Annotated in this window: 53 protein-coding genes (2 of these 53 cut by a window edge); all 53 read left to right on the forward strand. The window is 37.3% G+C overall.

Translation table 11 applies throughout. The features are described 5' to 3' along the window. Positions 1-445, forward strand: partial view of a CheB methylesterase domain-containing protein gene (locus tag WQ54_RS32500; protein WP_231597478.1) — the 3' portion only. Its footprint begins 83 nt before the window's first position; 445 of the gene's 528 nt are visible here — the last part of the coding sequence; its start codon lies off the left edge, out of view; its stop codon occupies positions 443-445. A gap of 94 nt (positions 446-539) precedes the next feature. Then, positions 540-776, forward strand: a complete 237-nt coding sequence (locus tag WQ54_RS34615; protein ID WP_231597479.1) for an Hpt domain-containing protein — start codon at positions 540-542, stop codon at positions 774-776. Between the two features lie 227 nt (positions 777-1,003). Continuing rightward, the gene (locus WQ54_RS34620; protein ID WP_052737713.1) at positions 1,004-1,390 is read left to right on the forward strand and encodes a hypothetical protein; all 387 of its coding nucleotides are present in this window, start codon (positions 1,004-1,006) and stop codon (positions 1,388-1,390) included. 150 nt (positions 1,391-1,540) lie between these two features. Next, complete coding sequence (locus WQ54_RS33490) at positions 1,541-1,696, forward strand: hypothetical protein (RefSeq protein ID WP_156177824.1); 156 nt, start codon at positions 1,541-1,543, stop codon at positions 1,694-1,696. Positions 1,697-1,718: 22 nt separating this feature from the next. Continuing rightward, complete coding sequence (locus WQ54_RS32510) at positions 1,719-2,045, forward strand: hypothetical protein (protein WP_084821903.1); 327 nt, start codon at positions 1,719-1,721, stop codon at positions 2,043-2,045. A gap of 179 nt (positions 2,046-2,224) precedes the next feature. Further along, complete coding sequence (rpsB, locus tag WQ54_RS08270) at positions 2,225-2,929, forward strand: 30S ribosomal protein S2 (protein WP_046514727.1); 705 nt, start codon at positions 2,225-2,227, stop codon at positions 2,927-2,929. A gap of 238 nt (positions 2,930-3,167) precedes the next feature. Further along, positions 3,168-4,049, forward strand: coding sequence for a translation elongation factor Ts (tsf, locus tag WQ54_RS08275; protein WP_046514730.1), 882 nt, complete (start codon positions 3,168-3,170; stop codon positions 4,047-4,049). A gap of 167 nt (positions 4,050-4,216) precedes the next feature. Then, a complete protein-coding gene (pyrH, locus tag WQ54_RS08280; protein WP_046515046.1) occupies positions 4,217-4,939 on the forward strand; it encodes a UMP kinase in 723 nt (240 codons plus the stop codon). Between the two features lie 2 nt (positions 4,940-4,941). Then, the gene (gene frr, locus WQ54_RS08285; RefSeq protein ID WP_046514732.1) at positions 4,942-5,499 is read left to right on the forward strand and encodes a ribosome recycling factor; all 558 of its coding nucleotides are present in this window, start codon (positions 4,942-4,944) and stop codon (positions 5,497-5,499) included. Between the two features lie 344 nt (positions 5,500-5,843). Next, complete coding sequence (locus tag WQ54_RS08290; protein WP_046514734.1) at positions 5,844-6,623, forward strand: isoprenyl transferase; 780 nt, start codon at positions 5,844-5,846, stop codon at positions 6,621-6,623. A 15-nt stretch (positions 6,624-6,638) separates the two neighbouring features. Further along, a complete protein-coding gene (locus WQ54_RS08295) occupies positions 6,639-7,433 on the forward strand; it encodes a phosphatidate cytidylyltransferase (RefSeq protein WP_046514736.1) in 795 nt (264 codons plus the stop codon). Between the two features lie 24 nt (positions 7,434-7,457). Continuing rightward, on the forward strand, positions 7,458-8,609 hold the full coding sequence (dxr, locus tag WQ54_RS08300) for a 1-deoxy-D-xylulose-5-phosphate reductoisomerase (protein WP_046514739.1): 1,152 nt from the start codon (positions 7,458-7,460) through the stop codon (positions 8,607-8,609). A gap of 16 nt (positions 8,610-8,625) precedes the next feature. Continuing rightward, the gene (gene rseP / locus WQ54_RS08305; RefSeq protein WP_046514743.1) at positions 8,626-9,885 is read left to right on the forward strand and encodes an RIP metalloprotease RseP; all 1,260 of its coding nucleotides are present in this window, start codon (positions 8,626-8,628) and stop codon (positions 9,883-9,885) included. A gap of 61 nt (positions 9,886-9,946) precedes the next feature. Next, on the forward strand, positions 9,947-11,650 hold the full coding sequence (locus tag WQ54_RS08310; RefSeq protein WP_046514744.1) for a proline--tRNA ligase: 1,704 nt from the start codon (positions 9,947-9,949) through the stop codon (positions 11,648-11,650). A 252-nt stretch (positions 11,651-11,902) separates the two neighbouring features. Continuing rightward, positions 11,903-16,213, forward strand: coding sequence for a PolC-type DNA polymerase III (locus WQ54_RS08315; RefSeq protein ID WP_046515048.1), 4,311 nt, complete (start codon positions 11,903-11,905; stop codon positions 16,211-16,213). A 378-nt stretch (positions 16,214-16,591) separates the two neighbouring features. Then, a complete protein-coding gene (rimP, locus tag WQ54_RS08320; protein ID WP_046514747.1) occupies positions 16,592-17,065 on the forward strand; it encodes a ribosome maturation factor RimP in 474 nt (157 codons plus the stop codon). Between the two features lie 151 nt (positions 17,066-17,216). Next, positions 17,217-18,338, forward strand: a complete 1,122-nt coding sequence (gene nusA / locus WQ54_RS08325) for a transcription termination factor NusA (protein WP_046514750.1) — start codon at positions 17,217-17,219, stop codon at positions 18,336-18,338. 13 nt (positions 18,339-18,351) lie between these two features. Then, the gene (gene rnpM / locus WQ54_RS08330; RefSeq protein ID WP_046514754.1) at positions 18,352-18,621 is read left to right on the forward strand and encodes an RNase P modulator RnpM; all 270 of its coding nucleotides are present in this window, start codon (positions 18,352-18,354) and stop codon (positions 18,619-18,621) included. A gap of 8 nt (positions 18,622-18,629) precedes the next feature. Next, a complete protein-coding gene (locus tag WQ54_RS08335; protein WP_046514756.1) occupies positions 18,630-18,935 on the forward strand; it encodes a YlxQ family RNA-binding protein in 306 nt (101 codons plus the stop codon). 19 nt (positions 18,936-18,954) lie between these two features. After that, complete coding sequence (infB, locus tag WQ54_RS08340; protein WP_046514759.1) at positions 18,955-21,141, forward strand: translation initiation factor IF-2; 2,187 nt, start codon at positions 18,955-18,957, stop codon at positions 21,139-21,141. Continuing rightward, the gene (locus WQ54_RS08345; protein WP_046514762.1) at positions 21,138-21,416 is read left to right on the forward strand and encodes a DUF503 domain-containing protein; all 279 of its coding nucleotides are present in this window, start codon (positions 21,138-21,140) and stop codon (positions 21,414-21,416) included. Before infB ends, WQ54_RS08345 begins: the two co-directional genes overlap by 4 nt. A gap of 15 nt (positions 21,417-21,431) precedes the next feature. Beyond that, positions 21,432-21,788 (forward strand): 30S ribosome-binding factor RbfA, encoded by a 357-nt coding sequence (gene rbfA / locus WQ54_RS08350; protein ID WP_046514765.1) that lies wholly within the window; start codon positions 21,432-21,434, stop codon positions 21,786-21,788. Between the two features lie 175 nt (positions 21,789-21,963). Continuing rightward, positions 21,964-22,884 (forward strand): tRNA pseudouridine(55) synthase TruB, encoded by a 921-nt coding sequence (gene truB, locus WQ54_RS08355; RefSeq protein ID WP_046514768.1) that lies wholly within the window; start codon positions 21,964-21,966, stop codon positions 22,882-22,884. A gap of 31 nt (positions 22,885-22,915) precedes the next feature. After that, the gene (gene ribF / locus WQ54_RS08360) at positions 22,916-23,863 is read left to right on the forward strand and encodes a bifunctional riboflavin kinase/FAD synthetase (protein ID WP_046514771.1); all 948 of its coding nucleotides are present in this window, start codon (positions 22,916-22,918) and stop codon (positions 23,861-23,863) included. A 124-nt stretch (positions 23,864-23,987) separates the two neighbouring features. After that, the gene (rpsO, locus tag WQ54_RS08365) at positions 23,988-24,257 is read left to right on the forward strand and encodes a 30S ribosomal protein S15 (protein ID WP_046514774.1); all 270 of its coding nucleotides are present in this window, start codon (positions 23,988-23,990) and stop codon (positions 24,255-24,257) included. A gap of 196 nt (positions 24,258-24,453) precedes the next feature. After that, positions 24,454-26,571, forward strand: a complete 2,118-nt coding sequence (gene pnp, locus WQ54_RS08370) for a polyribonucleotide nucleotidyltransferase (RefSeq protein WP_046514777.1) — start codon at positions 24,454-24,456, stop codon at positions 26,569-26,571. Between the two features lie 177 nt (positions 26,572-26,748). Then, positions 26,749-27,735: a polysaccharide deacetylase family protein gene (locus tag WQ54_RS08375; protein ID WP_046514780.1), complete on the forward strand. Its 987-nt coding sequence runs from the start codon at positions 26,749-26,751 to the stop codon at positions 27,733-27,735. 32 nt (positions 27,736-27,767) lie between these two features. Next, a complete protein-coding gene (locus tag WQ54_RS08380; RefSeq protein ID WP_046514782.1) occupies positions 27,768-29,006 on the forward strand; it encodes a pitrilysin family protein in 1,239 nt (412 codons plus the stop codon). A gap of 219 nt (positions 29,007-29,225) precedes the next feature. Further along, the gene (locus WQ54_RS08385) at positions 29,226-29,483 is read left to right on the forward strand and encodes a YlmC/YmxH family sporulation protein (RefSeq protein WP_046514785.1); all 258 of its coding nucleotides are present in this window, start codon (positions 29,226-29,228) and stop codon (positions 29,481-29,483) included. 269 nt (positions 29,484-29,752) lie between these two features. After that, the gene (gene dpaA, locus WQ54_RS08390; protein ID WP_046514788.1) at positions 29,753-30,649 is read left to right on the forward strand and encodes a dipicolinic acid synthetase subunit A; all 897 of its coding nucleotides are present in this window, start codon (positions 29,753-29,755) and stop codon (positions 30,647-30,649) included. Then, positions 30,650-31,252, forward strand: coding sequence for a dipicolinate synthase subunit B (locus WQ54_RS08395; RefSeq protein ID WP_046514791.1), 603 nt, complete (start codon positions 30,650-30,652; stop codon positions 31,250-31,252). 128 nt (positions 31,253-31,380) lie between these two features. Further along, positions 31,381-32,424, forward strand: coding sequence for an aspartate-semialdehyde dehydrogenase (asd, locus tag WQ54_RS08400; protein WP_046514794.1), 1,044 nt, complete (start codon positions 31,381-31,383; stop codon positions 32,422-32,424). A gap of 66 nt (positions 32,425-32,490) precedes the next feature. Continuing rightward, the gene (gene dapG / locus WQ54_RS08405; RefSeq protein WP_046514797.1) at positions 32,491-33,708 is read left to right on the forward strand and encodes an aspartate kinase; all 1,218 of its coding nucleotides are present in this window, start codon (positions 32,491-32,493) and stop codon (positions 33,706-33,708) included. Between the two features lie 31 nt (positions 33,709-33,739). Then, positions 33,740-34,618: a 4-hydroxy-tetrahydrodipicolinate synthase gene (gene dapA, locus WQ54_RS08410; RefSeq protein WP_046514799.1), complete on the forward strand. Its 879-nt coding sequence runs from the start codon at positions 33,740-33,742 to the stop codon at positions 34,616-34,618. 343 nt (positions 34,619-34,961) lie between these two features. Next, complete coding sequence (locus WQ54_RS08415; protein ID WP_046514801.1) at positions 34,962-36,623, forward strand: ribonuclease J; 1,662 nt, start codon at positions 34,962-34,964, stop codon at positions 36,621-36,623. Positions 36,624-36,976: 353 nt separating this feature from the next. Continuing rightward, positions 36,977-37,723: a ClpP family protease gene (locus WQ54_RS08420; RefSeq protein WP_046514803.1), complete on the forward strand. Its 747-nt coding sequence runs from the start codon at positions 36,977-36,979 to the stop codon at positions 37,721-37,723. After that, positions 37,720-37,977: a YlzJ-like family protein gene (locus tag WQ54_RS08425; RefSeq protein ID WP_046514806.1), complete on the forward strand. Its 258-nt coding sequence runs from the start codon at positions 37,720-37,722 to the stop codon at positions 37,975-37,977. The genes WQ54_RS08420 and WQ54_RS08425 overlap by 4 nt, the downstream gene beginning before the upstream one ends. Before the next feature lie 68 nt (positions 37,978-38,045). Continuing rightward, entirely contained in the window at positions 38,046-40,424 is a 2,379-nt protein-coding gene (locus tag WQ54_RS08430) for a DNA translocase FtsK (RefSeq protein WP_046514808.1), read from the forward strand. A gap of 671 nt (positions 40,425-41,095) precedes the next feature. Further along, positions 41,096-41,821: a GntR family transcriptional regulator gene (locus WQ54_RS08435; protein ID WP_046514811.1), complete on the forward strand. Its 726-nt coding sequence runs from the start codon at positions 41,096-41,098 to the stop codon at positions 41,819-41,821. 200 nt (positions 41,822-42,021) lie between these two features. Further along, a complete protein-coding gene (locus WQ54_RS08440; protein WP_046514813.1) occupies positions 42,022-43,098 on the forward strand; it encodes a BMP family protein in 1,077 nt (358 codons plus the stop codon). Positions 43,099-43,381: 283 nt separating this feature from the next. Then, positions 43,382-44,911 carry an ABC transporter ATP-binding protein gene (locus WQ54_RS08445; RefSeq protein WP_046514815.1) on the forward strand — a complete coding sequence of 510 codons (1,530 nt, stop codon included), beginning with the start codon at positions 43,382-43,384 and terminating at the stop codon, positions 44,909-44,911. Then, positions 44,908-45,954 (forward strand): ABC transporter permease, encoded by a 1,047-nt coding sequence (locus tag WQ54_RS08450; RefSeq protein WP_046514818.1) that lies wholly within the window; start codon positions 44,908-44,910, stop codon positions 45,952-45,954. The genes WQ54_RS08445 and WQ54_RS08450 overlap by 4 nt, the downstream gene beginning before the upstream one ends. Continuing rightward, positions 45,955-46,914, forward strand: a complete 960-nt coding sequence (locus tag WQ54_RS08455) for an ABC transporter permease (RefSeq protein ID WP_046514821.1) — start codon at positions 45,955-45,957, stop codon at positions 46,912-46,914. Between the two features lie 360 nt (positions 46,915-47,274). Continuing rightward, positions 47,275-48,513, forward strand: a complete 1,239-nt coding sequence (locus tag WQ54_RS08460; protein ID WP_046514823.1) for an MFS transporter — start codon at positions 47,275-47,277, stop codon at positions 48,511-48,513. A gap of 176 nt (positions 48,514-48,689) precedes the next feature. Next, positions 48,690-49,967 (forward strand): pitrilysin family protein, encoded by a 1,278-nt coding sequence (locus tag WQ54_RS08465; protein WP_046514825.1) that lies wholly within the window; start codon positions 48,690-48,692, stop codon positions 49,965-49,967. Continuing rightward, positions 49,964-51,250 carry a pitrilysin family protein gene (locus WQ54_RS08470; RefSeq protein ID WP_046514827.1) on the forward strand — a complete coding sequence of 429 codons (1,287 nt, stop codon included), beginning with the start codon at positions 49,964-49,966 and terminating at the stop codon, positions 51,248-51,250. The genes WQ54_RS08465 and WQ54_RS08470 overlap by 4 nt, the downstream gene beginning before the upstream one ends. Before the next feature lie 157 nt (positions 51,251-51,407). Continuing rightward, positions 51,408-52,124 (forward strand): SDR family oxidoreductase, encoded by a 717-nt coding sequence (locus tag WQ54_RS08475; RefSeq protein ID WP_046514830.1) that lies wholly within the window; start codon positions 51,408-51,410, stop codon positions 52,122-52,124. Positions 52,125-52,249: 125 nt separating this feature from the next. Then, positions 52,250-52,507, forward strand: a complete 258-nt coding sequence (locus WQ54_RS08480) for a DUF3243 domain-containing protein (RefSeq protein ID WP_046514834.1) — start codon at positions 52,250-52,252, stop codon at positions 52,505-52,507. A gap of 239 nt (positions 52,508-52,746) precedes the next feature. Then, positions 52,747-53,541: a DUF3388 domain-containing protein gene (locus WQ54_RS08485; protein WP_156177827.1), complete on the forward strand. Its 795-nt coding sequence runs from the start codon at positions 52,747-52,749 to the stop codon at positions 53,539-53,541. 7 nt (positions 53,542-53,548) lie between these two features. Further along, the gene (locus WQ54_RS08490; protein WP_052737715.1) at positions 53,549-54,436 is read left to right on the forward strand and encodes a RodZ domain-containing protein; all 888 of its coding nucleotides are present in this window, start codon (positions 53,549-53,551) and stop codon (positions 54,434-54,436) included. A gap of 174 nt (positions 54,437-54,610) precedes the next feature. Then, entirely contained in the window at positions 54,611-55,189 is a 579-nt protein-coding gene (gene pgsA, locus WQ54_RS08495; RefSeq protein ID WP_046514843.1) for a CDP-diacylglycerol--glycerol-3-phosphate 3-phosphatidyltransferase, read from the forward strand. 25 nt (positions 55,190-55,214) lie between these two features. Continuing rightward, the gene (locus tag WQ54_RS08500) at positions 55,215-56,465 is read left to right on the forward strand and encodes a competence/damage-inducible protein A (RefSeq protein ID WP_046514846.1); all 1,251 of its coding nucleotides are present in this window, start codon (positions 55,215-55,217) and stop codon (positions 56,463-56,465) included. Between the two features lie 235 nt (positions 56,466-56,700). Continuing rightward, positions 56,701-57,671, forward strand: the 5' portion of a protein-coding gene (gene recA, locus WQ54_RS08505; protein ID WP_046514849.1) for a recombinase RecA. Its footprint extends 70 nt past the window's final position; only the first 971 of its 1,041 coding nucleotides appear in the window; the start codon lies at positions 56,701-56,703; its stop codon lies off the right edge, out of view.

A 57,671-nucleotide genomic window follows, 5' to 3' on the forward strand; every position in this document is an offset into this window, starting at 1 on the left:
ATTACTGGCAAACAGGCTTAACGCGATTTCGAAAATCACGGTAAAGGAAGCCGAGCATGGTGAAGGGGGACAAAAAGGAATTGCTTATATTGCACCAGGCGGCTCCCATCTTAAGGTCAAGAAGTACAGAAACTCTTTAAAGATTATCGTGGATCAAACTGATCTGCGGAGTGGCCATCGGCCATCTGTTGATGTGCTGTTTGAGGCATTAAGTGAATTGCAAGATTATCGGAAGATTGCCGTAAACCTCACAGGTATGGGCTCTAATGGGACTGAAGGACTAAAAAAGCTAAAATTAACAGGTGCCGTAAATGCCATTACAGAATCAGACCAATCATCTATAGTTTTAAGGATGCCTAAATCAGCATTAAAAACAAATCTAGTTGATAGAGTGGACCATTTAGATAATATCGCAGCTTCTATCATGGAGTTTATCCGAAAATAAGAGGGGTTTTCCGAATGGATATGAATCAATATTTAGAAGTTTTTATTGTTACAATCTTGTAATGAAAAATTACTAGATTTAGAGAAAAATCCTAATGATCTATCTATTGTCAATGAGATTTTTCGTTTCCGCTCATACGTTAAAAGGAATGAGCGCGACGATGGGGTATGAAGATATAGTAAATTTAACCCATCAAATGGAAAATGTATTAGATGCTATTAGAAACGAAAAGCTTTCTGTTACACCTTCCCTATTTGATGCTGTTTTTGCCGCTTTAGATGCGATTGAGGATATGGTTTTGTCTATTGAATCAGACGGTGATGTTAAATAGAACGTGTCTGAAATTGTTGAGATCCTAAAAACTATCCAACAAGGTGAAATAGTCAAGACCTTTTAAATCATGGGCAGACTGGCACAAAAGCTAAGAAACAAGTAATCAATGAATATGATGACTTTGAATACACAGTTATCCAGCAGTCAAAAGAACAAGGATTTAGCGCCTATGAATTAACGGTTTCACTTCGTGAGGATTGTTTATTAAAGGCAGCAAGAGTTTTTATGGTATTTGAAATTTTAGAACAAATTGGTGAAGTTATTAAAGCCGTTCCAGCTGTGGAACTATTAGAAGAGGAAAAATTTGATTCCCAATTTACTGTGTCTATCATTTCAAAAGTAACAAGCGATGTAATTAAAGAAAAGGTCATGAAGGTATCTGAAGTTGATAAGGTTAATGTACATATAGTAGACCCTGACACTGTAAAACAAGAAGCTATGTCCTCTTTAGTTCCAGGAAAAAGCGAAGGAATTGAAGGGCCGGGGGAAGATAAGTATGAACAAGAACAGGAAACCAGTTTTCAAACAGCTAAAAAACAAGTTGCAGCAACAAGTAATAAAACGATTCGCGTTAATATTGAGCGTTTAGATATCTTAATCATTAATAATTAAAATAGAGGACGTTTTTTTGTCTGCAATTTTTTAGTGGTGAGACATTTTTCTGGAGTTTGAAATAAATAGGAACTGCAAAATGATATATACCTGCTCCGTACACATCCTATAACAGGACAACCATAGATTTTTTATCAAGGGAGGTTAAAAATGAGCATTTTTCTTTTCATCATTAGTTTTCTTCATCATATCATCGCTTTTTATTTTATTATTGTTTTGTTTATGAAGTACTCAACGATAAAAGATCTTACAAATACTCAGAAAAAATTACTTAGGAAACAGAGGAAGCAATTACAGGCTTTTTAATTGAAATAAAAGATGAGAATGAATGGTTATTTCCCAATTAAAACAGCAAGAGAACATGAACGTTTCCAATGAAAGGGTAGCTGTTTCAGGTTGTGAAGAACCAAGTAAACTTCCTTTGCATGGTAAGGTAAAGGAAAAAAATCAAGATGAGCTTCCTGACTATTTGAACAATGTGAATAAAATCGAAGATATTATCGAAATATCTCAATCTTCACAGGGAAAAAGTCTTCCTTTTGAATTGGAGGCTATAAATCTTTATGAAAAAGGTTATACTCTTGAACAGATTGCAAAAAAATTAAATAAGGGCAAGACAGAAATTCAGCTGCTTCTTAAATTTCGGCGAAAATAAACAAATGAAAAGAAGTTGAACTTTAGCCTTGATTGTCATATTTTGATGTGGTATATTAATTTTTGGTGTTAATACACACGCTTATAGATTTAAGCATTGGTGCTGTTAGTGCATCTAACAGTTATGTTTAAAGATGATGTAAGCGGAGGAGATCAAAAACCATTAGGAGGAACAAACACATGTCAGTTATTTCTATGAAGCAATTGCTTGAAGCTGGTGTTCACTTCGGTCACCAAACACGCCGTTGGAACCCAAAAATGAAACGTTACATCTTTACTGAGCGTAACGGCATCTACATTATCGACCTTCAAAAAACTGTTAAAAAGGTTGAAGAAGCTTACAAATTCGTTAAAGAACTTGGAGCAGAAGGCGGTACAATCCTTTTCGTTGGTACAAAAAAACAAGCACAGGACTCAGTAAAAGAAGAAGCTGAACGTTCTGGTATGTACTTTGTTAACCAACGCTGGTTAGGTGGTACGTTAACAAACTTTGAAACAATCCAAAAACGTATCAAACGTTTAAAAGATATTCAAAGAATGCAGGAAGATGGAACTTTTGAAGTACTTCCTAAAAAAGAAGTTGTTCAACTTAACAAAGAGCTTGAGCGTCTTGAAAAATTCCTAGGCGGAATTAAAGACATGAAGCAATTACCAGATGCATTATTCATTATCGATCCTCGTAAAGAGCGTATCGCAGTTGCTGAAGCTCGTAAATTAAATATCCCAATCGTTGGTATCGTTGATACGAACTGTGATCCGGATGAGATTGATTACGTAATCCCAGCAAATGATGATGCAATTCGCGCTGTTAAATTATTAACTGCAAAAATTGCTGATGCAATTTTAGAATCTAAACAAGGTGAAGAAACAACAACACCTGCTTAATGTGCAAAAGGTGATAAGGGGAATTGGCCTTTTATCACCTTTTTTTAAGCGAAATTACATAAAGTGCATAAGCGGAAGCGCCTTACTCAGTCTTGGGCAAATTGGTTGCTGCCTTCTAATCAGTCAGTAGCTGGACTCTAGAGGGGCAGGCCTGAAGCTAGGTGTCGAAATATTATCAAAGAACAAGAAAAATTCTAAATCAATTAAAATTAATTGACCCTTAAGGAGGAATACCGTTATGGCAGTAACTGCACAAATGGTAAAAGAACTACGTGAAAAAACAGGCGCAGGAATGATGGATTGTAAAAAAGCGTTAACTGAAACAAATGGCGACATGGATAAAGCAATTGATTTCCTTCGTGAAAAAGGAATTGCAAAAGCAGCTAAAAAAGCTGACCGTATCGCAGCTGAAGGTTCTACATTAGTAAAAGTAAACGGAAATGAAGCTGTTATCCTAGAAGTAAACTCTGAAACTGACTTCGTTGCGAAAAATGAAGGATTTAAAGAGTTAATTAACGGACTAGCTGATTTCTTATTAGCTAATAAACCTGCAGATGTTGATGCTGCACTTGCAGGAACAATGGAGAACGGTTCAACTGTAGCAGATTACATTAACGCTGCAATCGCTAAAATTGGAGAAAAAATTACCCTTCGCCGTTTTGTAGTTGTTAATAAAACAGATAACGACTCATTTGGTGCTTACTTGCATATGGGAGGACGCATCGGTGTATTAACTTTATTAGAAGGTACAACTGATGAAGATGCAGCTAAAGATGTTGCAATGCATATTGCAGCGGTAAACCCTAAGTATATTTCTCGTGACCAAGTATCTGCTGAAGAAGCTGAGCATGAGCGCGAAATTTTAACTCAACAAGCACTTAACGAAGGCAAGCCTGAAAATATTGTTGCTAAAATGGTAGAAGGCCGTTTAGGAAAATATTTTGAAGAAATTTGCTTGCTTGATCAAAGCTTCGTTAAGAATCCAGATCAAAAAGTTAAACAATTTGTTGACTCAAAAGGCGGTACTGTAAAAACATTCGTTCGTTATGAAGTTGGAGAAGGTATCGAAAAACGCCAAGACAACTTTGCTGAAGAAGTAATGAACCAAGTAAAAAAATAAGTATAATTATCGATCACTATCATTATAGCTTATAGTGTTTGTGTGTATTGATTATACATCATTTCTTAAAATGAAAAAGGGAACACAAGGCTGTGTTCCCTTCTTTTGGAGATACATACTATTTCTTTCAAATTTTAAATGCAACAAAAGCAAAGTTGGAGGTAATTATGAGTAAACCAAAATATCAACGTATTGTTCTAAAATTAAGCGGAGAAGCACTTGCGGGTGACAGCGGCTTTGGTATAAACCCTGCAGTTATTCAATCAATTGCAAAACAGGTAAAGGAAATTGCAGAATTAGATGTTGAAGTTGCAGTAGTCGTAGGCGGAGGAAACATTTGGCGAGGAAAAATAGGTAGTGAAATGGGGATGGATCGTGCGACTGCCGATTACATGGGAATGCTGGCAACTGTTATGAATTCCCTTGCTTTACAAGACAGTCTTGAAACATTAGGTATTCAAACCCGTGTTCAAACTTCTATTGAAATGAGACAGGTTGCTGAGCCTTACATAAGAAGAAAAGCGATCCGACATTTAGAGAAAAAACGCGTTGTTATTTTTGCAGCTGGAACAGGTAATCCATACTTCTCAACAGATACGACAGCTGCCTTACGTGCCGCTGAAATCGAGGCTGATGTGATTTTAATGGCAAAAAACAATGTGGATGGTGTTTACAACGCTGATCCTCGAGTGGATAAAGATGCCGTGAAATATGATACTTTATCATACTTAGATGTACTAAAAGAAGGTCTTGCGGTAATGGATTCAACAGCATCTTCTTTATGTATGGATAATGATATACCGTTAATTGTCTTTTCTATTATGGAAGAGGGAAATATTAAACGGGCTGTTATAGGTGAAAATATTGGAACAATTGTAAGGGGGAAATAATCTTGGCTAAACAAGTATTGGCAAACACAAAAGAGAAAATGGAAAAAGCAGTTGCGTCTTTATCTCGTGAATTAGCATCCGTAAGAGCCGGCAGAGCTAGTGCTAACTTATTAGATAAGATTTCAGTTGATTATTATGGTGCTCCTACACCAGTTAACCAACTTGCTTCTATCAGTGTACCAGAAGCACGTCTTCTTGTTATTCAACCATATGACAAGTCTATTTTAGGTGATATTGAAAAAGCTATTCTTAAGTCTGACTTAGGATTAACACCTTCAAATGATGGTTCATTAATTCGTCTTTCTATTCCTGCTCTTACAGAAGAAAGACGTAAAGAACTTGTGAAATTAGTGAAAAAATATGCAGAAGAGGCAAAAGTTGCGATTCGTAATATTCGACGAGATGGTAACGATGACCTGAAAAAGCTTGAAAAAAATGGCGAGATTACAGAAGACGAATTAAGAAGCAATACAGAAAACGTTCAAAAGTTAACAGATGAGTACATTGTTAAAATTGACAATGTAGCAAAAGACAAAGAAAAAGAAATTTTGGAAGTTTAATTAAACTAAAAGCTGCTTACTCAGCCAAACAATTTGAAGCTCATGGATAATAGGTGTTTTTTCACCTTCCATTCATGAGCGCCTTATGATACAAGAAGCAAGATTTTATCCGTAATATGCTGTGGCCTCTTAATGGGCTGCAATAGCATTTACTGTGCTCCAAAACTGGAAGGCACTTGCGCTAATCAGTCATACAGGAAATTTATAGTTTCCTAATCACTAAAAAATAGGTACAATAGATATGTGAAAGACCCTCTAATGTTTACAGGGGGTTTTTTTGTTAATACTGTTAACATCATCATGGTAAATAGAGATCATGAATTATTGGGTGATGGAGGAAACACATGCTCAACATATTAAAAAAGTGGAAAGGAAGTCCTCAAGCCACTGCTGAACAAACGATAGTCATAGAGGATATTTTAAAGGGAGAAATACCTGAACACATTGCAATCATCATGGACGGTAATGGAAGATGGGCAAGAAAACGTGCCCTCCCAAGGATTGCCGGACATCATGAAGGAATGAAAGTTGTACGGAAAATTACAAGACAAGCAAATGAACTTGGTGTTAAGGCACTTACCTTATATGCATTCTCTACTGAAAATTGGAAAAGACCTAAAACAGAAGTTGATTATTTAATGAAGCTGCCCGAAGAATTTTTAAATACCTTCTTACCTGAACTAATAGAGGAAAATGTTCAAGTTCGAATTATCGGTGATAAAAACAGACTTCCTGAACATACGTTAAGAGCTGTTGAAAAAGCAATGAGTGATACAGAGAAAAATACTGGACTCATTTTAAATTTCGCGTTGAATTATGGAAGCCGGGCCGAGATCATTTCAGCTGTGCAAAAAATTACGAATGATGTGAAAAACGGTAGAATCGATGAATCGGCAATCAATGAGTCGCTTTTTTCTGAATATTTAATGACAAACCAGTTAAAAGACCCTGATTTATTAATACGAACAAGTGGTGAAATACGATTAAGTAATTTTATGCTTTGGCAGCTGGCATATACAGAATTTTGGTTTACTGATGTACTTTGGCCGGATTTCACTGAACAAAATTTACTTGAAGCAATTCACACATATCAACAAAGAGGGCGCAGATTTGGCGGCGTATAAAGGTGATGATTTACAATGAAACAACGAATATTAACTGCAGTATTGGCTGCAGCTATTTTTCTTCCGTTTGTAATTTATGGAAAGCTTCCGTTTACAATTTTTGTTTATTTATTAGCTACAATTGCTTTACATGAGCTTTTAAGGATGAAAAAAATATCGTTGGCTAGCATACCTGGACTAGTCAGTTTAGTTATTTTATGGGTTCTATTAATTCCATCTGCTTATATCGATATATTTGAAGTATTTTCTAAAGCAGAATTTGCATTATTAGCTCTACTCCTGTTATTAACCTATACGGTTGTAACTAAAAATAAATTTACATTCGATGATGTAGGTTTTGTTGTGATTGCGATTTTTTATTTAGGAATTGGGTTTTATTTTCTAATCGAGACGAGAAACCTTCATCCTGGTGGTCTAGAACTTGTTTTTTATGCATTAATATTGATATGGGTAACTGATTCTGGAGCTTATTTTGTTGGACGTGCAATGGGTAAGAAAAAACTTTGGCCGGAAATTAGTCCCAATAAAACCATTGAAGGTGCAGTTGGCGGTGTAGTTTTTGCTGTTATCTTTTCGTGGATCTATCATTATTTCACAGGGGTTCTTGATAATTATATTGTCGTTACTTTTATGACGATCTTCCTGTCAGTCTTTGGTCAAATGGGGGATCTAGTTGAATCAGCACTTAAACGTCATTATCAAGTAAAAGATTCAGGTACCATCCTTCCTGGACACGGAGGAATATTAGACCGTTTCGACAGTTTGCTATTTGTCCTACCATTATTACATTTCTTAAGAATCATTTTTTAAACCGTTTTGATTGGAAGTGACTTTGTGAAAAAAATAAGCTTGTTAGGGGCTACTGGTTCAATTGGAATTCAAACTCTTGATGTAATTGAAGAACATCAGGAACAATTTAAGCTTATAGCCATGTCTTTCGGAAGCAATTATCAATCTGGAAGGGAAATCATTAAGAAATTCAAACCTGAATTTGTTGCTGTTAAAGATAAAGAAACTTATGAAACTCTTTTACAGGAGTTTTCCAATGCTGATGTGAAGTTCGGTTATGGTCAAGATGCACTTATTGAAGCGGCCATTTATGATGGAGTGGAATGTTTAGTCAATGCAGTGGTAGGGAGCGTAGGATTAGTTCCAACGTTAAAAGCCATTGAGAATAATATAACAGTTGCTTTAGCAAATAAAGAGACGCTGGTTACTGCTGGTCATTTAGTGACAGAACATGCAAAAAAATATAATGTTGATCTATTGCCTGTTGATAGTGAACATTCTGCTATTTTTCAATGTTTACAGGGGGAGAATCCCAAGGCGATAGAGCGGCTAATCGTGACTGCATCTGGTGGTAGCTTTCGTGATAAAAAAAGGGAAGAGCTTGTAGGTGTTACTGTTGAACAAGCTTTAAATCATCCAAACTGGTCAATGGGTGCCAAAATTACGATTGATTCTGCTACGATGATGAATAAAGGGTTAGAAGTCATTGAAGCTCACTGGCTATTCAATATTCCATATGAAAAAATCGATGTCTTATTACATAAAGAAAGTATTATTCATTCCTTGGTCGAGTTTCAAGACAGCAGTGTACTTGCTCAGTTAGGTACACCAGATATGAGGGTTCCAATTCAGTATGCCTTAACCTATCCAGAAAGATTGCCATTTAATAAGGCGAAAAGGCTGGAATTATGGGAGATTGGCAAATTGCATTTTGAAAAAGCAGATTTTAACAGATTCCGCTGCTTAAAATTTGCTTTTGAATCAGGTAAAATAGGAGGAACAATGCCGACTGTTTTAAACGCTGCAAATGAAGTAGCTGTTGCTGCATTTTTACAGGGACATCTTTCATTCCTGCAGATTGAAGATTGTATTGAGAGGGCGATGGATCATCACGAAAACATCGCAGATCCTTGTTTGGAGCAAATTCAAGAAGTTGATCAACTAACACGAAATTTTGTACAAACATTAATCTCATAAAGGTGGTCATACAAAAATGAATACAGTGATAGCGTTTGTCCTCATTTTCGGTGCCCTTGTTTTTTTTCATGAGCTAGGACATCTTATCCTTGCAAATCGTGCTGGCATTCTATGCCGTGAATTCGCTATTGGATTTGGCCCAAAGATTCTATCCTTTAAAAAGAATGAGACGGTCTATACAATTCGATTATTACCTATCGGCGGATTTGTAAGAATGGCTGGCGAGGATCCTGAAGTGATTGAGGTAAAGCCTGGTCATAATGTAGGCTTGCTTTTTAACCAGGAGAATAAAGTTGAAAAGATTATTTTGAATAATAAAGAAAAATATCCTCAGGCACGCATCATTGAGGTGGAAAATGTTGACTTAGAGCATAGCATGTTTATATCCGGCTATGAGCAAGGCGAAGAAGAGTTTATAAAACGATTTGAAGTCAGTGAAACGTCATACTTTATTGCAGATGGCCAGGAAGTTCAAATAGCTCCGTATAACCGTCAATTCCAGTCAAAAAAAGTTAGTCAGAGAATTGCAGCTATTTTTGCAGGTCCTTTTATGAATTTCTTACTTGCATTTGTCATTTTGTTTGCTTTAGGCTTTATTCAAGGTGCTCCTGTCAATGACCCAAGATTAGGAGAGTTAACAGATGACGGTTCTGCAAAGGAAGCTGGGCTGCTGGAGGGCGATGTTATTCAAACAATTGATGGACAGCCTACATCCACTTGGGAAGAGGTTGTAACCATCATTCGAGATAATCCTGATAAAGAATTAACTTTTGAAGTAGAACGAGCAGGGGATATTCTTACTTTTGAAGTTGTTCCAGAATCGACAAAAGTAGGTGAACAAACGATTGGGCGTATTGGCGCCTATAATCCGGTAGATAAATCGTTTGCCAGTTCATTAAAATACGGTTTTGTTGAAACATATACATGGACAAAGGAAATTTTAATCGGCTTTGGACATTTAGTGACTGGCCAATTTTCAATTGATATGCTCTCTGGTCCAGTTGGGATATATGATATGACAGACCAAGTTGCTGAATCTGGAACCATCAACCTGTTAAGATGGGCAGCATTATTAAGCATCAATTTAGGAATCGTCAACTTATTGCCGATTCCTGCATTAGACGGCGGCCGCCTATTATTCTTATTTATTGAAGCCTTAAGAGGAAAGCCAATAGATCGACAAAAAGAAGGTATTGTTCATTTTATCGGTTTCTCGTTATTAATGCTGCTGATGCTTGTTGTTACATGGAATGATATCCAACGATTATTCCTTTAATATCTTCATGAAAATAGGTAAAAATTCATTTTAAGTATGAGATAAAATAGAGGTGCTCTTAATGAAACAAAGTATGACGTTTATTCCTACGCTTAGAGAAGTTCCTGCTGATGCTGAAGTGAAAAGCCATCAGCTAATGCTGCGGGCAGGATTTATTAGGCAAAACACAAGTGGCGTATACAGCTATATGCCATTAGCACAAAAAGTATTAAAGAAAATTGAACATATTGTGCGTGAAGAAATGGAGAAAGCGGGAGCAGCAGAATTATTAATGCCGGCTCTCCAGCAAGCGGAATTATGGCAGGAATCCGGCCGCTGGTATTCATATGGACCAGAGTTAATGAGATTGCATGATCGCCATAATCGGGAATTCGCGTTAGGTGCAACGCATGAGGAAATGATTACCAGCTTGGTTCGAGATGAGGTCAAATCATATAAACGACTTCCGCTTGCTTTATATCAAATTCAGACGAAATTCCGTGATGAAAAGCGACCTCGTTTTGGTGTATTGCGAGGACGTGAATTTATTATGAAGGACGCCTATTCATTCCATGCAACATCGGAGAGCTTGGATGAAGGTTATGTAAAAATGTTTACAGCTTATCAAAATATTTTCACTCGTTGTTCACTGGATTTTAGAGCTGTTATTGCGGATTCCGGAGCTATGGGTGGGACTGATACCCATGAATTTATGGTGTTATCTGATATTGGTGAAGATACAATTGCTTATTCCGATACGTCACAATATGCTGCAAATATTGAAATGGCACCTGTTATTTCAGCTTATGAAAAAAGTTCAGAAGAGCTGAAGGATTTAGAGAAAATAGAAACTCCTAATCAAAAGTCAATTGAAGAACTTTCAAATTCCCTGCAGGTGAAAAAGGAATCTTGTATTAAATCTGTACTGTTTAAGGTTGATGATCGCTTTGTTTTAGTCCTTGTTCGCGGGGATCATGAAGTAAACGATATAAAAGTGAAGAATTTTTATGGAGCTTCGGTTGTTGAACTGGCTGACTCTGAAGAGACGAAAACTGTGATGAATTGTGTTCCTGGCTTTATCGGTCCTATTAACGTATCTGAAGATGTAGAAGTAATTGCGGACCATGCTGTTGCTGCAATCGTTAACGGGGTTTGCGGAGCAAATGAGGAGCAATTCCATTATCTAGGGGTTAACATTGATCGTGATGCTGCTGTATCACAATACGCAGATCTCCGTTTTATCCAAGAAGGGGACAAATCTCCTGATGGTGAAGGAATCATTAAATTTGCCAAAGGAATAGAAGTTGGACACGTATTTAAGCTTGGTACTAGATATAGTGAAGCAATGAATGCCACTTTTCTTGATGAAAATGGACGTACACAGCCAATGATAATGGGCTGCTACGGGATTGGGGTTTCAAGAACATTAGCTGCCATTATTGAACAGCATCATGATGAAAATGGTATTGTATGGCCAGAAGCTGTGGCACCATTCCAAATTCATGTAATATCAGTAAACGTGAAGAATGATTCACAGCGTAATTTATCCGAGAAACTTTATCAGGAACTCAGCCAAAAAGGCTACGAAGTTTTGCTTGATGATCGCGGGGAACGTGTTGGTGTTAAATTTGCTGACTCAGATTTAATTGGTCTTCCTGTTCGGATAACCGTTGGTAAAAAAGCGGAAGAGGGAATTGTTGAAGTGAAAATCCGTAAAACAGGTGAATCATTTGAGGTTACCGTTGAAGAGCTTCATGATAAACTGAAGCAAATTCTTGGCAACTAAAAAAGGTTACAGTAGGCTGCAAAGCATGATAAAATAAAACAAGGTAATACCGAGAAGAGGCTGACTCGAAAAATAGACATGACTTTATAACACACTCGTTGTTTATAAAATCCTTGTCTATAACAGGAGGCAGCCTCTTCAATTGTGATTGTGATCATCTACAGGGTGAAATTTCAGTTCTATCAATCATTTTTGTATTTTACTAGAGAATCTAAAAGAAATTAGTAGATGGGGAGGGGAAAGGTAATGGCCATTGATCAAACTAACCAAATCGAACGATTTCAACTCCTGCTACAGCAAATAAACTTAACAGAAGATGCAGCAGTTGTCCATTTTAGAAACGGTTCAATAGCCAAGTTGACTGTTCATAAACAAACAAAAAAATGGCATTTCCATTTTCAATTTGAAAAAATACTTCCTTTTGATGTGTATCAGCTGTTCCACACCAAACTGGCCAAGGCATTTTCTCATATTGCAGATGTTACGTTTACAATTGAATCGCGGGAACAGAATTTCGATGAAAAGTTGATCCAAGATTATTGGTCAATCTGTATTCAGCAAATGGACGGAATTTCTCCGCCAATGCTTGCTCTTTTAAATGAGCAAACGCCATCTGTACAAGGAGTAAAGGTGATCGTTAAAACCAAGAACGATACAGAAGCATTAACGATCAAACGAAAGTATGCACCGCTTATTCAAGAGAGCTTCCAGCAACTGGGGTTTCCAGTTTTTCAGTTAGATACTACTGTTGCAGTAACTGAAGAGGAGATTAAGAAATTCCATGAACAAAAGCTCCAGGAGGATAAGGAAAGAGGCTTGCAGGCATTCGTAGACATGGAGAATGCTGAGAAGGAAGAAGCTAATCCAACTGAAATAACGGGTCCTTTGACAATCGGCTATACGATTAAAAATGATGAGGAAATAAGAACGCTTGCTTCTATAGAGGATGAAGAAAGAAGGATTGCGATTCAAGGATATGTGTTTGATGCTGAAACAAAAGAGCTAAGAAGTGGAAGAACACTCCTCACATTCAAAATTACCGACTATACAAGCTCCATTCTCGTAAAAATGTTTGCGCGAGATAAAGAGGATGCTGTATTGGTACAAGCTGTAAAAAAAGGTATGTGGCTAAGGGTGCGCGGCAGCATTCAAAATGATACCTTTGTAAGAGACTTGGTGATGATTGCAAATGATATCAATGAAGTGAAAGCAATTGAGAGAATCGATCAATCACCTGAAAATGAAAAACGGGTTGAGCTCCATTTACACTCACCAATGAGCCAAATGGATGCCGTAACATCTGTTAGCAAGTATATTGAACAAGCTAAAAAATGGGGACACAAGGCAATTGCTCTAACTGACCATGCCGTAGTTCAATCCTTCCCTGAAGCCTATTCAGCAGGAAAGAAAAATGGGATAAAAATATTATACGGAGTCGAAATTAATTTAGTAGATGACGGTGTACCAATTGCTTACAACGATGATAATCGTTATTTAGCTGACGAAACCTATGTTGTTTTTGACGTAGAAACAACTGGTCTTTCCGCAGTATATGATACGATCATAGAGTTGGCTGCTGTAAAGGTTCGCGGCGGGGAAATTATTGACCGTTTTGAATCATTTGCAAATCCGCATCATCCGTTGTCGGCTACTACAATAGATTTAACTGGTATAACCGATGATATGGTCAAAGATGCACCAAACGTTGATGAGGTGTTGCGTAAATTTAGGGAATGGATCGGAAATGATATTTTAGTTGCACATAACGCCAGTTTTGATATGGGTTTTTTAAACGTAGGTTTTAAGAAACTTCTTGGTGAAGAAAAAGCTAAGAATCCTGTAATTGATACATTGGAGCTGGGGAGGTTTCTGTATCCTGAATTAAAAAATCATCGGTTAAATACTCTTTGTAAAAGATTTGATATTGAATTAACACAGCACCACAGAGCAATATATGATGCTGAAGCAACAGGGTATTTACTCATTAAGATGTTAAAGGATGCTGAAGAAAAGGGCATTATTAACCATAATCAGTTTAATGACAATATGGGTAAGGGGAATGCTTATCAAAGATCACGTCCATACCACGCAACAGTTCTTGCAATTAATGAATTGGGATTGAAAAATTTATTTAAACTCGTATCAATCTCTCAACTTGAATATTTTTACAGAGTACCTCGAGTACCGCGGTCTGTTCTAAATAAATATAGAGAAGGTTTACTTGTCGGCTCAGCGTGTGACAAGGGTGAGGTTTTTGAAGGGATGATGCAAAAATCTCCTGAAGAAGTTGAAGAAATTGCTGCTTATTATGACTATTTGGAGGTCCATCCATTAGAGGTTTACCATCATCTAATTCAATTAGATTATGTGAAAGATGAACACGCCTTACAAGAGATTGTTACGAATATTATTAAACTTGGTGACAAGCTGGAAAAAACGGTAGTTGCAACAGGAAATGTCCATTATTTAAATCCGGTTGATAAAATTTACCGAAAAATATTGATCAGCTCCCAAGGAGGTGCCAACCCTTTAAATCGTCATGACCTGCCAAATGTTCATTTTCGTTCAACAGATGAAATGCTGAATTGTTTTTCGTTCCTTGGAAAAGAAAAAGCGAAGGAAATTGTGATAGATAATACAAATAAAATTGCTGATATGATTGAAGAAATCAAACCAATTAAAGATGATCTTTATACACCAAAAATTGAAGGTGCAGATGAAGAAATACGGGCAATGAGTTATTCAAGAGCAAAAAGCATTTATGGAGAAAATCTTCCTGAGCTTGTTGAGGCTCGCCTGGAAAAAGAACTAAAAAGTATCATTGGTCATGGATTTGCCGTTATCTATCTAATTTCACATAAGCTAGTTAAAAAATCCCTTGATGATGGATACCTCGTTGGTTCACGTGGTTCTGTCGGTTCATCATTTGTAGCAACCATGACAGAAATCACAGAGGTAAATCCGCTGCCTCCTCATTATGTTTGCCCTGATTGTAAGCACTCAGAGTTTTTTAATGATGGTTCTGTTGGCTCAGGATTTGACTTACCTAATAAAGAATGCCCAAATTGCGGGGCGCAATACCAAAAAGACGGACATGATATTCCTTTCGAAACCTTTCTTGGCTTTAAAGGAGATAAAGTACCGGATATCGATTTAAACTTCTCAGGTGAATATCAGCCAACTGCCCACAACTATACAAAGGTTCTTTTCGGTGAGGACAATGTTTATCGTGCAGGAACAATTGGTACTGTTGCAGAAAAAACGGCCTATGGTTATGTAAAAGGATATGCAAACGATCATAATCTCACCTTTAGAGGAGCGGAGGTAGATCGTCTTGTTCAAGGTTGTACTGGTGTTAAAAGGACAACAGGACAGCATCCTGGAGGAATTATTGTTGTGCCGGATTATATGGACATCTATGATTTTTCACCAATTCAATATCCTGCTGATGCAACAGGATCTGAATGGCGGACGACGCATTTTGATTTCCACTCCATTCATGATAACTTATTGAAGCTTGATATACTTGGACACGATGATCCGACCGTCATTCGTATGCTGCAAGATCTGAGTGGCATTGATCCAAAAACAATTCCGACAGACGACCCGGAGGTAATGAAAATATTCAGCGGTACCGAGTCATTAGGGGTCACAGAGGAACAAATTATGTGTAAAACGGGAACCCTCGGAATTCCTGAGTTTGGTACCCGATTTGTTAGGCAGATGCTTGAAGACACAAAACCAACAACCTTCTCTGAACTTGTCCAAATTTCAGGACTTTCGCATGGAACGGATGTATGGCTCGGCAATGCACAAGAGTTAATTCATAATAATATTTGTACATTAAGCGAGGTTATCGGCTGTCGTGACGACATCATGGTTTATTTAATCTATCAAGGTCTTGAGCCTTCATTCGCCTTCAAAATTATGGAATCTGTCCGTAAAGGAAAAGGCCTGACTGAAGAGATGGAAGAGGAAATGAAAAAGCAGGAAGTACCAGCCTGGTACATTGATTCTTGCTTGAAAATAAAATATATGTTTCCAAAGGCGCATGCTGCAGCATATGTTTTAATGGCTGTTCGGATTGCTTATTTTAAAGTTCATCTTCCATTGCTCTATTATGCAGCATACTTTACTGTTCGTGCTGACGATTTTGATATCGAAACAATGGTAAAAGGGTCAACTTCTATTCGTGCCAAGATCGAAGAAATTAACCAAAAGGGTTTGGATGCTGCTCCTAAAGAAAAAAGTTTGCTGACTGTTTTAGAATTAGCGTTAGAGATGTGTGAACGAGGATTTAGCTTCCAAAAAGTAGATCTTTACAGATCCAGTGCTTCAGACTTTATTATTGATGGGAATAGCCTAATCCCGCCATTTAATTCTATTCCTGGATTAGGAACAAATGCAGCCTTGAATATTGTGAAGGCTAGAAAAGATGGCGAGTTTTTATCAAAAGAAGATTTACAACAACGAGGCAAAGTATCAAAAACAATCCTTGAGTACCTTGATTCACAAGGTTGTTTAGATGAACTGCCTGACCAAAACCAGTTATCACTTTTCTAATTTGCATAAAAATGACGGTTATGTTATGCTTTAATTGGAAATGCTAACGATAAGCAGAGGAAAAGAGTGGGGAAACCCACTCTTTCGTATTGTAATCGTCCTCGCAATTCGGATAGTGTAGTACATACCATTCCCTGCTCAAAAGGCAGGGTTTTTCAGCAATTAAAGACAACAAATACAGTTGTAAACTAAGTTTTAACTGTGGAAATCCTATAAGGATAAATTTAAACTTAGTTTTTGTGTCCAGCTCCAGCGCCTAGTTCCTCGATTCTAAGCCACTTTAGAAGTGAAGGCAAAAAAGCACCTTTTATTCTAAAGTGTCTTATGATTGTCGGACCTGTTCAAGGCGCTTACGCTTTTCTAGTAAGGAGGAAGAGAATGAGCAAAAAAGTTACGGAAATTGTCGAACAATTAGTAACGCCAATTTTAGAAGAGATGAAATTGGAATTAGTCGACATTGAATATGTGAAGGAAGGCTCTAGTTGGTTTCTTCGATTATTTATTGATTCTGATACAGGCATTGATATTGAAGAATGTGGAGTCGTAAGTGAACGATTAAGCGAGAGGCTTGATGAATTAGATCCTATTCCACATAATTACTTTTTAGAGGTTTCATCACCAGGAGCGGAGAGACCGCTGAAGAAAGAAGAAGACCTCAAAAAAGCAATCGGAAAACATGTTCATATTAAAACATATGAACCAATAAATGGAGAAAAGACCTTTGAAGGTGTCTTAACTGATTTTGACGGTCAAACAGTTACAGTAACAGTAACGGTCAAGACTAGAAAAAAACAGGTTGAAATCCCTTATGATAAAGTGGCGAAAGCAAGATTAGCCGTTACATTCAACTAGCAAAAATTGTTATCTCCAGGGATCTGGCTTACAAATCCGTTCATGGTCTCATTATCCTGCATATGGATTATTCTTAATCAATACTAAAGAAATATGGAGAAGCAAATAGAATTGTTATTTAGCTTAATTTTTTAAGGGGGAAACCGTTAAAATGAGTAGTGAATTATTAGATGCCTTAACGATATTGGAAAAGGAAAAGGGCATTAGCAAGGAAGTTATTATTGAAGCAATTGAAGCTGCATTAATCTCTGCTTATAAACGAAACTTTAATCAAGCGCAAAACGTTCGCGTTGATTTGAATCGTGAAACAGGAACCATGAGGGTTTTTGCAAGAAAAGATGTTGTTGATGAGGTTTATGATCCTCGCCTTGAAATCTCCCTTAGTGAGGCACAAGGAATCAATCCTAATTATATGTTAAATGATGTGATTGAAATGGAGGTTACACCGAAGGATTTTGGCCGGATTGCAGCGCAAACTGCTAAACAGGTTGTTACCCAGCGTGTTCGTGAGGCTGAACGCGGTGTTATCTATAGCGAATTTATCGATCGTGAAGAAGATATTATGACAGGGATCGTTCAACGCATCGATTCGAAATTCATCTATGTGAGCTTAGGGAAAATTGAGGCACTATTACCTGTAAGTGAGCAAATGCCAAATGAAACCTACAAGCCGCATGATCGGATTAAAGTTTTTATTACTAAGGTAGAAAAAACGACAAAAGGTCCGCAAATTTTCGTATCAAGAACACATCCTGGTCTATTAAAGAGGTTGTTTGAAATCGAAGTTCCAGAAATTTATGATGGAACAGTTGAAATTAAGTCCGTTTCTCGTGAAGCAGGAGATCGCTCTAAGATTTCTGTGCATTCCGATAATCCTGAAGTCGATCCGGTTGGTTCATGTGTTGGACCTAAGGGACAGCGGGTTCAAGCAATTGTGAATGAATTAAAAGGCGAAAAAATTGATATTGTCCGGTGGTCAGAGGATCCTATCGAATTTGTTGCAAATGCTTTAAGTCCTTCTAAAGTAGTAGAGGTTCTTGTGAATGAAGAAGATAAAGCGACAACAGTCATTGTTCCTGATTATCAATTATCATTAGCAATCGGTAAGCGGGGGCAGAATGCTCGTCTTGCAGCTAAACTTACTGGTTGGAAAATAGATATTAAAAGCGAATCAGATGCTGAAAAAGCCGGAATTTATCCGCTTCGCTCTTCAGAAGCCGATGTTGATGATGAACCACTTTTAACAAGTGTAACTGATGAACTTGGTGAATAAGAGGTGAAATCACATGAACAATCGTAAAGTTCCTTTACGTAAATGTGTTGTGACAGGGGAAATGAAAGCAAAAAAAGAACTAATCCGTGTTGTCCGCTCAAAGGAAGGCGATGTTTCTGTCGACCTGACCGGCAAAAAAAATGGACGCGGTGCATATATCACACTCGATAAGGAGTGTATTCTCCAAGCAAAAAAGAAAAATATACTTGCCAATCATTTAAAGGCAAATATTGAAGATTCAGTTTACGAAGAGCTGCTTCTATTGGCGGAGAAGGAGAAATAATAGATAACATGAAACAGCAGCAACAATGGACGTCCTTATTGGGCTTAGCAAATCGAGCACGAAAAGTTATTTCAGGAGAGGAACTTGTTATAAAAGAGGTTCGGCTAAAACGGGCTAAGCTTGTTCTTCTTTCTCAAGATGCATCTGCTAACACAATGAAAAAGGTAACAGATAAATGTAAGTTTTATCAGGTCCCCTTTATGATAGTAGAAAATCGCTACCAATTAGGTCAAGCAATTGGTAAAGAAGCGAGAGTCGTTGTAGCGATAAATGATGCAGGCTTTGCTGCAAAGTTAAAAACCTTGCTCGATTAATATTCTTGGGGGTGAACGTATGACAAAAATGCGAGTATATGAATATGCAAAACAAACAAATGTATCTAGTAAAGACATTATTTCTACGTTAAAAGAGATGAATGTAGAGGTTAACAATCATATGTCAACAATTGAAGATGATGTGATTGTTAAGCTTGACAACAAATTTAAAACAGCAAATCAAGAAAAAACAAATAATGAATCAAATCAGAAACCGGGGAAACAAGTGAATAATACAAAACAAAGCAATACAGAAAATGTCAGAGTAAATAATGGAGAAAAACCTGCTAAAAATAAATCTCTAAAGCAAACTCCAAATCATTTAAACCGTGATAATAAAAAGCAAAACCAACCAAATAATCAATCTTCAAATCAACATAAAGGCAAGAAAAATAATAAGAAAAACAAAGGGAATTTCCAACAGCCAATGCAGCCTAAACCAAAAAAGGAACTTCCTAGCAAGATTACATTCACAGGCAGTTTAACTGTAGGTGAATTAGCTTCAAAGCTTGGAAAAGAACCTTCAGAAATTATTAAAAAGCTGCTTCTCTTAGGCACAATGGCAACAATTAATCAGGAGCTTGATAAAGACTCAATTGAATTAATTGCCGGTGAATATGGTGTCGAGGTAGAGGAAGAAATTGTATTCGAAAAAACAGAATTTGAAAAATATCAAGAAGAGGACCGTGAAGAGGATCTGCAGCTTCGACCAGCTGTTGTGACAATCATGGGCCATGTTGACCATGGAAAAACGACACTTCTTGATTCAATCAGAAATACAAAAGTAACTGAAGGAGAAGCTGGAGGTATTACTCAGCATATTGGTGCATATCAAATTGTTGCTAATGATCAAAAAATCACGTTCCTAGATACACCAGGACATGCTGCCTTCACAACAATGCGTGCTCGCGGAGCTCAAGTTACAGATATCACGATCCTAGTTGTTGCAGCTGATGACGGAGTCATGCCGCAAACAATAGAAGCAATAAATCATGCGAAGGCTGCTGAGGTGCCAATTATTGTTGCTGTAAACAAAATTGATAAACCTACAGCTAATCCAGATCGAGTTATGCAAGAATTAACAGAACATGGTCTAGTACCAGAGGCTTGGGGTGGAGATACTATCTTTGTACCTGTCTCTGCATTAACAGGTCAAGGACTTGATGAGCTTCTGGAAATGATCTTATTGGTGACTGAAGTTGAAGAGTTAAAAGCAAATCCAAACAGACGAGCAACTGGTACTGTAATTGAAGCCCAATTAGATAAAGGCCGCGGTTCAGTAGCAACACTTCTTGTTCAAAATGGAACACTTCGAGTAGGAGACCCAATTGTTGTAGGTAATACCTTTGGACGTGTCCGTGCGATGGTAAATGATATTGGCCGCCGTGTTAAAGAGGCTGCACCATCAACACCGGTTGAAATTACAGGTCTAAATGATGTACCTTTAGCCGGGGATCAATTTATGGTATTTGAAGATGAAAAACAAGCTCGTCAAGTAGGAGAAGCACGAGCGCAAAAGCAGCTTGATGCCCAGCGCAGCGAAGGCTCAAAACTAAGCCTAGACGACTTGTTTGAACAAATTAAACAAGGTGAAATTAAAGACATTAATTTAATTGTGAAAGCAGATGTTCAAGGTTCTGTTGAAGCCTTAGCTGCAGCTTTACAAAAAATTGATGTTGAAGGTGTTCGTGTAAAAATTATTCATACAGGCGTAGGTGCGATTACTGAGTCTGATATTATCCTTGCTGCTGCCTCAAATGCGATTGTTATTGGCTTTAATGTCCGCCCTGATAATGGTGCGAAGAAAACAGCTGATGTTGAGGAAGTTGATATTCGCTTACACCGTATTATCTACAAGGTTATTGAGGAAATTGAATCGGCAATGAAAGGAATGCTTGACCCTGAATTTGAAGAAAAAGTGATCGGTCAAGTTGAGATTCGCCAAACATTTAAAGTATCGAAAATCGGTACAATTGCAGGGGCATATGTAACAGAGGGTAAAATCACTCGTGAAAGTGGCGTAAGATTAATCCGTGATGGAATTGTCATTTACGAAGGTGAAATTGATACTCTGAAACGCTTCAAGGACGATGTAAAAGAAGTTGCACGTAACTATGAATGTGGAATCACAATTAAAAACTTTAATGATATTAAAGAAGGCGATATTATTGAAGCATATGTGATGGAGGAAATAGAGCGTAAATGATCGGATATGCAGAATGTGAATGCATCATTTATGATTCACATTCATTAAAAGATAAAAGATCTGTTTTACAAAGAGTATTAACTAGAACCAAACAAAAGTATAATGTGTCAATATCAGAAATTGACTTTCAGGATACATGGCAGCGTACAAAATTCGGGATTGCTGCCGTTAGCTCCAACAAGGTTCAAACTGAAAGGGAATTGCATAGGGTATTGCAATTCATCGATTCCTTTCCTGAAATTGAAAGAACAGTTACTTCGTTTGAATGGTTTTAATGAAGAGGTGATGACATGAGCTTAAGAGCAAACCGTGTCGGCGAACAAATGAAAAAAGAATTAGGCGATATTATCGGCCGAAAAATAAAGGACCCGCGTATAGGCTTTGTGACAGTAACAGATGTGAATGTATCTGGTGATCTGCAAATTGCAAAGGTGTATATCTCTGTTTTGGGAGACGAAGAACAAAGACAAAATACGCTAAAAGGATTAGCTAAAGCAAAAGGCTTTATTCGCTCAGAAATCGGCCAGCGCATCCGACTAAGAAAAACACCTGAGATTCAATTCGAATTTGATGAATCAATCGATTATGGAAATCGTATTGAAACACTTATTCATGAATTAAATGTTCAAAATAAAGAGGAGGATTAACTCCTTTTTCAAAGAGGCTGTCTCAAAAGGGTCTAACCCCTCCATCAAACATCGATATAGGAATTTACAATCGTTTAGTTCCTATATATTGTGTTCGAGGGGTTTGACCCTTTGGTTTTGAGACAACCTCTTTCTATATTCATGAAGGTTATAGCTGCCATAGGAGGTCTTTAAAATGGAAGGTGTGCTATTATTAAACAAACCTGTTGGTATGACATCACATGACTGTGTGGCAAAAATGCGCAGGCTTGCTAAAACAAAAAAAGTTGGTCACACGGGTACACTTGATCCAGATGTAACTGGTGTATTGCCAATATGTCTTGGTAAAGCTACAAAAATAGTTGAATATTTAACAGCAGCTTCTAAGACATATGAAGCTGAAATAACCATTGGGTCTTCTACCACCACGGAAGATGCTTCAGGTGAAGTGGTAGAAAGAAAACCTGTAAATAAATCCATTTCAAAGGAAGAGGTTAATCAGGTTCTAAATGCGATGATTGGTACAATTGAGCAAATACCACCAATGTATTCTGCTGTAAAAGTGAACGGAAAAAAGCTCTACGAGTATGCTAGAGCGGGTGTTGAGGTGGAACGACCTGCACGAAAGATTACAATTACTGAATTAGTGCTTATTAGCGACATAACTAATGATGCCGATTTAACTAAATTCAAATTCCGTGTCACTTGTTCGAAGGGTACCTATGTTCGGACGCTGGCTGTAATGATCGGAGAAAAACTTGGATACCCGGCCCATATGTCACATCTTATTCGCACAAAATCCGGACAATTTCATCTGTCTGATTGTTTAACCTTTGAGCAAATTGAAGCTGCGATTGAAAATGGTACACTTCAACGGGAATTACTGACAATAGGTCAAGCATTAAAAGATTTGCCGAATCTAGTTATCCATGATACGCTAGCAGAGAAAGTAAAAAATGGAGCAGTACTTAATTTGCCTGAACCATTTCAAGACATTGAGGCAGGCTCTCCTATTGCCATTTATTCTGAGGATGGCCGCTGTATTGCAATCTATTCTAAGCATCCTGCCAAGCCGTATCTAATGAAGCCGGTGAAGGTGCTTTATAATGAAACTTAATATGTTATAAGTGAGAAAAGGTGAAGTGACCGTGAAACTAATAAAACTGTCTCAACCACATCATTTTAGCAAGAATGATTTTGATGAAATGGTGCTTGCATTGGGGTATTTTGATGGTGTTCATAAGGGACATCAGAAAGTGATCCTAAAAGGTAAAGAGATTGCTAAACGACTTGGGATGAAGAGTGCCGTCATGACTTTTAATCCACATCCGCTTGTTGTCCTGCGAAACCAAAAGGAAATTGACTATATTACACCTCTTGAAGAAAAAATACAGTTCATCAGACAATTAAATGTAGATATTTTATTTGTTGTAGAATTTACAAAAGATTTTGCAGCATTATTGCCACAGCAATTTGTTGATGACTATATTATCAACTTAAATGTTAAGCATGTTGTTGCAGGCTTTGATTTTACATATGGTCATTTAGGAAAGGGTACGATGGAAACATTACCTTTCCATTCCAGGGAGCAGTTTTTGCATACAACAGTAGAAAAGCAGACTGACCGTGACAGAAAAATTAGCTCTACACTTATTCGTGAGGTTATCAGAAGCGGTGATGTTTCATATGCAAACAGACTTCTTGGAAGGCCTCACACTGTAACCGGAACAGTTATTCATGGTGATAAACGAGGCAGAACAATCGGTTTTCCAACAGCGAATATAGATGTACCAGATGTTTATTTAATACCTCCAACTGGTGTATATGCTGTTTCCGTATTGATTAGTGGTCAAGAGTTTAAAGGTATGTGCAATATTGGCTACAAGCCTACGTTTAACAAAGAGAAGACTGCTAAGCCAAGCATAGAAGTAAATATTTTTGATTTTCAACAGGACATTTATGATCAAATTGTCTCAATCTCATGGTTTAAACGTATAAGAAGTGAACAAAAGTTTAATAATGTAGATGAGTTAATTGGACAAATAGCTAAGGATAAAGCGGCTGTTGAACAATTCTTTGGACAAAAAACCGTTTAGTCCTTGCAATTTGATTTAAATAATAGTATCCTAATTGATGTAACTTAAAACCATTGCTTGGCAAATCGATTCACCAACGTTTGCTCGGTAATCGGGGTTTTTTGAAATTAAGGAGGTGAAAAGGATGGCTATCACACAAGAACGTAAAAACGAACTAATTTCTGCTTATAGAACACATGAATCTGATACTGGTTCACCAGAGGTTCAAATTGCTATCCTTACTGAGGACATCAATAACTTAAACGATCATTTACGTGTTCACAAAAAAGACCACCATTCTCGTCGCGGTCTATTAAAAATGGTAGGTAAACGTCGTAACTTATTAACTTACCTACGTAATAAGGACGTAACTCGTTATCGTGAGTTAATCAACAAGCTTGGTTTACGTCGATAATACCTTTAAAAGCGGGATTTTTTCCCGCTTTTTTAGTGTATTTAAATATAAATAGGAAAAAATGATATAAGCCACTGCCAACTTATTATGTTTTTTTACAAACCTATTTACATACAATAACAACATTGATATGTTGAATTTAAATGGTTCATACTAATACATAATCTTTATTATATGAGAGGGGTTTTTTAACTTTATGGGACAAGATAAGCAATCATTTTCCATAGATTGGGCCGGCAGAAATTTAACCGTTGAAATTGGACAATTAGCCAAACAAGCAAACGGTTCTGTTCTGGTTCGTTATGGTGACACGGCTGTATTAAGTACAGCAACTGCATCTAAGGATCCAAAGCCACTTGATTTCTTCCCGTTAACTGTCAATTATGAGGAGCGCTTATATGCGGTCGGGAAGATACCAGGAGGATTTATTAAACGAGAAGGTCGTCCAAGTGAAAAGGCGATTTTAGCGAGCCGGTTAATTGATCGTCCGATAAGACCATTATTTGCAGACGGTTTCCGAAATGAAGTACAAGTTATCAGTATTGTCATGAGTGTTGATCAGGATTGTTCATCTGAAATGGCGGCTATGTTTGGTTCATCTTTAGCACTTTGTGTTTCAGATATTCCGTTTGAGGGGCCAATTGCTGGTGTAACAGTTGGAAGAATTAATAATGAATTTATTGTTAATCCAAATGTTGAACAGGCTGAGCAAAGTGATATTCATTTAGTGGTAGCTGGAACGAAGGATGCCATCAACATGGTTGAGGCCGGTGCGAAGGAAGTACCTGAGGAAACCATGCTAGAAGCGATAATGTTCGGACATGAAGAAATTAAACGTCTTATCGCTTTCCAAGAAGAAGTTGCTCAGGCTGTAGGAAAAGAAAAGATGCAAGTTGAATTATTTGATGTAGATGCCGATTTAGAAAAGCAAATACGTGAGATAGCAGAAAGTGACTTAATAAAAGCTATTCAAGTTCAAGAAAAACATGCTAGAGAAGATGCAATCAACGAAGTGAAAAATGCGGTTGTTTTGAAATTTGAAGAAACTGAAGCTGATGATGATACATTAAAGCAAGTAAAACAAATTCTGTCTAAAATCGTAAAAGCTGAAGTTCGCCGTCTCATTACCGAAGAAAAAGTAAGACCCGACGGCCGTGGTGTCGATGAGATCCGTCCTTTATCATCAGAGGTAGGGCTTTTATCAAGAACCCATGGTTCAGGCTTGTTTACACGTGGACAAACTCAAGCGTTAAGTATTTGTACACTTGGTGCTCTCGGTGATGTGCAAATTTTAGATGGCTTGGGAATTGAAGAATCAAAACGTTTCATGCATCATTATAATTTCCCGCAATTTAGTGTTGGGGAAACAGGCCCAATGAGAGGACCTGGACGCCGAGAAATTGGTCATGGTGCTTTAGGTGAAAGAGCATTAGAACCAATTATTCCTTCTGAAAAAGATTTTCCATATACAATCCGTCTAGTGTCAGAGGTACTTGAATCAAATGGCTCGACGTCACAAGCAAGTATTTGTGCAAGTACATTAGCGATGATGGATGCCGGTGTGCCAATAAAAGCTCCTGTAGCGGGTATTGCAATGGGTCTTGTAAAATCTGGAGAACACTATACAGTTCTAACAGATATTCAAGGCATGGAAGATGCTTTAGGAGATATGGATTTTAAAGTTGCAGGTACTGAAAAAGGTGTAACTGCACTGCAAATGGATATTAAAATTGAAGGACTTTCAAGGGAGATTTTAGAAGAGGCATTACAGCAAGCGAAAAAAGGCCGTATGGAAATTTTAAAATCAATGCTTGCGACAATCGAGGCTCCTAAGCAGGAACTTTCACAATATGCACCGAAAATCTTAACAATGACAATCAATCCTGAGAAAATTAGAGATGTCATAGGGCCAAGCGGAAAACAAATTAATAAGATTATTGAAGAAACAGGTGTTAAAATCGACATTGAACAAGACGGAACTGTATTCATTTCATCAGTTAATGAAGAAATGAATCAAAAAGCTAAGAAAATCATCGAAGATCTTGTTCGTGAAGTTGTGGTTGGACAAATGTATCTCGGAAAAGTTAAACGCATTGAAAAGTTCGGGGCATTTGTTGAAATTTTCAGTGGGAAAGATGGATTGGTGCACATTTCAGAGCTTGCTGAAGAACGTGTTGGCAAGGTTGAGGATGTTGTCTCCATTGGGGATGAAATATTAGTGAAAGTCACAGAAATCGATAAACAAGGCCGCGTTAATTTATCACGCAAAGTTGTCTTAAAAGAACAAAAGGAAAAAGAAAAGCAAGAAGGATGATCGTGGAGGCCGGGGTAACCGGGCTTCTTTTTCGGTTATGAAGGTATTGTGCTAGGTTAAATAACAACCTTCCAGCCTGATCATCTTATGTTGTCGTCATTAAGCAGGGCACCTTTCGCTTTCTAGTTCTACCTTGTCCCCCTTTTACATATTTTTTAGTAAAAAGGGGGATACATAATGCAAAGGAAAATCATTCAATTCGTTGGATTTCTTATAATCTTAACGGTTAGCATAGGATTTATTGAAAATCCATATACATCTTCTTATGTTGATCAAATTAAGAATGCTAGTATCACTGTCTCAAAACAACAGGATAAACTGTATGAAGAGATTGCAAAAAGAGCCATAGAATATAACATTCCTGCCCAAAATGCGGAAATACATAAAGTATGGAAGGCGACACCAGGTTATAATGGAATTGAAGTAGATCTTAATCAGTCTTATAAAAAAATGAAACCAAAGGGAGTTTTTGATGAAAACCTTCTTGTCTATCGTCAGGTAGAACCCTCCGTTCACTTAGAAGATTTGCCTGCTGAGCCGATCTATCGTGGACATCCTGATAAGCCGATGGTTTCATTCATCATTAATGTTGCATGGGGAAATGAGTATATTCCAGATATGCTGGAGACGTTGAATAAATATCATGTAAAAGCTACCTTCTTTTTAGAAGGAAGGTGGGTAAAAGAAAATCCCGAAATGGCCAAAATGATCGTTGATGCCGGACATGAGGTTGGAAATCACTCCTATACACATCCTGATATGAGTCAGTTGTCACAGGCAAATATTAGAGAACAGCTCGTCAAAACTAATGAAGTGATAAAGTCTGTTACAGATGTAACACCGACATGGTTTGCACCGCCAAGCGGCAGCTTTAGAGATGATGTTGTAAAAATTGCAGACGAAATGAAGATGGGAACCATTATGTGGAGTGTGGATACAATTGATTGGCAGCGCCCAGAGCCACATATATTAGTTCAAAGAGTGATGAGCAAAGTTCATAAAGGAGCTTTGATCTTGATGCATCCAACTTCCTCGACATCTGAAAGTTTAGAAACACTAATCTTATCGATAAATCAAAAAGGTTATTCGTTCGGTTCTGTCACAATGCTTGTTGACGAAAAAAGGTTATCTGTCATTGGGAAAAATAACAAACTAGACGAATGAAGAATTGTAGCACCTATGAAGGAGGAACAAGTGTGATAAAAAAATATACTTGTCAAAACGGAGTAAGAATAGTATTAGAAAACATACCAACTGTTCGTTCTGTTGCAATTGGAATTTGGATCGGGACGGGATCACGTAATGAGAATTTGCAAAATAACGGGATCTCCCACTTTTTAGAGCATATGTTTTTCAAAGGAACTAAAACAAGAACTGCAAGGGAAATAGCCGAATCCTTTGATAGTATTGGCGGTCAGGTAAATGCCTTTACCTCTAAAGAATATACATGCTATTATGCAAAGGTTCTGGATGACCATGCCAATTATGCATTAGATGTATTAGCGGATATGTTTTTTCATTCCACCTTTGATGAAGAAGAGCTTAAAAAAGAAAAGAATGTTGTATATGAAGAAATAAAAATGTATGAAGATACTCCAGATGATATTGTACATGACATTTTAAGCCGTGCTACCTATGGTGATCATCCCCTTGGTTATCCTATTTTAGGAACGGAAGAAACGCTGGCAACATTCAATGGCAATATGTTAAGAGAATACATGAATAACTATTATACACCTGATAATGTTGTTGTTTCAGTGGCTGGAAATGTTAATGAAGATTTTATTAAAGAAGTTGAAAAGCTTTTTGGTACTTATGAAACTGGTTCAAAAAAACGTGAATTTGAAAAGCCGAGCTTTATGGATCAAAAGCTAGCCAGAAAAAAAGATACGGAACAAGCGCATCTTTGTATCGGCTTTAATGGCTTAGAGGTAGGCCATGATAATATTTACAGCTTGATCGTCTTAAATAATATTTTAGGCGGCAGTATGAGCAGTCGCTTGTTTCAGGATGTAAGAGAACAAAAAGGTCTTGCCTATTCCGTGTTTTCTTATCATTCATCCTATGAGGATAACGGTCTCCTTACGATCTATGGCGGTACCGGAAGCAGCCAGTTGAATATGTTATTTGAAACCATTCAAGAAACATTAGCTACTTTAAAAGCAGAAGGAATAACTGAAAAAGAATTAGCCAACAGCAAGGAGCAAATGAAGGGCAGTTTAATGCTTAGCCTTGAAAGTACAAATAGTCGTATGAGCAGAAACGGTAAAAATGAGCTTTTACTTGGACGCCACCGTTCACTAGATTCGATTATTGAAAAAGTCAATGAGGTTACTGAAGATAGTGTGAATACGCTAGCAAATCAATTATTTTCGAATGCTTATTCCGTTGCATTAATAAGCCCGGACGGTCAGCTGCCGGATAAACTAAAATAAAGCGAGACTACCAACAGTGGGGATTTTTCTTTATCCCACTGTTGGTTAGCGAGACTTATCGGATCTTTACGGTCAGTTCCCCGAACAAGACTTGAATTCCAACTAGAGTATTACTACCCGTTATGATTGAAAAACGATACGATGTCTGCAATTTTCTTTCAAATTGTAGGCATTTTTTTATTATGTTAAACGATATGATAGTAAAAAGGGGGAATGGCCATGAGATTAAGTGAGTTAAGCGGAAAAGAAATCGTCGATATTAAGCGTGCTGAACGATTAGGAGTTTTAGGTCAAACTGATCTTGAAATCAATGAACAGACTGGTCAAATAACCACCTTAATTATCCCTTCTTTAAAGTGGTTTGGTCTAAGGAAACAGGGACAAGAAATTCGTGTTCCGTGGCAGCATATTAAAAAGATTGGAGCGGATATGATCATCCTTGATATTCCAGATGATCATGTTGATAATGTCGAGTAAGAACCATATTGGGCTGTCTCAGGATGGGTTATGACCCATTAAACTGAGTCAGCCTTTTTTATTCATAACAATCTACATCATCATCCACTAAGTTTCATTTTTAATGAAGCTCACTTTTATTAAGGGCATGAAAGAAGTCCTTCCCATCAAATTTCCTCTTGTTTATTCACCCATATTGAACTCTCTACATAGTATGTTGGAGTAAGTTATTCTAGGAAATCAAAGAACTCACAACAGATAACATGCCGAAAAGAAGGTGAACGATCAAAATGTTAACAGGATTAAACGTAGCTGTTATCGGCGGAGATGCAAGGCAGCTAGAAGTGATCCGTAAATTAACTGAACTCGACGCAAAGTTATTTCTCATCGGTTTTGACCAGTTAGACCATGGGTTTACTGGTGCTACGAAAGCTAAAATAGATGAGGTTATTTTTAAAGAAATAGATGCGATAATTTTGCCTATCCCTGGAACCAATCAAGAGGGGATTATTGATACAGTGTTTTCTAATGAAGAAGTTAAGCTGACGGAGGATATTCTTTCGCAAACTCCACCACATTGTGTCATCTATTCAGGTATAACAAATTCTTACTTAGATAAGCTTGTTCAATCAACAAATCGCAAGTTAATCCAGCTTTTTGAACGAGATGATGTTGCTATATACAATTCAATTCCAACGGTTGAAGGAACGATCATGATGGTCATTCAACACACTGATATTACGATTCATGGCTCGAGAATTGCGGTATTAGGCCTGGGAAGAGTTGGGATGAGTGTAGCTAGAACGTTTGCATCATTAGGAGCTAAGGTAAAGGTTGGTGCAAGAGATACTGCCCACTTAGCAAGAATCACTGAAATGGGGCTAACCCCATTTTCCTTAGAACAATTAAAAAATGAAGTTAAAGACATTGATGTATGTATTAATACCATTCCTCACTTAATCATTACAGCACAGATTATTTCCAATATGCCGGCACATACCTTAATCGTTGATTTGGCATCAAAGCCAGGAGGTACGGATTTTCGTTATGCCGAAAAACGGGGGATAAAAGCACTTTTGGCACCAGGATTGCCTGGAATTGTTGCCCCTAAAACAGCAGGCCAAATCGTGGCGAATGTTCTCACACAACTACTGAATGATTTATTAGAAGGAAAGGGGTCTTCTTAAATGAAATTAAAAGGAAAACGTATAGGTTTTGGCATTACAGGTTCCCATTGCACATATGAAGAAGTATATCCGCAAATTAAATCAATTCTTGATGAAGGTGCAGATGTCATCCCTGTTGTATCATTCACTGTTAAAAATACGACAACTCGCTTCGGAGCTGCCGGTGAATGGGTTGAGAAAATTGAAAATCTCACAGGGAATGAAGTAATTGATTCCATCGTAAAGGCGGAGCCATTAGGTCCAAAGCTTCCGCTTGATTGCATGGTCATTGCACCATTAACAGGGAACTCTATGAGTAAGTTTGCAAATGCGATGACAGACTCCCCAGTTTTAATGGCCGCAAAAGCAACATTAAGAACTCATCGCCCAGTCGTAGTCGGGATTTCAACAAATGATGCACTTGGATTAAATGGAATTAATCTAATGCGGTTAATGGCGACAAAAGATATTTATTTTGTTCCTTTTGGTCAAGATGCTCCTGATAAAAAGCCTAATTCAATGGTTGCAAGAATGGATTCATTGCTTGATACAATCCTAGCTGCATTAGAGGGTAAGCAATTACAGCCTGTTGTAGTAGAAAAATTTCGCGATTTAGAAAAATAATTAAAAATTCAATAAAACAATGATAAATTTATGAGTCCATTCGACAATTAATGTGATAGAATAGTACGTAAATGATTTGAAGCTATTTTAATATGACTGATTAAGATAGCTGGAAGGAGCTAGTGTTAATGGAAGCAAAAGGTTATCATGTAGCAGTAGTCGGAGCAACTGGAGCAGTGGGGCAGCAAATGCTTCAAACTCTGGAAAAACGTAATTTCCCAATTTCAAAACTAACTTTGCTTTCGTCTGAACGTTCTGCCGGGACAAAAATTACGTTCAGAAACGAAGAATATATAGTGCAGGCAGCAACACCGGAAAGCTTTGAAGGAGTACAAATTGCCTTATTTAGTGCGGGTGGTGGTGTATCAAAACAACTTGCGCCTGAAGCGGTAAAACGTGGAGCGATAGTGGTTGATAACACAAGTGCATACCGCATGGACGAAAATGTCCCACTGGTTGTACCAGAAGTAAACGAAGAAGAGTTAAGAAACCACAATGGAATCATTGCAAATCCAAACTGTTCAACAATCCAAATGGTTGTTGCACTAGAACCGCTTCGCAAGCAATATGGCTTAAATAAAGTAATTGTTTCAACTTATCAAGCTGTATCAGGTGCAGGTGCTGCAGCAATTAATGAACTAAAACAACAAGCTCAAGCGATCCTTAATGGCGAAGAATATACTCCGGAAATTCTTCCTGTAAAAGGTGATGAAAAACACTATCAAATTGCATTTAATGCAATTCCGCAAATTGATAAATTCCAAGACAATGGATTTACATTTGAGGAAATGAAAATGATCAATGAAACGAAAAAAATTATGAATATGCCTGAGCTTCAAGTAGCAGCAACTTGTGTTCGTTTACCAGTTGAAACGGGGCATTCAGAGTCTGTCTATGTAGAACTTGATCAAAGCGATGTTTCTGCAAACCAAGTAAAAGAATTATTAAGAGATTCAGATGGAATAACATTGCAAGACGATCCATCACAGCAGATTTATCCAATGCCGGCAGATTGCGTAGGTAAAAACGATGTATTTGTGGGCAGAATTCGTAAGGATTTAGACCGCGAAAACGGTTTTCATATGTGGATTGTTTCCGATAATCTCTTAAAAGGTGCGGCATGGAATTCAGTACAAATTGCAGAAAGTCTTGTTAAATTACAATTAGTTTAATTCTTATCAGGAAGAGAGCATGGATAACCAGCTCTCTTCTCTCACGTCTATAGTAGAGGTGTTACAATGAAAATTATCGTGCAAAAATTCGGAGGAACGTCCGTAAAGGATGACCACGGGCGAAAAATGGCATTAGCCCATATAAAAGAAGCGATTGAAAATGGATATAAGGTAGTAGTCGTTGTTTCTGCCATGGGCAGGAAAGGTGATCCATATGCAACCGATACATTGCTGGGATTACTATATGGAGATGTCGAGATTATTTCTAACAGAGAGCAGGATATGCTTCTTTCCTGTGGAGAAATGATTTCATCCATCGTGTTTTCAAGTATGTTGAATCAAAATGGAATAAAAGCAGCTGCATTAAATGGAGCTCAGGCAGGCTTTGTAACCAGCAATGAGCATACGAATGCAAAAATCCTTGAAATGAAGTGTGATCGCCTGCTTGAAACACTCCGTGACCATGATGTTGTCGTTGTGGCGGGATTTCAGGGAGCGTCTATAAAAACCGGTGATATCACAACAATTGGCAGAGGTGGAAGTGATACTTCAGCTGCAGCATTGGGAGCGGCTTTGGAAGCTGAATTTGTCGATATCTTTACAGATGTTGAAGGAGTAATGACCGCGGATCCTCGGATTGTAGAAAACGCTAAACCACTTTCGACAGTTACCTATACAGAAATTGTTAACCTTGCCTATCAAGGGGCAAAGGTCATCCATCCTCGTGCTGTTGAAATTGCAATGCAATCAGAAGTTCCGATCAGAGTTCGTTCTACTTATTCGCAGTCATCTGGAACTCTTGTTACATCAAATCATTCGAAAAAACGAGGCAGTGATGTTTATGAACGTCTAATAACCGGAATTGCCCATGTTTCGAATGTTACTCAAATCAAAGTGAATGCTAAGGAAGGACAATATGATGTCCAGAAAGAAGTATTTAAAGCGATGGCACGTGATGGGATAAGTGTTGACTTTTTCAACATTACTCCTAAGGGTGTCATTTATACAGTGCCAGATAAGGTAACAGATCGAGCGGTTGAAATCTTAACATCATTAGGGTATGAACCAATCATAAATAGACATTGTGCTAAGGTGTCAACAGTTGGAGCCGGGATCATGGGTGTTCCTGGTGTAACTGCTAAAATTGTCACCGCATTATCTGAACAAGGCATCCAAATTCTGCAATCCGCAGATAGTCATACTACGATTTGGGTACTGGTAAAAGAAGAGGATATGATAAAAGCAGTTAATGCTTTACACGAAGCATTCGATCTTTCAAATTAAGAGTTGGCAAAAAGAGGAGTGAGAGTTTAGAATGATTCATTTTGGCAGGCTTTCTACAGCGATGATAACGCCATTCGATAAAAATGGAAATATCGACTTTCAAAAAACATCAATATTAATTGACTATTTGATCAATCATGGATCTGATTCATTGGTTATTGCCGGTACAACTGGTGAATCTCCAACATTAAGTACAGAAGAGAAAATTGCTCTCTTTAAACATACTGTTAAAGAAGTTAATGGCAGAGTGCCTGTTATTGCTGGAACGGGCAGCAACAATACTGCTGCGTCCATTCATTTAACAAAAAAAGCTGAGGAAGCGGGCGTTGATGCGATTATGCTCGTTGTTCCTTATTATAACAAGCCGAGTCAGGAAGGGCTTTATCAACATTTTAAAGCAATCGCTGAATCAACAAATCTTCCAGTCATGCTATATAATATTCCTGGCAGAAGTGTTATAAATATGACCGTAGATACAATTGTAAGATTATCGGAGCTTCCTAATATTGTGGCAATTAAAGAAGCTAGCGGTAATTTAGATGATATGTCAGAAATTATTTCAAGAACGAAAGATGATTTCGCACTTTATACTGGAGATGATGCGTTAACATTGCCAGTATTATCAATCGGCGGAGTTGGAGTTGTCTCTGTTGCTTCCCATATTGCTGGAACAGAAATGCAATCAATGATCTCTTCATTTATTAATGGAGACTATGCTGCTGCAGCAAAGCAACATCGCACATTACTTCCGGTTGTAAAGCAGCTATTTGCAGCCCCAAACCCAACACCAGTAAAAACAGCCTTGCAAGTTAAAGGAATTGATGTTGGTTCAGTGCGATTGCCGTTGGTTCCATTAACAAGCACTGAACGCAATGAGTTAATTGCGGTTATGAATAACTGCCTAAAATAAGTTAATGCACATTATTTATTAGGGTCTGGTCCGCTTGGATCAGGTCCTAAATTACTTTATCCCAATCTGAAGAAACAGGTAAAACCCAGCCTTTATGATGTAAGAGAAATTATGAAGAAAAGTTGGAGATGGCCTTCCGACATCCGCGTGCACAGTTGTAAAGCCGGCAATTTTTTTACAGCTCGGCCTTCGTGTAATCCCCCTTAATATGGAGATTTTTTGACCGGAAGTTTACATGAAAAGCTATACGGCCAAAATTTCCTTGTATTCCATTTCTTTCATCAGTTATAATGTTTCTAAGTGACGTTGAACGGGTACTTCAGTGGGGAGGATTTATTAAATCATGGAAAAGACAGAAACTATAAAATTAATTGCCTTGGGGGGCGTAGGTGAAGTCGGTAAAAATATGTTTGTTGTGGAGATCAACACAGATATTTTTGTCGTTGATGCAGGGTTAATGTATCCTGAAGGTGAAATGTTGGGTATTGATATGGTTATACCGGACATTACATATTTAAAAGAAAATAAAGATCGTGTAAAAGGCATTTTTTTAACACATGGACATGATGAGAATATCGGAGGAATTTTCTACCTTTTAAATAATTTAAGTATTCCTATTTACGGTACTAAGCTGACATTGGCTTTTGTAAGTGAAAAATTAAAAGAAAACCGTATGAAACAAAATGTTTTAGTGAAAGAAATAAATAGTGAAACATTGTTGCGTTTCTCCAGTACAAACATTTCTTTCTTTAAAACCAATCACAGTATCCCGGATTCTGTTGGTATTAGTTTTTCTACAACAATGGGATCGATTGTTCATACAGGTGATTTTAAGTTTGATCAAACACCAATCCGTGAGAATCTAATGGATATCGCAAAAATAGCTAAGATTGGCGAATCAGGTGTGTTATGTTTATTATCTGACAGTATCAATGCTGAAAAACCTGGCTATTCCGGATCTGAAGCGATTGTCGGCAGTGAAATTTCTGATGTTATGTATGATGCAGAAGGCAGAGTCATTGTTGCAGTATTTGCTTCCAACCTTTATCGAATTCAGCAAGTCATAAACGCTTCTGTGAAAAACAATCGCAAACTAGCAATTGTTGGTAAAAATATGAAAAATATCCTTACTTTAGCAATTCATCTAGGATATATTGAGGTTGAAGAAGACTTAATCATTTCTGTAAACGATATAGACAAGCACCCTAAAAATGAAATAACCATCCTAACAACTAGCAATCAAGGTGACCCGTTAGCTGTGTTATCAAGAATGGCCAAACAGTCACATAAACAGGTAAATGTAAAAGAGGGGGATACTATTCTAGTAGCGGCTACACCGATCCCTGGCCATGAGCTCGTTTTCTCAAAAACAATCGACTTATTATTTAGAGCAGGTGCCAACGTTGTGTTCGGGCAAAAACAAATTCATGTTTCCGGTCATGGTCACCAAGAAGAGTTAAAAATGATGCTCAATCTGACAAAGCCAAAGTATTTTATTCCAATACATGGTGAATATAAAATGCAAAAGGCTCATGCTAAACTAGCAAAGCAAGTAGGTTTAAATGAGGAAAATATCTTTTTAGTCGAAAAAGGCGATGTTATTGAATTTAAAGGAAACAATGTGAATACTGGTGCAAAAGTTCCTTCAGGAAATATTTTAATCGACGGATTAGGCATAGGTGATGTTGGTAACATCGTGCTTCGCGATCGCCGCTTATTATCTCAAGATGGAATCTTAATTGTTGTTGTCACACTGGATAAACAGAAAAAGCAAATTATTTCAGGTCCAGAGATTATTACAAGAGGTTTTGTATATGTCAGGGAATCAGAAGAACTGATCGGCCATGCCACAGAGATTGTTTCATCTATTGTAGAAAAAAGCATGCAAGAGTATACTATAGAGTGGTCGGCATTAAAGCTTAGTATAAGAGAAGCGCTTAATCAATTCCTATATGAAAAAACAAAACGAAGACCAATGATCTTACCAATCATAATGGAAATTTAAAAATTGTCTATCTATCTTTTCATTTTAGAATGGTGAAAACGCTTATAATATAAGAGGAATAGATCATGAAGCTGGCAAAATACTGTCAGCTTCTTTTTTTTGCTTGGTACAAAATGTGCGAAACTTCAAAGAAAAGGACGGATCAGGGGAGTGCTAACAGACACCGGAACTGAAGGCGCTTTCTGACCATAAGCAATTGATGACGTCCCAGCTGTAATCAACAGCCAAGTATAAAAGGCATTTTCTAAAAATAACATACTTTAGAAAGAACCCTTTACGATTTCCTTTCATTCGCATGAAATAGGTAAGGTTGTAAATACTACAATAAGAATGAAAAGAAAGGGTGATGAAACATGACAAATCATGATCATTACATACAAGGCAGCGATCAAAATGATGGCAATGAAAAGCAAGCAGAAAAAGAAAGTACAATTGTTGAAAAAATTCAGCAGCTAGGACAAACGAATGTTCCGCAAATGGGACAAGAATCAAAAATACATTGCTTAACGATTGTAGGGCAAATAGAAGGCCATATCCAGCTTCCTCCGCAAAATAAAACAACCAAATACGAGCATGTAATTCCGCAAATCGTTGCAATTGAACAAAATCCAAACATCGAAGGGTTATTGGTCATTTTGAATACGGTAGGCGGTGATGTAGAAGCAGGTTTAGCAATTGCCGAAATGCTTGCCACAATTTCAAAACCTACAGTATCTATTGTATTAGGTGGTGGCCATTCGATTGGTGTTCCAATTGCTGTTTCGTGTGATCATTCTTTTATTGTTGAAACAGCGACAATGACCATTCACCCGGTCCGATTAACCGGCTTGGTCATTGGTGTACCGCAAACCTTTGAATACTTAGATAAAATGCAGGATCGTGTCATTAATTTTGTCACTAAACACTCAAATATTAGTGAAGAGAAATTTAAAGAGCTAATGTTTTCTAAAGGCAATTTAACACGTGATATTGGGACAAATGTTGTTGGAAAAGATGCTGTACAATACGGATTAATTGATGAGGTTGGAGGCGTTGGTCAAGCGATGCAGAAACTGAACAGCATGCTTGAAAAAACAAATGAAAAGCAGGTGCTTCAATGATCTTTTATACAATGATGCCGGAGCAGTTAATGTTTCCAACACATGAAGACGATTTTAAAAAACAATCAGTCATTGAAATGAATGGTGTTCAGCTTCTCGTTCAGGAAGCTTCAAAAGCACATTATGAGATTGTTCGAGTTTTAAGCAGTGATCCACGCCATTTCCTTGATAGTCAGTATTGTCCGGGACAAAAAATTACAATGTCCGTTTCTACTAATGAGGATAATTATGGTATAATAGGGGGACAACGATGAGGCAGCCAGTTTTTCGGCTGCTTTATTCATTTCTTAAACAGATATTAATGATACATAGGTGATTATTTATGGCGAAACGAAAAAGAAAACAAAGGAAGACAAAGGATGATTGGAAAAAGATCTTAAAATATGAGTTAGCAGGTCTAATTATTTTGGCAATTGCTCTCATTGCTATATCTAAACTGGGCTTTGTGGGAGTAACCTTTGTCCACTTATTTCGTTTTTTTAGTGGAGAATGGTATATGCTTTTTCTCATTGGAGTTGTTCTATTTTCATTTTATTTAATATGGAAAAGACAAATTCCCTCATTATTTAACAGACAAATGGTTGGGGTGTATTGTGTGACAGCTTCATTATTATTATTAAGTCATGTCACGCTTTTCAAAATGCTTTCCCATAATGGGACATTTGCTTCACCAAGTGTTCTTTCTAACACCCTTCAATTATTTTGGATGGATGTAAGAGGTGAAGCTAGTACAGTTGATTTAGGGGGAGGAATGTTAGGGGCTCTGCTATTTGCAGCTTCCTACTACCTTTTTGCAGAAGCTGGTTCTAAAATAATTGCGATCGTTTTAATCGTCATTGGAATCATTTTAATTACTGGTCGTTCGCTGCAGGCAACCTTAGCAAAGATATTAGTGCCGATTGGAAGATTTATGAAAGGTCAAGCAATCGGTTTTAAAAATGATATGAAAAGCCTGCCATCAGCCATGAAAAAAAGACATGAGGAGAAAAAACAGAAGCGAAAAATTAGAAAAACGGAAGAAACAAGTGAAGCTGATTCAGACTTAAGTGAAGAGGAAGAAGAGCTGCAGCCAATAATCTCTAGTTTCTCTGAACGGGGAGGACAGCAGGAAATGGTCATACATACAATGGACACCCCTTCACAACAAGTACATCCTGCTGAAGAACAGGAACATAAACAGAAACTAAAAGCAAAGAAATCAACTGCTGAACCATCTTCAGAAGAAGAAACACAAATGCTCCAACCTATGACATTTGTTGAGGTAGAGAACAAAGATTATGAATTGCCGCCGCTTGATTTATTAAAAGCACCCAAACATAACTCTCAACAAGCCGATAAGAAAAATATTTATGAAAATGCAAGAAAACTTGAAAAAACATTTCAAAGCTTTGGGGTAAAAGCAAAAGTTACCCAAGTCCATCTTGGACCGGCAGTTACTAAATATGAAGTTTATCCAGATGTTGGGGTAAAGGTAAGTAAAATTGTTAATTTAAGTGATGATTTAGCCTTAGCTCTAGCAGCAAAAGATATAAGAATAGAAGCGCCTATTCCAGGTAAATCGGCAATAGGCATTGAGGTGCCAAATTCAGAAATAGCCATGGTTTCTCTAAGAGAAGTATTAGAGTCCAAAGCAAATGACCGTCCTGATGCAAAGCTGTTAATTGGTTTAGGAAGAGATATTTCCGGAGATGCAGTTTTAGCTGAATTAAATAAAATGCCTCACTTACTTGTTGCAGGGGCAACCGGAAGCGGGAAAAGTGTATGTATAAATGGTATTATTACCAGCATTTTAATGCGTGCTAAACCGCATGAAGTGAAGTTGATGATGATTGACCCGAAAATGGTTGAACTTAATGTGTACAATGGTGTCCCACATTTGCTTGCACCTGTCGTAACAGATCCAAAAAAGGCCTCGCAAGCACTTAAGAAGGTAGTAAATGAGATGGAACGCCGGTATGAGTTATTTTCACACACAGGCACACGGAATATTGAAGGTTATAATGACATTATCAGACGGAATAATCAAGAGGAAGCAGCATTGCAGCCTGAGCTCCCATATATTGTCGTGATCGTAGATGAGCTTGCAGATTTAATGATGGTTGCATCTTCAGATGTGGAAGATTCCATTACAAGGCTTTCACAAATGGCACGTGCAGCCGGAATTCATTTAATCATCGCAACACAACGGCCATCCGTTGATGTTATCACAGGAGTGATTAAAGCTAACATTCCTTCAAGAATAGCATTCAGTGTATCATCTCAAACTGATTCAAGAACCATTCTTGACATGGGTGGTGCCGAAAAGCTTTTAGGCAGAGGTGACATGCTCTTTCTTCCTGTAGGTGCATCCAAACCGGTACGTGTACAAGGAGCCTTTTTATCTGATGAGGAGGTTGAACAAACCGTTAACTTTGTTATTGGGCAACAGAAGGCACAGTATCAAGAAGAGATGATTCCATCAGAAGTAGTTGAAACAACGAGTGATGTTCAGGACGATTTATATGAAGAGGCTGTACAGCTTGTTGTTGATATGCAAACAGCATCTGTATCAATGCTGCAGCGCAGATTCCGGATTGGCTATACGCGTGCGGCAAGATTAATTGATGCAATGGAAGAAAGAGGGGTTGTTGGCCCATATGAGGGAAGCAAACCTCGTGATGTTCTTCTTTCAAAAGAAAAACATGAAGAGCTAACTTCATGACTTTATGTTAAAGACTATACAAGTTTTGAGAATTCAAATCCTGTATAGTCTTTTTTTTGAGGTTTGGCTCAAGATTAGCAAAGATATTATTATTTAAACTGAATGTTTTGATCAAATGAATAAAATGCAATGAGCAATTCCCTTCTTTTTAAATGTTTGTTTTTGCAAACAAGGTTGTTATTAAGATAGATAAGGATTATTAAAAAGGAGTGAAAATAAGAAGGAGAATTGAAGTAGTGACTTTCGTTAATTCTTCTTTAATATAAGTTTAATGTGAATTGTGCACTGGGTTGATTGATATTTTAGGCGGGGACTCCTGTGTACAACACGACGCTAAAGGTAAGTCCAGCAGCGGAAAGCAACTGTAATGTTAATAACGATTTATTTAAAAAAGCAGCACTTTGATAAAAGAGCTTAATAATAAAGCCTGAAGCAAAATGAATTTTGGAAAAGAATAATGTCAAAAAAAGAGATCATAATAAGGCCAAATACCTTTAAACTTGATAAACAAGACTTAATTTAGAGACTTATTTTAGTTTTCTACTAATTTCGACAAAAATAAATAGTTTTTATTTATTTCTTGTTAAAAACATGATATAGTATTTTCGATTAGAGATAGGTGTATAACATCAGATGTCTGATCTCTTATACAATGAGGAAGGGGCGGACCTATGAGTATTAAATCTGACAATCGTCACTTGTATTTGCAAGTTATTGATAAAATTAAAGAAGATATTGAAAAAGGGATATACCGGGAAAAAGAAAAATTGCCTTCAGAATTTGAACTTTCCAAAGGATTAGGCGTCAGCAGAGCAACGTTAAGAGAAGCTCTCCGTATCCTTGAGGAAGAAAACGTTATCATCAGAAGGCATGGTGTAGGGACCTTCGTTAATTCAAAGCCGAGATTTACCTCAGGTATTGAGCAGTTAAACAGTGTAACTGGAATGATTGAAAAGGGTAACCATAAACCTGGAACGATTTTTCTATCATCCTCTATTACAGGAGCAACAGACGATGATGTGAAAAGGTTTAAATGTGACAAGGAAGAGGAAATATTCTTACTAGAAAGAGTAAGAACTGCAAGCAGTGAGCCAGTCGTTTATTGTATTGATAAAATTCCTACACAAATTTTACCAGAAACCTTTGATCATGAACAAGAATCCTTATTTCAATTACTGGAAGAAAAAGCTAATATATATATTAGTTATGCAGTTACACATATTGATCCAATTGGCTATCATGAAAAAATTTCACCTATTTTAGAATGTGATCCCGAAACTTCATTACTTTTATTAAAGCAAATGCATTTTGATAATCAAGACCGCCCAGTTTTATACTCATTAAACTATTTTAGGGCAGATCACTTTAGTTTTCATGTTGTAAGAAAGCGGATTTAGGTAAAAGATAGTAAATAGAATGATGATATCATATTTGGTCCTCGTACATATTTTTTGGAAGAAAATCTACACGGTTTAGTGCTTATCTCCTAGATTTTTGTTTATTATGAAATAGGATGAATAAACTTAAGGGGGTGATATTCGCACTGGCAAGGCGGTTTAGTCAACTAAACATTATTTAATTTTAGGGGGTTTTAAAAATGAAGAAAAAATTTGGACTTGCATTATCTTTAGTATTAGCTGCAGGTACATTATTAGCAGGCTGTGGCGGTGGCGGCCAAAATGAGGGAGCTGGAGAAGGCGGCGGAGAAGGTGCTGATGATAACTTTTCAGTTGCAATGGTAACGGATGTTGGTGGTGTTGATGATAAATCCTTCAACCAATCAGCATGGGAAGGCCTTCAAGCATATGGAGAAGAGAATAATCTTGAAAAAGGCAAAGGCTTTGACTATCTGCAGTCTCAAAGTGATGCAGACTATGCAACAAACTTAAATACACTGGCTCGTAAGGATTATGACCTAATTTATGGAATTGGCTACCAATTGCAAGGGGCAATAGATGAGATAGCTCAGCAACAAAAGGATGTAAATTTTGCTATTGTTGATAGTGTTGTAGAACAGCCAAACGTTTCAAGTATCACTTTTAAAGAGCATCAAGGTTCATTCCTTGTTGGTGTTGTTGCTGGATTAACAACAAAATCAAATAAAGTCGGTTTTGTTGGCGGTATGGAATCAGACTTAATTAAAAAGTTTGAAGTAGGATTTGTAGAAGGTGTTAAAGCTGTAAATCCAGAAGCAAAAGTGGATATTCAATATGCTGGTGCATTCGATGCTGCTGATAAAGGAAAAGCGATTGCATCTAGTATGTATGGTGGAGGAGCAGACATTATATATCATGCTGCTGGCGGAACTGGTAACGGTGTATTCTCAGAAGCAATTGACTTAAAAGTAGAAAATCCTGATCGTGAAGTATGGGTTATTGGTGTTGATAAAGACCAATATGAAGAAGGAAATGGTAAAACGAAAGATGGAAAAGAATTTAACGTAACGTTGACATCTATGGTTAAACGTGTAGATGTGGCGGTTAAAGACCTTGCTGAAAAGGCTGCAGCTGGTGATTTCCCAGGCGGAGAAGTGATTGAGTACGGTATTGAGGAAGAAGCAATCGGTATTGCACCTGCTCCACACGATGAACATTTATCAGATGAAGTGAAAGCAAAAGTAAAAGAGTATCAAGAAAAAATTCTTAATGGTGAGATCGAAGTACCATCTAAATAACAAAAACAGATTAAGGGGCTGACTTAAAATATAAGGTCTAACCTCTCTAACTTAAGTGGATTGGATATAGTGTAAAAGATCTATATTTAGTTTTAGTTAGAGTAGGTTTTTACCTTATGAGTCACCCCTTTCTTCCTGAAATCAATAAATGCAAATTTTCTAACTAATTAGATGATTTGCATTTGGTGATTTTCATACCAGCTAGCTTAAGTTCTTAGTAACAAAAGTTAACAAAATGAATGGTTTTATTACAGGTTGTTCTGGAAAAGGAGTGTGAACAAGTTTGGAATATGTTATTGAAATGCTGAATATTCGTAAGGAATTTCCTGGCATCGTGGCAAATGATAACATCACCCTTCAAGTAAAAAAAGGAGAAATCCATGCATTACTGGGGGAAAATGGTGCAGGTAAATCAACTTTAATGAATGTTTTGTTCGGTCTTTATCAACCTGAAAAAGGGGAAATTAGGGTAAAAGGGAAAAAAGTTGCGATTACAAATCCAAATATAGCAAATGATCTTGGGATTGGGATGGTTCATCAGCATTTTATGCTTGTCGATACATTTACAGTAACGGAGAATATTATATTAGGAAATGAACCTAAAAAAGGTAGCTCAATTAACATAAGAGAAGCTGAAAAACAGGTAAAAGAAATTTCAGAGAGATATGGACTTGCTGTTGATCCGACTGCAAAAATTTCTGATATTTCCGTTGGTGCACAACAAAGGGTAGAAATTCTTAAAACATTGTACCGCGGTGCAGAAATATTAATTTTTGATGAGCCGACTGCGGTTTTAACCCCTCAGGAAATTAAAGAATTGATTCAAATATTGAAAACATTAATTAGTGAAGGAAAATCGATAATTCTGATCACCCATAAACTAAAGGAAATTATGGAGGTTTGTGACAGAGTAACGGTTATCCGCAAAGGTGAGGGGATCGGTACAGTGAATGTTGCTGATACAAATCCAAATGAACTTGCATCTCTCATGGTTGGCCGCGAGGTTTCATTTATAACCGAAAAGATCCCAGCAACACCAAAGGAAGATGTTTTAACAATTGAAAATTTAGTTGTAAAAGATAATCGTCAGGTGCAAATGGTAAATTCATTAAATTTATCAGTTCGTGCAGGTGAAATAGTCGGTATTGCTGGAGTAGATGGAAACGGACAAACAGAATTAATTGAAGCGATTACAGGTTTAAGAAAAGTAGAATCCGGAAGTATTAAAATAAATAATAAAGATATTACGAACACACACCCAAGGAAAATAACCGAATCAGGTATTGGCCACATTCCGCAGGATCGTCATAAACATGGTTTAGTGCTTGATTTTCCTATCGGCGAAAATATGGTGTTGCAAACCTATTACAAGCCTCCATTTTCCAAAAGTGGTGTCTTAAATTTTAAAGCGATTTATGATAAAGCGAAAAAATTAATTGAGGAATTTGATGTCAGAACACCTAGTTCAACTACTTTAGCAAGAGCGTTGTCAGGTGGAAATCAACAAAAGGCTATTATTGGGAGAGAAGTTGATCGTAATCCTGATTTATTAATTGCAGCACAGCCTACACGCGGTCTTGATGTAGGGGCAATTGAATTTATTCATAGCCGTCTTATTGAGCAAAGAGATAATGGAAAAGCAGTGCTTCTTATTTCCTTTGAATTAGATGAAATCATGAATGTAAGTGATCGCATTGCTGTTATTTATGAAGGCGAAATTGTCGATATTGTTGATCCAAAAGAAACAACTGAACAAGAGTTAGGATTACTTATGGCTGGTAGTAAGCGTCAGAAAGCAGGTGAGAAGTCATGAAGCTAACTCGGTATATGAACATATTAATTCCGGTTATTGCTGTTCTGTTAGGATTGATCTGCGGGGCGATCATCATGTTAGTTAGCGGATATAATCCGATTGCAGGGTACAGTGCATTATGGTATGGAATTTTTGGTGAACCTTATTATATTGGGGAAACCATTAGACAATTAACACCATATATCTTAACAGGCTTAGCAGTCGCATTTGCATTTCGTACTGGTCTGTTTAATATCGGTGTTGAAGGGCAAGTAATTGTTGGCTGGCTCGCAGCAGTTTGGGTTGGTGTTGCATTTGAACTACCTGCTATTATCCATCTTCCACTTGCCATTATTGCTGCTGGATTAGCTGGTGCTCTATGGGGATTTGTTCCTGGGTTGTTAAAAGCGAGATTTAAAGTACATGAGGTTATTGTAACCATTATGATGAACTACATTGCACTTCATGTAACAAATGCGCTTATTCGTGATGTGATTACTGATAATGCTGATAAAACAGAAAAGATATTTCCAACTGCATCCTTGCGATCTGAGTTTTTTGAGTCAATAACGGATTATTCACGCATGCACAATGGTATTTTCATCGCACTTATTGCTGCCTTTATCATGTGGTTTCTTTTAGAAAAAACAACAAAAGGCTACGAGCTTCGTGCAGTTGGCTTTAATCATGATGCTGCACATTATTCTGGCATGAATGTTAATCGAAATATTATTCTTTCCATGGTTATTTCAGGTGCATTTGCTGGTGTAGCTGGAGCGATGGAAGGTTTAGGAACGTTTGAATATGTTTCAGTAAAAGGCGGATTCACAGGGATTGGTTTTGACGGGATCGCTGTTGCCCTAATTGGAGGTAATTCAGCACTTGGAATTCTTTTTGCTGCAGCCTTATTTGGCGGATTAAAAGTCGGAGCCTTAAATATGCCTTCTGAAGCTGGTGTTCCGAATGAGCTTGTTGAAATCGTTATTGCGCTTATTATCTTCTTCGTAGCTTCAAGCTATTTCATTAGATGGATTTTATCTCGTTTTAAAAAGGAGGGGAAATAAGTGAGCATTTTACAAGCTTTAGAAATAATTATTCCAACCGCGTTATTTGTGGCGGCTCCACTTATTTTCACTGCTCTTGGTGGTGTTTTTAGTGAGCGCTCAGGTGTAGTAAACATTGGTCTTGAGGGTTTAATGATCATTGGCGCTTTTGTAGGTATTGTGTTTAATTTGAATTTTGCTGATGTTTTTGGTAGTGCAACACCTTGGTTAGCGATATTAGCTGCGATGATTGCTGCATCTGTTTTTTCTTTGCTGCATGCAGTTGCATCGATTACCTTTAAAGCTGATCAAGTGGTCAGCGGTGTCGCTATTAACTTTTTAGCTCTAGGTTTAACGCTGTTTTTAGTTAAAAACATTTACCAAAAAGGACAAACAGACCGAATCAGCGTGAGTTTTAATAAATTTGATGTACCATTATTAAGTGATATTCCCGTATTAGGAAAAATCTTTTTCTCAGGAGGATATATTACTTCTTACATTGCCATTCTTTTAGCAGTTATTGTATGGTATGTCATTTACAAAACACCATTTGGCCTAAGGCTTCGCTCAGTCGGCGAGCACCCGATGGCAGCAGATACAATGGGGATTAATGTCACGAAAATGAGATACATTGGGGTTATGCTAAGCGGTGCACTTGCCGGAATTGGAGGTGCTGTTTATGCAACCATTATTTCTCGGGATTTCAGCCATGCAACGATAAGCGGCCAAGGATTTATGGCACTTGCTGCAGTCATCTTTGGTAAATGGCATCCGCTCGGTGCAATGGGTGCAGCTTTGTTTTTTGGACTTGCACAAGGCTTAAGTATTATTGGGGGAACTATTCCTTTCTTAGCAGATGTTCCAACAGTGTACCTTCTTATTCTCCCGTATATATTAACGATATTAGCATTAACTGGATTTATCGGTCGTGCGGATTCTCCTAAAGCACTAGGGACTCCTTATGAAAAAGGAAAACGATAAGTAAGGCTTCCCTAATGGGACTTCAATTCCCATTTATGGATTGCAAAATTTTTCGAGCATCTTCTGTTCTATCTTTTGGTTTTTTTCTGACTGAAAATTTTGTCCTTCGTCTGAACTTTATAGGTATTATCACACACTCAAATGAGTAGATTATCTTTAAACTTTGAGAGTATGTTTTAATGGCTGTTTAGATTTGTATAATCACTACTATCTTATGGGCTGTCTAAAAAGGTCTTGCCAGACCTTTTTAGACAGCCTTTTTACGGTTTTTAGAGTTGCTACTTTATCCCAGTATAGGTTAGTTCGTTACTACACAAAATGTAAAAGAATAAAAATTAAAGCAGATAAGGTGAAGCATAGATGGAAGCAGGAAAGAAGCTCGATTTATTAGCATTATCATCTGTTCCACTTGTAATGACATTAGGTAATTCAATGTTAATACCAGTTCTACCTCTAATATCAAAAAAGTTAAATATTAGTTCATTTCAAGTATCTTTAATCATAACAGTGTATTCGATTGTTGCGATTATTTTAATTCCAATTGCAGGCTATTTATCAGATCGATTCGGAAGAAAGATGGTAATGGTCCCATGTTTAATAATAGCTGGCATTGGAGGAGCAGTATCTGGATGGGCTTCTTGGCAAATAGAGAATCCGTTTATGATCATTCTATTAGGCCGTGTATTGCAGGGGATTGGCTCAGCCGGCGCCGCACCAGTTGTCATCCCTTTAGTTGGCGATATGTTTAAAGATGATGAACAGGTTAGTGCAGGATTAGGACTAACAGAAACGGCTAATACAGCCGGAAAGGTATTAAGCCCGATTATTGGTGCTGTTTTAGCTGCGTTTATTTGGTTTTTGCCTTTTTGGTTTATTCCATTTTTTAGTTTCATTAGTGTTTTATTAGTCGTCTTTCTTATCAAGGTACCAAAGAACAAGAAGAACGAAAAACAATCATTTAAAGAATTTGCCCATTGTATCGGTGATATCTTTAAAGAAAATGGCAGGTGGCTTTTTACTATCTTTATTGTAGGTTGTATTATCATGTTTGTGTTATTTGGTGTACTTTTTTATTTATCAGATATGCTTGAAACGAGATATCAAATTGATGGTATTAGAAAAGGGCTGGTATTAGCCATCCCATTATTAGCTCTTTCTGTCAGCTCATATGTGGCAGGAAAAAAAATTGGTGAAAGTAAACAGTTAATGAAAACAGTCATTCTCATCGGGATGGGGCTTGTCACGTTTTCATTTGTTGCGATAAGGGTCCAACACTCTTTTGTTTTTTTGGTTGCTTTTTTAGTCATAACAGGAATAGGTATTGGGATTACATTGCCTAGTCTTGACGCTATTATTACAGAAGGGATTGAAAAAGAGCATAGGGGGACAATAACCTCAATTTATAGCTCAATGAGATTTATTGGGGTAGCTGCAGGTCCCCCGGCTTATGCTTATTTCATGACGGTTTCTGAGCATCTCATCTATTATATTTCCGGAGGAGTTAGTTTTTTATCTGTTATGATCGTTTTGCTTTTTATAAAGCCGAAAAATGATCCGCAAAAGGATTCTGATTCGAAGCAAATGCCTAAGCTCGCTTAACATGCTGATCCAAAGGGTATCCTTTATCAGCATGTTTTCAATTTACGGTATATAGTCCCTAAATTAGAGAAAGACTAGAAAGTAGAAAAATGTGTATTATTTCCTTTATTATCCTCGTATTGATATAATTACAAGCAAATGCAAAGGAATATAGCTACCATAAAAGGAGGGTCAAAATGGCATTTATTGATGAACAGCTCAGCAAAGTTAATGGGCTTTCACTGCATACCGTATCAACAAAGAAATTTAAAACGAATACAATTGTTTTAAAAATGCTTGCACCTTTAAAAAAACAAGATGTTACATATAGAGCCTTACTACCGTATGTACTCCAACGAGGTACAAAAAGCTTTCCTACAAGCATAAGCTTACGTCAGCATTTAGATACATTATATGGTGCAACACTTTATGTGGACCTTTCCAAAAAAGGAGAAAACCATATTATTTCTTTCCGTATGGAAATAGCGAATGAGAAATTTCTATCTGATTCTACTCCTTTATTAGAAAAAGGAATCAAGCTTTTGGCCGAGATTTTGTTAGAGCCTGTTCTTGACGGTAACTCATTTAAAGAAGAGGTTGTTGCTCAAGAAAAACGGACATTAAAACAGCGGATCCAGTCCGTTTATGATGATAAGATGAGATATTCGAATTTACGTCTTGTCCAGGAAATGTGTAAGGATGAACCATATGCATTACACGTCAATGGGGAGATTGATGATGTTGAAACGATAACAGCAACATCTCTTTACGATTATTATCAAAAAGCAATAAGTTCCGATAAAATTGATTTGTATGTTGTCGGCGATTTAGATCGACAAGAGGTAGAGGGTTATGTAAAACAATATTTTGCTTTTGAAAATAATGAAACTCAGGTAAGTGAAGCAGTTGATAAAAAATCAATTAAAGAAAATGAAGTCATTGAAGAACAGGATGTAAAGCAAGGCAAATTAAATATTGGTTATCGCACAAATAGTACGTACCGTGATGATGACTATTATGCTTTACAAATCTTTAATGGCATTTTCGGCGGCTTTTCCCATTCAAAACTCTTTAGTAATGTCCGTGAGAAAGCCAGCTTAGCGTATTACGCAGCATCAAGGGTAGAGAGCCATAAAGGCTTGCTTATGGTTATGTCAGGTATAGAGGTTGAAAATTATCAAAAAGCAGTTACCATCATTCGTGAGCAAATGGCAGCAATGAAACAAGGGGATTTTTCAGATCAAGAATTGGAACAAACCAAAGCCGTTATTCGTAATCAATTATTAGAAACAATTGATACGCCATATGGACTTGTAGAGATTGTCTATCATAATGTCATTGCTCAAATAAATCGGCCTTTTGATGAATACTTACAAGGAATTGATGAGGTTACAAAAGAGGATGTTGTAAAGCTTGCTGAAAAAGTAGAGCTTGATACTATTTATTTCTTAAAAGGAATGGGGGTAAATCAATGACAAATCCTATTCGTTTTGAGCAGCTTCAAGAAGAGCTATATTATGAAAAAATGGAAAATGGCCTTGATGTTTATGTATTACCTAAAAAAGGCTTTAACAAAACGTATGCAACCTTCACAACGAAATATGGGTCAATTGATAATCGCTTTATACCGCTAGATCAAAATGAAATGATCACAGTTCCTGACGGGATTGCCCATTTTCTAGAGCATAAGCTATTTGAGAAAGAAGATGGAGATGTGTTTCAGCAATTTAGTAAACAAGGCGCTTCTGCTAATGCATTTACCTCATTTACTAGAACAGCCTATTTATTCTCAAGTACAAGCAATGTAGAGCGGAATCTTGAAACATTAATGGATTTTGTACAAACACCTTATTTCTCTGAGCAAACGGTTGAAAAAGAAAAGGGCATCATCGGTCAAGAGATTAATATGTATGATGATAATCCTGACTGGCGGTTATACTTTGGTTTAATTCAAAATCTTTATCAGCATCATCCGGTAAGAATTGATATTGCAGGCACAATTGATTCGATTGCTAAAATTACAAAAGATTCCTTATATGAATGTTACAATACGTTCTACCATCCAAGTAATATGCTGTTATTTGTTGTTGGAGCGGTTGAACCGGAAGCCATTTTAAATCAAGTTAGGGAAAACCAGAAGAAAAAGGATTTTACTGCCCAATCTGACATAAAGCGAGAATTCCCGACTGAACCTGTTGAAGTGTACAAGAAAGTGGAAAAACTAAAGATGAATGTGCAGGGGTCAAAATGCTTAGTTGGTTTAAAAGCAAAAAATCCAAATCGTTCTGGTACGGAATTATTAAAATATGAACTGTCAATGAACATCATTCTCGATATACTGTTTAGTAAAAGCTCAAAGAATTATGAAGATCTTTACAGTGAAGGTCTTATTGATGATACCTTCAGCTATGATTATACAGAAGAAAAAGGATTTGGCTTTGCTATGATTGGCGGCGATACTGAGGACCCTGATAAGCTTGCAGAGCGTATACAAGACATCCTATTAAAGGCAAAAACTGAAGGTGTTGATTTTACAACATTTGATGCTGCCAAGAATAAAAAGATCGGTGCATTTTTAAGAGCTATTAACTCACCGGAATATATAGCAAACCAATTCACAAGATATGCATTTAATGAAATGAAACTTTTTGATGTTGTACCGACACTTGAATCATTAACAAAAGAAGAAATCACTACGATTCTTCAGGATGCTGTGGATGAAGAGTTATTTACAGTATGTCAGGTTATTCCAAAGTAAGGAAATACGATTTTTTTGAGGATTGAAAGAGGCAGTCTCAAAACTAAAGGGTCAGACCCGTACAACACATTATATAGGATCTAAAATGCCTATACTGATGTTTGTAGGAGGATTCAGACCCTTTTGAGACAGCCTCTTTTTTTGGAGAGGAGAAAAAATGGATAAATATGCTTTAATTACTGGAGCAAGCGGCGGTATCGGAACAGCCATTACGAAACAGCTAATGGAAGATGGCTATCATGTCTACGTCCATTATCATCAAAATGAACATGCCATTAAAGAATTGATTGAAACCAGAGGGAATCATAGAATGATTATTCCAATCCATGCAGATTTAGCTCATCCAAATGGTTGTAATGAAGTAATAAATAACATTCAGATGCCAATTGATTTGCTTGTATTAACAAGTGGTATGAGCTATTACGGTTTAGTGACAGATATGAGTGATGATGAAATCGATCAAATGATTAACCTCCATATATCAACACCATTTCGATTAACTCAAAGGTTGATTCCCACATTAAGAAGCAGAAAAGGAAACATCATTGTCATTTCATCTATTTGGGGAAATGTAGGAGCATCGTGTGAAGTGCTGTACTCCATGGTAAAAGGTGGCCAAAATTCGTTCGTAAAAGCACTTGCAAAGGAGTTAGCTCCTAGTCAAATTCGAGTAAATGCAATTGCACCTGGTGCGATTGATACCCGCATGCTTTCAACTTTTTCTGAGGAGGAATTAAAGGTGCTAAAAGATGAAATTCCGCTCGGCCGTTTAGGCCTTCCTCATGAGATTGCCCAAACGGTTTCCTTTTTAGCATCACCAAAAGCCTCATATATTACTGGACAAGTTTTGTCGGTTGATGGAGGATGGTACTAATTAGCAAAATGTTTAAAGTGGTTAATACATCTATAAGCAATAAATAAGCTTTTCAAAATTAGGTGGAATAAAAACGCGATTTCAAGGAATAATAAGCTTGTAACAACTATAAAGGAGGTACTCCTATGTCTGTTTTAGAAAATTGGGATGAGTGGAAAAATTTCCTTGGTGACCGTTTAAATCATGCTCAAAACGAAGGAATGAATGAACAGGTTATTAATAACCTCGCATTCGAAGTGGGTGACTACTTAGCAAAGCAAGTGGACCCTAAAAACACTCAAGAAAGAGTTTTAGCAGATCTTTGGAGTGTTGCTTCTGAACAAGAGAAACATGCAATCGCAAGTATGATGGTTAAACTTGTTCAAAATAACGGTTCGCATTAAAAAAGAGAGGAGCTAATCCTCTCTTTTTCACTATGTTCTTTTTGTTTAGACCCGAGTACAGAAACAGATATACACTCTTATAACAGGGAGCAGAGTATTTGATTACCAGTGCATTTTGCGATTAATGAACCTCATCTTGATACCACTTTTGCAAGGTGTCTTCCGCTTTTCTTTTTGTTCTTTCTTCTTTTGGAAAAATCATATATTATAGGTTATAGTGGTTGGTTAAAGGGGGTTTTATTATGCCATATGAGTGGTATTTAGAATATGAAATACAAAAAAATCGTCCAGGGCTTCTCGGAGATGTTTCTTCCTTATTAGGGATGCTGTCCATCAATATCATCACCATAAATGGGGTGGATGATTCACGTCGCGGGCTATTATTAAAATGTGAAAGTAATGACCAAGTTCGCAGGCTTGAATCGATTCTAGCCACCATGGATCATATAACAGTGACAAAACTTCGAGTTCCAAAGCTTCGAGACAGATTAGCTGTACGACATGGACGTTATATTCAGCGAGATGCTGATGATAAAAAAACTTTTCGGTTTGTCCGGGATGAGCTTGGACTATTAGTTGATTTTATGGCAGAATTATATAAGCAGGAAGGCCATAAATTAATCGGAATTCGAGGTATGCCGAGGGTTGGTAAAACTGAATCAATTGTTGCATCAAGCGTTTGTGCCAATAAAAAATGGCTTTTTGTTTCTTCGACTTTGCTAAAGCAAACGATTCGCAGCCAATTGATTGCAGATGAATACAGTGAGGATAATGTTTTCATCATCGATGGAATTGTTTCTACACGAAGAGGTTCTGAACAGCATCTACAGCTAGTAAGAGAAATTATGAGGCTGTCTGCAACAAAAGTTGTAGAGCATCCTGATATTTTTGTGCAAAATACAGAATATACAATTGAAGATTTTGATTATATAATAGAAATTCGTAATGAGCCTGATGAGGAAATTACATACAAAGATGCTGAAGAACCACATATGATGTTTGATTCTTCAAGTCTTTCAGGCTTTGACTTTTAAATATGGGGTGTTACGGTTGAGTGAATTAGGAAATCGACTGAAACAAGCAAGAGAAGAAAAAAACATTAGCTTGGATGACCTTCAATCAATAACAAAAATACAAAAACGGTATCTGCTTGGTATTGAAGAAGGTAATTATTCAATGATCCCTGGTAAATTCTATGTTCGCGCATTTATTAAGCAATATGCTGAAGCGGTGAATTTAGATCCAGAGATGATCTTTGAAGAATATAAAAATGAAATTCCGAGTACATATAACGATGATTTACCGGAACAGCTTTCTAGAGTAAAAACACATAAACAGCTTCCTAAATCTGCATCTAAGTTTCTTGATCTGCTGCCAAGGTTATTAATAGTTGCAGCCGTTGTTCTTATTGCAATTGTTTTTTGGGTATGGAGACAAAACGCTGCAGATAGTAATCCGGGCGAAGAGGCAACAAAAGTCGAAAATCGAAATGAATATACGAACAATGTAGAAAATACGGCAACGGGCAATAAAGAAGAGGAGCAAGAGGGAGATGTTCAGGAAGAAACACCACCTGTTGAGGAAGAAGTTGAACAGGAACCGGAAACTCCTGCACAAACTTTAACAGTAAATGGGAAAGCGGGCACGACAACAACATATGGCCTCTCTGGTGCAGAATCGTTTAAATTAGAAGTTATTGCCAAAGGCAGAACATGGGTTAGTATAAAAAATGGAAAAGGTAAGAGCTTCTTTGGTGCAGAAGTTGCTCAAGGAGAGTCTCAATCCTTTGATTTGACAGCTGAATCAGAAATAACAGTAAGAGTCGGAAATGTTCCGGGCACTGATCTAAAAATCAATGGCCAGCTTTTACAATATGAAGATGCTAAGACAACACCTCAAAACATTAAGATTATTTATAGCAAAGAATAGGGATTGATTCATGTTTACGTGTCAAGCGCCTCTTCCTTCTATATGTTGGAGGAGGTCCTAGGCATTATTTTGGGTCATCCTATTTTCTGTTTTTAATGCTGAAAGTAAGATAATCTCCTTTCTGATAATGACCGCATTTTAGTACATAACACAGTAATTTGGAGGGAAAAATCAATGAATTTACCTAATAAAATAACGATTTCGAGAATATTCTTAATACCTGTTTTTATGGTGATCATGCTTGCGCCATTGGACTGGGGTGAATTAACATTCGGCTCTGAATCGATTTTAGTCACCCATTTTATTGGGGCACTAATCTTTATTATTGCTTCAACCACAGACTGGATTGACGGTTACTATGCCCGCAAACTTAATATGGTGACAAACCTTGGAAAATTTTTAGATCCTTTAGCAGACAAACTTCTTGTTTCTGCTGCTTTAATTATTTTGGTGCAGCTCGAGCTGGCACCTTCCTGGATGGTAATTCTTATTATCAGCCGTGAGTTTGTTGTGACAGGATTAAGAGCTATTTTAGCAGGTGAAGGGGAAGTTGTTGCAGCTAATATGCTAGGAAAGATCAAAACGTGGACACAAATTGTTGCCATTTCGGCATTATTGCTTCATAACCTTCCATTTGAGTTTATAAATTTACCCTTTGGCATGATCGCATTATGGGTTGCTACCTTTTTCACCGTAATATCTGGCTGGGATTATTTAAATAAAAATAAACATGTGTTTATTAATTCCAAGTAATCTTGAAACCTATAGGAGGATATTGATGAATATTCGCACTGAAATAATTGCGGTCGGCTCTGAATTATTGTTAGGACAAATTGTGAATAGCAATGCGCAATTTTTATCACTTGAGCTTGCCGAGCTTGGCATGAATGTTTATTATCACACCGTTGTTGGTGACAATCCTACGCGGGTTGAACAAGCGATTAAGATCGCCAGGGAACGCTCAAATATTATAATTTTCACGGGTGGTTTGGGACCTACAAAAGACGATTTAACGAAAGAAACAATCGCAAAGACACTTGGTAAAAAGCTTGTATTTGATCAGGAAGCCCTTGAAAGCATCGAACAATACTTTGTTCAAACGAAACGGATCATGTCTGAAAACAATAAAAAGCAAGCACTTGTTTTAGAGGATTCATACATATTAAAAAATGATTATGGGATGGCGCCTGGAATGGCTTTAGAAGCAGATCAAACGATTTATATGCTGCTGCCGGGTCCTCCAAGTGAAATGAAACCGATGTTTCAAAACTATGGGCGGGAATATTTTGAAAAGCAGCTTGGATTTCAAGAAAAGATTATTTCTCGTGTGCTAAGGTACTTCGGAATTGGCGAATCACAGCTTGAAACCGACATTCAGGATATCATTGATGAGCAGTTAAATCCTACTGTTGCCCCATTAGCTGCTGATGGAGAGGTAACGTTGCGCTTAACCGCCAAGCATCAAGACGAACATGTTGCAAAACAGCTGCTAGATGAACTTGAGCAAAAAATCCAATCTCGTGTTGGCGAATTTTTTTATGGTTATGAACAAACAACTTTACCCCAAGAATTAAAAAAACTTTTACTTGCAAAGAAAAAAACAGTTTCAGCCGCTGAAAGCCTGACAGGCGGCATGTTTTCTGAACAGATAACAGCATTGGATGGTGCTTCGCAACTATTTAAGGGCAGTGTTGTTTGCTATACAAATGAGATCAAGGAACAACTGCTAAATGTTTCAAAACAAACACTGGATAAATATGGGGCAGTCAGTGAAGAATGTGCAAAAGAAATGGCTGATCAAATCCGGAAACTATCAAACAGTGATATCGGAATCAGCTTTACAGGTGTTGCCGGACCCCAGCCTCTTGAAGATAAGCCTGTCGGTACTGTCTTTATGGGTATTTCGTTTAGTGGAAAAGAAACGCAAGTTTATCGATTTCATTTTGCCGGCTCTAGAAATGGCATCCGTGTAAGAACGGTAAAGTATGGATGTCATTATTTAGTCAAACTATTATCGGAAATAGAATGATATAATATATTTTCTTATGGGATCTGATTTGGCAGATCCTCTTTTCTTTCTATAAATATATAAAATTCATTTTTATAGCAATTCTTATAGTTAAATAGTTGTTATTCTATAAAGTAAAGTGAAAAATAAGAGGATTTTGCGATGAAAAATAATCGAATAAATGTTCGATTATTGCTTGGCAAACGGCTAAAAAAGGGGTATATTTATTATAGATTCATTTAAAGGAGGAAATTTTGTGGGCGATCGTCAAGCTGCATTAGATATGGCGTTAAAACAAATAGAAAAGCAATTCGGTAAAGGTTCCATTATGAAACTCGGGGAACAGACAGATCGAAAAATTTCAACTACACCAAGCGGTTCCCTTGCTCTAGATGCTGCATTAGGAGTAGGAGGATACCCTCGCGGTAGAATTATAGAAATATACGGACCAGAAAGCTCAGGTAAAACAACTGTTGCTCTGCATGCAATTGCTGAGGTTCAACAGCAGGGAGGACAAGCTGCATTTATTGATGCGGAACATGCGCTTGATCCTGTATATGCACAGAAGCTTGGAGTAAATATTGATGAGTTATTGCTATCTCAACCTGATACAGGTGAACAAGCACTAGAAATTGCAGAGGCGCTTGTACGAAGCGGAGCAGTAGACATTCTTGTTATAGACTCTGTTGCAGCGTTAGTGCCGAAAGCGGAAATTGAAGGCGAGATGGGTGATTCACATGTTGGTCTTCAAGCCCGTTTAATGTCACAAGCATTGCGCAAACTATCTGGCGCAATTAACAAATCGAAAACAATCGCCATCTTTATCAACCAAATTCGTGAAAAAGTTGGAGTTATGTTTGGAAATCCAGAAACGACTCCTGGCGGCCGTGCGTTAAAATTCTACTCATCCGTTCGTTTAGAAGTGCGCCGTGCTGAAACTCTCAAACAAGGAAATGACATGGTTGGTAACAAGACTAAAATTAAAGTTGTTAAAAATAAAGTTGCACCTCCATTTAAGGTTGCAGAAGTAGATATCATGTACGGTGAAGGGATCTCTAAAGAAGGAGAGATTATCGATTTAGGAACAGAGCTTGACATTGTTCAAAAAAGCGGTTCTTGGTATTCTTACAATGAAGAGCGCTTAGGTCAAGGGCGTGAAAATGCGAAGCAATTTCTTAAAGAAAACCCATCTCTTCGTTTAGAAATACATGGCAAAATCCGCAAGGA

Source organism: Bacillus sp. SA1-12 (assembly GCF_000981385.1).
Classification (GTDB): domain Bacteria; phylum Bacillota; class Bacilli; order Bacillales; family Bacillaceae; genus Metabacillus.

What these genes read in the sequence shown, in the direction of transcription:
- WQ54_RS08430 (WP_046514808.1), top strand. Translation starts at nt 38,046, where the DNA reads ATGGCGAAACGAAAAAGAAAACAAAGGAAGACAAAGGATGATTGGAAA.
- pyrH (WP_046515046.1), top strand. Translation starts at nt 4,217, where the DNA reads ATGAGTAAACCAAAATATCAACGTATTGTTCTAAAATTAAGCGGAGAA.
- rbfA (WP_046514765.1), top strand. Translation starts at nt 21,432, where the DNA reads ATGAGCTTAAGAGCAAACCGTGTCGGCGAACAAATGAAAAAAGAATTA.
- WQ54_RS08470 (WP_046514827.1), top strand. Translation starts at nt 49,964, where the DNA reads ATGACAAATCCTATTCGTTTTGAGCAGCTTCAAGAAGAGCTATATTAT.
- WQ54_RS08420 (WP_046514803.1), top strand. Translation starts at nt 36,977, where the DNA reads ATGACAAATCATGATCATTACATACAAGGCAGCGATCAAAATGATGGC.
- WQ54_RS34615 (WP_231597479.1), top strand. Translation starts at nt 540, where the DNA reads ATGATCTATCTATTGTCAATGAGATTTTTCGTTTCCGCTCATACGTTA.
- WQ54_RS08460 (WP_046514823.1), top strand. Translation starts at nt 47,275, where the DNA reads ATGGAAGCAGGAAAGAAGCTCGATTTATTAGCATTATCATCTGTTCCA.
- WQ54_RS08465 (WP_046514825.1), top strand. Translation starts at nt 48,690, where the DNA reads ATGGCATTTATTGATGAACAGCTCAGCAAAGTTAATGGGCTTTCACTG.
- dpaA (WP_046514788.1), top strand. Translation starts at nt 29,753, where the DNA reads ATGTTAACAGGATTAAACGTAGCTGTTATCGGCGGAGATGCAAGGCAG.
- WQ54_RS08450 (WP_046514818.1), top strand. Translation starts at nt 44,908, where the DNA reads ATGAAGCTAACTCGGTATATGAACATATTAATTCCGGTTATTGCTGTT.
- truB (WP_046514768.1), top strand. Translation starts at nt 21,964, where the DNA reads ATGGAAGGTGTGCTATTATTAAACAAACCTGTTGGTATGACATCACAT.
- rimP (WP_046514747.1), top strand. Translation starts at nt 16,592, where the DNA reads ATGAGCAAAAAAGTTACGGAAATTGTCGAACAATTAGTAACGCCAATT.
- WQ54_RS34620 (WP_052737713.1), top strand. Translation starts at nt 1,004, where the DNA reads ATGGTATTTGAAATTTTAGAACAAATTGGTGAAGTTATTAAAGCCGTT.
- WQ54_RS08310 (WP_046514744.1), top strand. Translation starts at nt 9,947, where the DNA reads ATGAAACAAAGTATGACGTTTATTCCTACGCTTAGAGAAGTTCCTGCT.
- asd (WP_046514794.1), top strand. Translation starts at nt 31,381, where the DNA reads ATGGAAGCAAAAGGTTATCATGTAGCAGTAGTCGGAGCAACTGGAGCA.
- pgsA (WP_046514843.1), top strand. Translation starts at nt 54,611, where the DNA reads ATGAATTTACCTAATAAAATAACGATTTCGAGAATATTCTTAATACCT.
- pnp (WP_046514777.1), top strand. Translation starts at nt 24,454, where the DNA reads ATGGGACAAGATAAGCAATCATTTTCCATAGATTGGGCCGGCAGAAAT.
- WQ54_RS08415 (WP_046514801.1), top strand. Translation starts at nt 34,962, where the DNA reads ATGGAAAAGACAGAAACTATAAAATTAATTGCCTTGGGGGGCGTAGGT.
- dapA (WP_046514799.1), top strand. Translation starts at nt 33,740, where the DNA reads ATGATTCATTTTGGCAGGCTTTCTACAGCGATGATAACGCCATTCGAT.
- WQ54_RS08435 (WP_046514811.1), top strand. Translation starts at nt 41,096, where the DNA reads ATGAGTATTAAATCTGACAATCGTCACTTGTATTTGCAAGTTATTGAT.
- WQ54_RS08500 (WP_046514846.1), top strand. Translation starts at nt 55,215, where the DNA reads ATGAATATTCGCACTGAAATAATTGCGGTCGGCTCTGAATTATTGTTA.
- WQ54_RS32510 (WP_084821903.1), top strand. Translation starts at nt 1,719, where the DNA reads ATGGTTATTTCCCAATTAAAACAGCAAGAGAACATGAACGTTTCCAAT.
- WQ54_RS08475 (WP_046514830.1), top strand. Translation starts at nt 51,408, where the DNA reads ATGGATAAATATGCTTTAATTACTGGAGCAAGCGGCGGTATCGGAACA.
- WQ54_RS08440 (WP_046514813.1), top strand. Translation starts at nt 42,022, where the DNA reads ATGAAGAAAAAATTTGGACTTGCATTATCTTTAGTATTAGCTGCAGGT.
- WQ54_RS33490 (WP_156177824.1), top strand. Translation starts at nt 1,541, where the DNA reads ATGAGCATTTTTCTTTTCATCATTAGTTTTCTTCATCATATCATCGCT.
- WQ54_RS08395 (WP_046514791.1), top strand. Translation starts at nt 30,650, where the DNA reads ATGAAATTAAAAGGAAAACGTATAGGTTTTGGCATTACAGGTTCCCAT.
- rpsO (WP_046514774.1), top strand. Translation starts at nt 23,988, where the DNA reads ATGGCTATCACACAAGAACGTAAAAACGAACTAATTTCTGCTTATAGA.
- WQ54_RS08345 (WP_046514762.1), top strand. Translation starts at nt 21,138, where the DNA reads ATGATCGGATATGCAGAATGTGAATGCATCATTTATGATTCACATTCA.
- WQ54_RS08295 (WP_046514736.1), top strand. Translation starts at nt 6,639, where the DNA reads ATGAAACAACGAATATTAACTGCAGTATTGGCTGCAGCTATTTTTCTT.
- rpsB (WP_046514727.1), top strand. Translation starts at nt 2,225, where the DNA reads ATGTCAGTTATTTCTATGAAGCAATTGCTTGAAGCTGGTGTTCACTTC.
- nusA (WP_046514750.1), top strand. Translation starts at nt 17,217, where the DNA reads ATGAGTAGTGAATTATTAGATGCCTTAACGATATTGGAAAAGGAAAAG.
- WQ54_RS08480 (WP_046514834.1), top strand. Translation starts at nt 52,250, where the DNA reads ATGTCTGTTTTAGAAAATTGGGATGAGTGGAAAAATTTCCTTGGTGAC.
- dapG (WP_046514797.1), top strand. Translation starts at nt 32,491, where the DNA reads ATGAAAATTATCGTGCAAAAATTCGGAGGAACGTCCGTAAAGGATGAC.
- rnpM (WP_046514754.1), top strand. Translation starts at nt 18,352, where the DNA reads ATGAACAATCGTAAAGTTCCTTTACGTAAATGTGTTGTGACAGGGGAA.
- rseP (WP_046514743.1), top strand. Translation starts at nt 8,626, where the DNA reads ATGAATACAGTGATAGCGTTTGTCCTCATTTTCGGTGCCCTTGTTTTT.
- WQ54_RS08385 (WP_046514785.1), top strand. Translation starts at nt 29,226, where the DNA reads ATGAGATTAAGTGAGTTAAGCGGAAAAGAAATCGTCGATATTAAGCGT.
- WQ54_RS08290 (WP_046514734.1), top strand. Translation starts at nt 5,844, where the DNA reads ATGCTCAACATATTAAAAAAGTGGAAAGGAAGTCCTCAAGCCACTGCT.
- infB (WP_046514759.1), top strand. Translation starts at nt 18,955, where the DNA reads ATGACAAAAATGCGAGTATATGAATATGCAAAACAAACAAATGTATCT.
- WQ54_RS08335 (WP_046514756.1), top strand. Translation starts at nt 18,630, where the DNA reads ATGAAACAGCAGCAACAATGGACGTCCTTATTGGGCTTAGCAAATCGA.
- tsf (WP_046514730.1), top strand. Translation starts at nt 3,168, where the DNA reads ATGGCAGTAACTGCACAAATGGTAAAAGAACTACGTGAAAAAACAGGC.
- WQ54_RS08425 (WP_046514806.1), top strand. Translation starts at nt 37,720, where the DNA reads ATGATCTTTTATACAATGATGCCGGAGCAGTTAATGTTTCCAACACAT.
- WQ54_RS08375 (WP_046514780.1), top strand. Translation starts at nt 26,749, where the DNA reads ATGCAAAGGAAAATCATTCAATTCGTTGGATTTCTTATAATCTTAACG.